This is a genomic window from Vibrio sp. D3, from assembly GCF_043995865.1.
Classification (GTDB): Bacteria; Pseudomonadota; Gammaproteobacteria; order Enterobacterales; family Vibrionaceae; genus Vibrio; species Vibrio diabolicus.
The window spans coordinates 1,726,761-1,784,431 of the sequence record NZ_CP171886.1 but is presented as its reverse complement, the minus strand read 5'-3'; the positions used below and the strand labels follow the sequence as shown (position 1 = coordinate 1,784,431).

Here is a 57,671-nt window from a genome sequence, read left to right as displayed (position 1 = left end):
GGTTGAACTCATATCAACCTGACTGTACCGTATGTACATTTTTATGCTTTATAAAGCAAAAAAGGGCTCTAACTGGAATCCTTGACATTATCAGGCGTTATTGCCTTACGCTTTCTTTGGTAGAGATTACTCACATGAGTACTCGTACGGCCAATTCACATCACTATGCCACTTCTTTTATTTTTCTCGATTAGCTGTTGAACGCTTTCAAAATACAGTTCAGGCACCCTATATTCGGTCGTATACATTGGACTCATTTCGTATTACTAAAACTTGGCCAATATCCTTTTTCCAAAATATTAACTATATCTGCGCTGAAAAGGAATGGGGCAAAGGTGTGTTGCAGTTCTTAAATGGGGAAGTGTTTTTCCTCATATTCCTCAACCAATGCAGCTAGCCTTTCAAGTTTACAAATTAGTCTTATATTTGCTCTATCGAAAGGGATTGAGGTTACTTACCTTGGCGAGATTTTTTAAAGTGCTCAATACCGTGTTGTATCCGACATTCAACACTTGTGCTGTTTCCCTAACTCCAGAGCTATTCATTGACATATCGACAATTTTTTCTTTTACATCTGGCTTGCGGACTTCGTAAACTTAATCGAGTTGAAAGCTCTTTCGACACTCGATATGCCTGAAACGAGGAAAGCCAGAATGCCCTTTTCCATGTTCACGGACGGGCTCTGTTTTATTACAGAAACGACATTGAACTTGGATAGTAGCCATGAGTTAAAAAACATCAGAAACCAGGTGGCTATATTAACATCTATCAACCAATTTGAGTCATGACCAATGAAAGGATAGTTAGGTTTTTATTGCGTAAATTATCGGTAAGAATAGTGCATATAACAGGCAATAAGCCAGGTGTGTAGAATTATTCTATTTTAGGGATTTTGCTCTAAATCTAAATGAATCTTTGCATTTCAATTTCAATAAAGCTTGGTTATTGATCATGTTTCTGAGTATGTGAATTATTATCAATTATGCATATTGTTGCTCATTGTCTAGTTTGATTTGTGTAACGTCACTGCAGCACGTATTGAGCGTACTACGCTGATTGTCTGTGTTTTCGTGTTGACAGTTTGGTACTAGGTAAAATCAACAAGACTATGATTTCAAGGAACATTTTATGTTAAAGAAACTACTAAGTTGTTGTATCACCTCCGCGCTCTGTTTTCATTCTTCTCTCGCTTTTTCGCAACCCAATGAGATTGCGGACAGTGCAGAGTTACAACAAGCTCCCGACACATTGCCTGCCACTTTGATGCTTGCACCGGACGACATCGCCATTGCAGATCGATATATAGTGGTATTTCAACAACCGCAAATGATGGCGAGCAGCTCACCGGAATTCGAGCAATTCACGCAACAGTCTGTAGACCGCATGTCCGGTTTATATTCGATACAAGTGGAGTCGGTTTTTGACCACTCGATCAGTGGATTTGTCGCTAACTTGAGTCCTGAGCAACTAAAAGATCTGCGTTCTGATCCTCGTGTGGACTACATTGAGCAAGACAGAATCCTATCGCTTGACCCAATAGTCTCGGCAGACGCAAATCAAACCAATGCCATTTGGGGACTAGACCGAATCGACCAACGAAACTTGCCACTCGATAACAACTACAGTGCCAACTTTGATGGAACTGGTGTAACGGCTTATGTTATCGATACTGGTGTGAATAACGCGCATGTTGAGTTCGGTGGTCGCTCGGTTTCAGGGTATGACTTTGTCGACAACGATGCAGATGCAAGTGACTGTAATGGACACGGCACACACGTAGCGGGCACCATTGGCGGCAGCTTGTATGGTGTTGCGAAAAACGTCAACCTTGTCGGTGTGAGAGTATTGAGCTGTAGCGGTTCGGGTTCTACGTCTGGTGTTATCGCCGGTGTGGATTGGGTGGCTGCGAATGCTTCCGGACCTTCAGTCGCCAATATGAGTTTGGGTGGCGGTCAATCTGTCGCTCTCGATAGTGCGGTGCAAAGTGCGGTTCAGTCAGGTGTCAGCTTTATGCTTGCAGCAGGTAACTCCAATGCCGATGCGTGTAACTACTCTCCAGCGCGCGTTGCTACTGGTGTAACTGTCGGCTCGACCACCAGCACGGATGCACGTTCGAGTTTTTCAAACTGGGGCAGTTGTGTGGATGTGTTTGCGCCAGGCTCACAAATCAAATCTGCGTGGTATGACGGTGGTTACAAAACCATTAGTGGTACATCGATGGCGACGCCCCATGTAGCGGGTGTAGCAGCACTGTATCTTCAAGAAAACAGTTCGTTGTCGCCAAGCCAAGTAGAGGCCTTGATCGTTAGTCGCGCAACAAGCGGAAAGGTGACGGACACAAGAGGCAGCGTGAACAAGCTACTTTATAGCTTAACGGATGCTGATTGTGGCCAAGACTGTGGTGGCCCAGATCCAACACCGGATCCAGAAGGTAAGTTAACCTCGGGTGTACCTGTGAGTGGTGTAAGTGGTTCAACCGGTCAAGTCGCGTATTACTATGTTGATGTCGAAGCGGGGCAGCGCTTAACCGTACAAATGTATGGTGGCAGCGGTGATGCGGACCTGTATCTCCGTTTTGGTGCAAAACCAGCACTGAACGCATGGGACTGCCGACCTTTCAAATACGGTAACAATGAAACATGTACGGTCAGCGCGACACAAAGTGGACGTTATCACGTCATGATTCAAGGTTACTCAAACTATAGCGGTGTCAGCATTCAAGCGAGCTACTAGTTATTATTTTCGTTATTGAAAGAGAACAAAGCCCACTTGTCGGTGGGCTTTGCTTTGGGAATACTGAGTTTAATAGGTGGCGTTCGATGCTATTCAAACGCACCGGCCTTTTTCTTCAAGAACTCAACTCGAAGCGGCATCGAAGCTTTCTATTAGTAGTACCCGCATAAGTCGGGTTCTCCAAGTCGTGTACATCAAATAGGATGCGAACTTAATCTCCTCGAGCTAACTCTTTCTCCATCATAAATCTTGGCATGATGGCAAACCCAATATGATACAAAACAAATTCTTTACTGTGACCGCGGTTCTCACTTGCACTTTTAGGCTGTGAGACAAACGCGTGACCTGACCTTGGCTGTTGGTCATCGTGAACGATATGGTGGCTAATCCGAGAAGATTGTATCCACTCAAAACTCAGACCCTATACTGCACATGTTGATGGGCTGGCAACAGTAACATTGGATGAAATGGGCCTTGAACCACGGCAAGATCATTATAAATGGGAACTATTAGGCAAAGAGGCGATCAAACGAGCTAAATTGGAATGGGGCAAAGACGTTACAAACCATACAGACACGCCTCTGGATATAAATGTTCTCGTCCTTTTCTATTAAATCATTAATAACCAAGGATATTGCAAAGAGAGTTGTGGACAGATAGCTAGAACTGTAGGCTTGTGCTAGCCAGGGCGCCTGACATTGGGAGAGCACTAAACATAAACCTTGGATTCTGCTACCGTAAAGCCCATATTTAATTTGAGAGAGATGGATAATGAACGACAGTTGGGCTAACTTCTTTCCGTACTTTGCTGGAGCTTTTAAGCTTATTGTACTAGGTATTGGAGCTTACTTAGCTATTAAATGGCATTTTGATGAAGAGCAAAGAGTAAGGGAGGCCGAAGGCGTGGTATTCGATAAACCAAGCTTCAAGAAAAAGTTCGCAATGATGCTAACCTTCCCATTCCTTCTAGGTCTTCTAGTCCTTCTCGTTATTTATGCAACTAACTGGTTTCTCTACTGACGGAATTTATTGATACGATCAATGTTTAAGCTCTCAACGGGTTTGGAGCAAAAAAGAGTCAGCCTAACGGTCTGGCTCTTTTGATGAAAACACATGGTATCGTGGGATAACTAGGGAAGCTGTGGCAGGTTACACTCACTTACTCCTTAGGCAGGTGACCAGTTTCCTTCGCAAGCTTTTGCATCGCCTCGGCAAACGTTGTTGTCCCGCCTTTAGCTTTAACCTGTATTACCTTATATCCCAACTTTTCCAACGCTTGGCGCTCTGCCAAAACAGCTTTGTCATCTTGCTGGCTACCTTGAGCTGGCTGATGAATGTAACATCCCTCTAATTTACCATCTTCGACCAATTGGTGGTGTTTCAGTGCATCGATATCAAAATTCATAATAAGTCTTTTCATTAAAAGTGTGAGTTTCTGTGGCTAGTTACATACGCTTCAAAGGCTTCACGACACTATCTAAGCCTTCAATTTTGAGCGCTAAACACAGCTTGAGCAAATCCCCTAGCTCGCCAGTTGGCCAGCCCTTTTTATCGAACCACAATAGGTATTCTTCAGGTAGGTCGATTAACACTCGCCCTGCATATTTTCCATATGGCATTTGCACTCTAGCGAGTTTAATGAGGTTTTCTTTTTCTAACATAAGTGACAAAGATTTGAGGTAACTCGTCCAAGAATATCACTGCCGCCCCCTCCTCACCAGTAAATAGCACTCACGTTTATTTTGGCGGCCTTGACTCGCTTTGTGCTAGAGTACGCGGCATAAAAAATGAGAACGAGAAAGCAATGAAGTCACCTTGTCGAGCAGCATGTAAAAATAACGCCGGAATATGCTCTGGTTGTCACCGAACGATGGATGAAATCATCCAATGGAAAGACAAAACCGATCTCCAACGAGATACGATTATCGAACAAATCGCAGGGAAAGATTCAACGCACAATTGTCCTGAGTGCGGGACTCAAGCCCATTGTGATATCGCCGCAGGCAAAGAAACCTGTTGGTGCTTTACTATTGAAACCCGTGATTTACCCAAGCCAAGCGCCAACCAGTTGTGTTTGTGCCGAAAATGTCTAGAAAAAAAGCCAGTCGCATAATACGACTGGCTTACTGTTCTGCGTTTTCTGACTGGTGTTTATTTAGCGGTTAAAGCGGGTGCTTCAAACTTAATACCATCCCACCCTGTTACCATAAAATTACGAATATTCTGGTGATCGCTATTCTCTGGATGCTGCAATACATCTTCACGATAAAAACGGCCAAAGCAGGCTAGCGTCGCTTCTTTGTCTAGGTTATTTAGCAAGCCGAAAGCGAAGATCTTACACGAACCGTTGTTCTCACCCGCGTTGTTTTGCGTCTCACCATTAACAAAAGCGGTTGGCTCAAACGTATAGTTTTCTTCGATCACCGCCATCGTTGCTTCAAATTCGACCTGCTCTGGTGAAGCTGCCAACAAATCTAAAAACGATTTTAATTCCATTATTCCTCTATCCCTACTTCATCATTTTGATGACACATTAGTTTCATAAAAAGCCAATATAAGAGTCATCAATCATACATATATTCAGAGCCTTACCAAATCACACGTCATTCAGCGTTCCACCATTCCAATTGCGGAAATGGACAGAAGCATAAACCCCATGCTGATTGACAACGTATCGGATTGATAAGGAGATATCATGATCACCCCTTTAAAGGCAATCGGTGCACTCGCATTGTCATCACTTGCCATCGCGTGTTCATCACAACCCGAAGATACCGTGGCTTCATTCGCTACACAATGCAAACCGACCACTGCGCCCGTTGCTGGGGAAACGTCAATTCAAGGGTTAACGTTTATCGGGACATCCGTTGCTGATGCCCCATTCGACACATCGGCAGCTGAAATCGTCAGTTATGACGCCTGTACGGATAAGCTCTATGTGGTCAATGCTGAAGCAAAACGTGTCGATGTACTTTCTATGGATGACAACGGCGTACCAACGCAAACCGCATTCATTGATCTCAACAGTGCTGGCGAAGCAGCTGGCGTTGAAATTGGCGCTGCAAACAGTGTCGCTGTATTCAATGGTTTGGTCGCGGTTGCGATTGAAAACAGTAATAAACAAGCGAATGGTATTGTTGGTTTGTACCGCTCCGACGATTTGTCATTAGTCATGACGTTTCCAACAGGCGCATTGCCAGACATGGTAGGCTTCTCGAAAGATGGCCGATATATCGCAACCGCTAATGAGGGCGAACCAAACAGCGATTACAGCGTCGATCCTGAAGGTAGCGTCACTTTGATCGATCTGAACCTTGGCGTTGCTCAAGCAGAAGTGACACAAATTGGCTTTAACGAGTTTGATGGTTCACGAAAAGCAGATCTCCCAATGAATGTGCGTATTTCGGGGCCAAACGCCACCATCGCACAAGATCTAGAGCCGGAATACCTCACTTTTGCAGATAACGGTAAAATCTATGTCGCGCTACAAGAAAATAACGCCATGGCAATCGTCAATCCAGTGAGCAAATCGGTAGAAAAAATTGTTGGCTTAGGTGAGAAGTCTTGGTCGGACGCTAAACTCGATGCATCTAACAAAGACAAAATTATTGGAAACTTGAAAAGCTACCCACAACTGGTTGGCTTATTTATGCCTGACACCATCGACAGCTACTCAGTGAATGGGAGTACTTACATCGTATCCGCAAATGAAGGCGACGGGCGTGAGTACGGATTCAAAACCACTCAAGAACTGTGCGACAAAGCTGGCTTTATGTGGGATGAAGACGATTACCTTGGTACAGATGAATACACATCTGAGCAAGGGAGCTGTTTAAGCCATATTGATGAAGTGCGCGGTAAGAAGCTGAAAGTAGCAGCAGAACACCCATTGGCAGAGGCACTAAAAGACAACAAACAACTCGCGCGTTTAAAAGTGATTAAGCCGGCACAAACGCTTTCTGCACAAGATAAGGTTCAAGCATTTGGCGCACGTTCATTCTCGATTTGGGATGAAAACGGCAAGTTGGTGTTCGATAGTGGTGACGATTTCGCGACCATCGCGCTGCTGAATGAAGGTAAAAACTTCAACAGTACCAACGATAACAATCACAGTGGCGATGACCGAAGTGATGATAAAGGCATTGAGCCAGAGGCGATTGAAGTAGCACAAATTAACGGTCGTCATTACGCGTTCATCGGCTTAGAGCGCCAAGGCGGTATTATGATTTATGACATTACCGATCCGAAACAAGCGCAGTTCCTACATTACGTAAACCGTCGTGATTACAATCAGCCAGTGTGTACACAAGTGGAAGATGGCGAATGCACCAACGACACATACAATCCAAAAGCAGGCGATTTAGGCCCAGAATCCATCAATTACTTTACCCGTAATGGTAGTCATTTTATCGCTGTTGGCAATGAGGTATCTAGCACGACATCCGTCTTCCGAATCAATCTATAAAGTAATGTAAAAGTCATTTAGAACCAAAACGCCCGACGTAAGCCGGGCGTTTTTTTATGAGGTAATGTCCTACTCTGCCGATGCTAGCGCGTCACATTTTGATGCGCAGATAAAATCGTTCTTATGCAGACCTTTGATCGAGTGACTCCACCAAGTTACGGTGACCTTACCCCACTCCAACATAATAGAAGGATGGTGGAACTCATCTTCTGCCAGTTCCGCGATTTTGTTACTGAAAGCCCATGCTTGTTTGAAGTTCTTAAATTTATACACCTTTTCTAGTTGAGGTATGTCTTCTCTTTCAATGATCTGCCAATCAGACAATTGCAGCAGCAGAGATTGTTGTTCTTCTTTGCTTAGTGCAATGGCATCGATACTACAAGCTTCGCATTTTTGTTCATTCAACATGAGCAGGTTCCTTTGGTTCAAAAAGTGGAGGAAGCAGTCCAGCTTCAATCGCTAGATCGGCTTGTTTCAATAAATTTAACTGACTGATTTTAAAGAGCTGAGAAAAGTCATCAATCACGTAATACTTCGGTTGCATGATGTCGATACGATAAGGCGTTCTCAGCACAGTTTGTAACTCAAATGGGTCGCGAATTGCTACATCACTCTCTAATGCGTAGAGGGTTTCGCCAGGAGATGAGAGAATACCACCACCGTAAATTTTGGTTTTGTCCCCTTCTTTGACCAAGCCAAACTCTACGGTAAACCAGTAGAGACGAGCAAGATAGGCTCTTTGTTTTGGTGTAGCGGCTTGCCCTAGTTGACCATAATGCTCGGTAAATGCAGCAAAATCTGGGTTGGTTAACATCGCACAATGACCAAATATTTCATGGAAGAAATCCGGCTCTTGCAAATAATCGAACTCATCTCTTGTACGCAAGAATGTGGCGACGGGAAAGCGCTTATTACCGAGCAGATTAAAAAAACGGTCAAAATCAATAAGCGCGGGAACGGGCTCCACTTGCCAACCTGTTGTCTCCATCAGGACACGATTAATTTCTGGCAATTGAGGAACGCGGTCTTGAGGTAAATCAAGCAGCGTTAAACCGTGTAAATAAGCCTTACAAGCTCTGTTTTGGATCACACCCATTTGTCGTGTTACCAAATCTCGCCAAATGGCGTCTTCTTCACGGCTCCATTCAACCCTGCCTTCCTGGTTTACGGGTTTAGAACGATACTGAGTCATGGCACATCTCCATTAACAAATCCTTTACATTAAGCCTATCTTCAGTCTTGAGAGCTTCCAATCCCTACACGATTTTCTCAGTATCGATTCGATGTAACATATTGTTTACAACGCACCGTAACTGCATGATTTTTATGACACGATATAATATCTAGCTTGTTTGACTTTATCGTGTATTCCTCTCAAACTAAAATCTGTTACCACTTTGTTATAGAGGGACCTATGCGCGAGAGCAGCAAAGTATGGCAACCGAGCGAAAGTCGTATCGAAGAAGCCAACATCACACAGTTTATTGAACACATTAATCGACAAGGAAATACCATTGGAAACTTCGCCGATCTGCATCAATGGTCGCTCGATCATGTGGAAAAATTTTGGCAAGAAGTCTGGTTATTCTGCGACGTCATTGGTACTCAAGGAGAGACCGTAAAGGAGCAAGCAGAAAGTCGCTGGCAGCAACCCGTCGAAAATAGAGACATAAAATGGTTCCCAAGCGCACAAATTAACTACGCCGAAAACTTGCTAACCTACGCGTGTCACCAACCCGATGATCTCGCGATTTGGTTTGAAAATGAACGTGAAGAAAAGCAAACCTACACATGGAAACAATTGTGTGAAGAAGTTTCGAGTGTCCAGCAATGGTTGAAAGAATGTGGAATCAAGCAAGGTGATGTCGTCGCTGGCTATTTGCCTCACTTACCTCAAACGGTGATAGCCATGTTAGCAACCACCAGTTTAGGGGCAACCTGGACTTCTACCTCACCTGATTTTGGCGTTGAAAGCGTTTTAGAGCGCTTTGGTCAAGTGAAACCTAAAATCCTGTTTACTTGTGATGGCTATACATTCAATGGCAAAACTTTCGATATGTCTGAGAAAAACCAGCATATTGCGGATCATCTTGATGGTCTTAAACAGGTTTGCCAAATTAGCTACCTGAAACCACACATTTTTGAATGCGACGTCTGCACTCAAGATTGGCAAAACGTCCTGAATCAATACACACCCGAAGCGCTGACTTTTACTCGTGTTAATTTTAACGATCCGCTATTTGTACTCTATTCTTCAGGCACGACAGGCAAACCGAAATGCATCGTTCATTCCGTCGGCGGAACAGTGCTTAACCATTTGAAAGAGCACCAACTGCATTGCGACATCCAACCTAACGACAGAGTGTTTTATTACACGACCTGCGGCTGGATGATGTGGAACTGGCACGTTTCTTCACTCGCGAGCGGCGCATGTTTAGTAATTTTTGATGGTAGCCCTGTTTATCCCGCTCATAACGTGCTTTGGGACCTCGCTGAACAAGCCGAAGTGACGCTGTTTGGAACTTCGGCGAAATACCTAGAGGCATTGGAAAAAGTTTCTTTTTCTCCGCCGAAAAGTGATGCATTTCCAAGTCTGAAAACCATTTGCTCAACGGGCTCAGTTCTGTATCCAGAACAGTTTGATTATGTCTATCAGCACATTAAAGAAGATGTCCACCTCGCATCGATCTCAGGCGGGACAGACATTTGTGGCTGCTTTGTGTTAGGCAACCCTATTTCTCCCGTTTATCGAGGAGAGTGCCAATCAGCGGGATTAGGGGTCGATGTCAGAGTCTTTAACCCGCAGGGTAATAGCGTAATCGGAGAGCGCGGTGAGTTGGTTTGTGCCAATTCATTGCCCAACTTCCCCGCTGGCTTTTGGAACGACACCGGGGAGAGATATCATCGTGCTTATTGGGATAAGTTCGACAATATTTGGCACCACGGCGACGATGTTGAACAAACCAGCGTTGGTGGATACGTGTTTTATGGTCGAAGTGATACCACGTTGAATCCCGGTGGCGTAAGAATCGGCACGGCCGAAATCTATCAGCAAGTGAACAGTATAGACGGTATTCTAGATTCCATCGCAGTAGGAAAAGAAGTCGATCGCAACGAACAAATATGGCTGTTTGTCCAATTAATGAAAGGGATAGAGCTCAACGACGAGATGATCGCCTCCATCAAAGCACAGCTAAAATCTGCATGTTCTCCAAGACATGTACCTAGTGCGATTTACGCAATAAGCGATATTCCTAAGACCCGTTCCGGAAAACTGGTTGAGTTAGCCGTTAAGCAAGTCGTTAACAATCGGAGCGTAGAAAATTTAGGCGCAATAGCCAATCCTGAAGTGTTGGAGGAGATCCGCAGGATAGTCGCCCAAAAATAACCTCAGAACACTTGATTGTTAGAGAACCACTTTGCTTGCGTCCGCAGCGATAGGTGAAGAACAAGTGAGGTTAACTTGGGTACATACCCTCAACCGATAAGAAAAAAGCGAGCTAGGTAGCTCGCTTTTATCATGTGGTGTTCTTTATTCAGTATTAACGGCGACCAAGCCCCATTAATACCGGCATTGTTTTACCGTCAGATGTAATGTCAAAAACGTGTTGCGATTCAACTTCAGTAAAACCTGCATCTTTCAAAGCGCGTTCAGACTTCGCCAGGGTAAAACCGTCTTGTTCAGATTCTGCAATCCAATCAAAATGAACAAAGTAACCGCCGTGGTTAAGTAAAGAATGCGAGATTTTTAATGACGCGTCTATGTCTTCCACAAACGCTAAAACTGACGATGCAACTACTAGGTCAAACTGTCCACGAAACGCTGGATGCTGAGCGACCAAGCCGCGAGACAATGCATCTACGACAGGTTCTACATTGGCAAGCTCTTTTTTATCGAGTTCTTCAATCATGGCTTCCGATGCGTCTAATGCTACGATGTCTTTAACCATCGGTGACAATCGTTGACTTAACTGCCCTGTTCCGCATCCAAAATCTAGTACTTTAATGCCATCAAGCTGAGTTAGCTGTTGTAACTGCTCAAACACCGACTGCGCAAATTGCTCTGTTGCTGGATTTGATTCCCAGTTTTTTGCTAAGCCGTCCCAATCTTGTGCCATCGTGGCCTCCATGTTCACTTTTTGTAACCCACATAGATTACCGCAAAACCGTTAAAAGACCATAGACTTATCTGGCGGATTCGCGTTTTTTTCGATAATCTTTCACGGCTTTGGGAGCATATCTGCATAATACCCAAATTATTTGAATTCATTTATTGGTTGTGTCAAATCATGAACTTAACTCAAGTAGAAGCCTTCTGCACCATCGCTGAGTGTGGTTCTGTTTCTGAAGCAGCAAGGCAACTCGATTGTAATCGCACCAAACTCAGTATGTCGATTAAGGCTTTAGAGAAAGATCTCAACGTTGAGTTGTTTACCCGAACTGGCAACCAGCTCACTCTCTCTGAAGCTGGGAAAGCCATTTACAAAGATTGCGAACACCTACTTATCATCGCACAGCGGATAAGAAAAACCTGTGCTCAAATCTCAGAAGGTTTTAACGCGGAAGTTTGGGTTGCACGTGACGACTCCTTACCTGATGATCTCTGGCAGGAGCTTTCTCATACACTGAATAACCGCTTCCCTTCCACAACCTTCAACTTAATCTTGGCATCCAGTGGCGACTTAGCCAACTTAGTCAGTACCCACCAAGTGGATTTTGCCTTTGGTGTTGATTATGAGCGCGTCGACGATCCTCGTATCGTGTATAACCCGCTAGGCAAGATACGTATGATGTCAGTATGCAGTGCAGAACATCGCCTAAGTAAGATGCGCCGAGTCTCAGACGAAGATCTGCGCAGCCAGATGCAAGCGTTGATGGTGTACCTAAATGAGAAAGACAACCCTGAACTGCAGCCTTTCTCGACTCGATACATTGGCTTTTCGAGTTTTGACTACATGCTTAACACCATCTTAGAAGAAGACGCTTGGGGTGTACTGCCAGAACCATTAATCCGCCATTACCTTCGCCAGCAAAAGCTCGCCGTTATCAAGCATACATACGGATTGACACAAGAAGACTACTGTATGTTTTCACCTAACGGTCAAACTGAGCACCCAGCAATGACATGGTTAGCGGATAAATTGAGCGAGTATTTATTTGACTTCTAAACATTTTATCAGTGAGCGCCAATTTTATTGGCACCAAAATCATGCAGCAAGTCATTGTTTTATAAGAGTATAAACAAAAACGCAACTTTTTAGATTAGAACCTGCTCACTTAGTGGTTGCCTAAATTACCTTATGCGAGAAGAATAGTAAGGTATTAAAATTTAAAGGCATCTTTTATGTGTGACAGGACAAGCAAAAACGAAAACCGTATTCTAACCATTTCAGCCCTTTTAGCATCTGGGTTCGCTGCTGGTGGTATGGTACTTGGCTTGCTTGTAGGATCAATTGTCATCGTTTTTGACGGTGTTTACTCTTTGGTCAGCTTACTGTTAACTTTATTGTCACTGGCCGCTTCCTACTATATTAACAAGCCCTCAAAATCTGTATTCCCATTTGGAAAAGCGGTCTTAGAGCCAATCGTTATTGCGATAAAAGCGGCTGTTATTTTAGTGGTTGTAAGCTTTTCTCTTTACTCTGCAATTTCAGCATTGATGTCCGGAGGCCGTGAAGTCGATGCTTCTATTGCCACTCTATTCGGCATCGTAAACGTCATCGGTTGTGGTTACGCTTGGTGGTTTATGGCTAAACGCAGCCGTCGCTTCTCATCAGGCTTGATTGAAGCAGAGAAAAAACAGTGGCAGATGGATACGCTATTAAGTGTAGCGGTGACGGTAGGATTTGTTGCTGCTTGGGTTGTATCACTAACGCCATTCGCTGAATATGGGGTTTATGCCGATCCTATGATGATGGTGCTAATGGGCTTCTACTTTCTGAAAGTTCCTTTTGATATGTTGGTTGGTGCACTACGTGAGCTATTAATGATGACACCAAGCAAAGAGCTATGTCAGGTCGTTGGCAATGATGTACTAGAGATAGAAAAAACATCTGACCACCAGCTAAAGTTAGCGGGTATCACTAAAGTGGGCCAAGAGCTTCGCATTAACATCGATTTACACGTCGATGACGACACCATTGCATTGGATAAGTTGGAACAAACTCGTACTCAGCTAACGAAACGTCTGTCGAAACACAGATTTAAACTGCAACTCCATTTAAACGTCGCAAACTGTTAGAGCACGAAAGAAAAAGCTCCCGACCGAGGGAGCTTTTTTCTTTCTGTCATTTGAGCATACAGCGCAAAGATAAAACCAGATAATTTTGGTTTAACCTGCTGCTTCACGCTTCTCCTTGGTGACTACCCAACAAAGCAAAGAGCCCACCGTAACCATCACAACCCCCTGCCAAAAACTCGGACTCAACGTCACACCAAGAATAATGGAAGAAAATAGCGCAGAGAAAATGGGCGTAAAGTAAGAAAGTGTCGCAAGAAAGACCATGTTTCCGCCAACAATCGCGATGTTCCATAAACCATAACCACCAGCCATCAACGCCGCAGAAGCAAAAAGGTAGCCCATTGCTTCCAATGAAAAAGTCATCTCTGGCTCATCAGCAAACGCATATTTCACCCATAACGAAACAGCAGTAGCAATGAAAAACAACGTAATCGCGTTATGTTTGGATTGCTGCCTCTGGGTTAAATTACAATAAAAAGCCCATATAACTGCTCCTGCGAAAGCCATAAAGTAAACCAAAGGGTTACTACTGACATTGGACATAATCTGAGTAACGGATAAGCCATTCTCACCACTCACCGTCCACGCGACTCCGATAAACGCCAGCGCAACCGCTGGATAAAGCAGCCAGTTTGTTTTTTTGTTACTGCCTAAAACCGCAAACAAAACGGTGAGTGCTGGCCAAAGGTAATTGACAATCGACACCTCAATAGCCTGCGCACGCGAGTTGGAATATCCCAGAGATAAAGCGAGAAATATTTCATAACAAACGAACATCGCGCCACCAAGCACGAGATATTTTGGAGAAAAATACGATAACTTCGGAATGCCAACTACGATAAGAAGGAAAATAGAACTGAGAGAGTACAACATGGCCGCCCCGCCCACGGGACCTAAGCTCTCCGTAACCAACCTGGCAATGCCAAGTAAGCAACTCCAAGAGAGGATGGCGATACAACCATAAAGTGTGAAACGAAATTGCACTGATTTCATGTGACCTACCACTCACGAATGCCAAAGGAAACATCAGCTTAACTCAAAAATGATCAGGTTCAACGTACTGTTTTATAAAAATCAGTATAAAAATCACTCCATTACGCAGTTGGAGTCGATATGAAACATTTTCTGCCCTCGAGTGTTATGCTTACACCTTTTGTTGTGCGCTACTATGATGAAGAAGACGACGATAGCGAAATCGCCGAAACTGATTCGAGCACTCAGCATCTAAAAGAAACAGAGCAACAAACGGAAATCTCAGACTAAAGGAATTCTCAAATGAAAAAAGTCGCAGTTATCTTCAGTGGTTCAGGTGTTTACGATGGCACAGAACTGCATGAAGCCGTATTAGCACTCCATGCCATTGAAAAAGAAGGCGCATCATGGCATTGCTTTGCTCCTAACATCGATCAATTACACGTGATTAATCATCTAACTGGCGAAGAGATGGACGAAACACGAAATGTGTTGGTGGAATCTGCACGCCTTGCACGTGGCAATATTGATGATGTTGCAGGATTAAACCCAGATGAGTTTGATGCTCTACTATTACCTGGCGGTTTTGGTGCCGCTAAAAATCTCACTGACTTCGCAGTATCAGGGGCTGAGTGCTCGATTAATACACACGTAGCTCAAGCATGTCGCGCATTCGCTCATGCGAAAAAGCCAGCAGGTTATCTGTGTATTTCACCTGTCATTATTCCGATGATTTATGAGCATGGCGTGAAAGGCACCGTAGGCAACGATGAAGCGATCTCGATAGCATTTAATCAAATGGGCGGCGAGCACATCACTTGCTCTGTCGAGGATATCGTTTTTGATGAAACACACCTCGTTCTATCAACCCCTGCTTATATGTTGGCAGAGAATATCTCTCAAGCGGCATCAGGTATCGAAAAGTTAGTATCAAAGCTGATTGAAATTGCCTAATTATTGATAGATAACTTATAAACCTACCTCTCACCCCCATTGATAGTTAAGTTATTAATGGGGATTTTTTATACTTTAGTCTAATTTAGAGATATATCCGTATTAGATATCAATTTTTACCAATCGATTGCGTCACTGGTTTCATATTTGTTCTACTTTATATCTGTGTTGCACCTATACGCTGTGCAACAAGATCACTGTCACAGTTTTTCTCTTGCAAATACCTCTAAATAGGTAAACTTGCTTCAGATCAACTTCAATCTGGAAACGAGTGTGCGACAGTAAATGGCAAATTAAGAAAGATTATTAAAAATAACGACGGAGCTATCCAATATGACAAGTGCATTTTTTATCCCTACGGTAAACCTAATGGGCGCTGGTTGTTTAAAAGACGCAGCAGACAGCATCCAATCTCAAGGCTTTAAAAAAGGTTTGATCGTTACGGATAAGATCCTTAACCAAATCGGTGTAGTCAAACAAGTTCAAGACCTTCTCACTGAACGCGACGTAGCAACCGTTGTGTACGATGGCACTCAACCAAACCCTACTATCACCAACGTTAATAATGGCTTAGCTTTATTAAAAGAAAACGAATGTGACTTCGTTATCTCACTCGGAGGCGGCTCACCGCACGATTGTGCTAAAGGTATCGCTTTAGTGGCGTCAAACGGCGGCAAGATCGGCGATTACGAAGGCGTTGACCAATCCGCAAAACCAATGCTGCCTCTCGTATCAATTAACACAACGGCTGGTACTGCTTCTGAAATGACGCGTTTCTGCATCATCACAGATGAAGAGCGCCACATTAAGATGGCGATTGTGGACAAACACACAACACCATTGATGTCAGTGAATGATCCTGAATTGATGCTTGCTAAACCTGCGTCTCTTACTGCCGCAACAGGTATGGATGCGCTAACACACGCAATCGAAGCTTACGTATCTATCGCTGCGACACCAATCACTGACGCGGTAGCAATCAAAGCAATTGAACTGATTCAAGCTCACCTTCGCACAGCAGTGAAAAACGGTGAAAACCTTGAAGCTCGCGAGCAAATGGCATACGCACAGTTCATGGCAGGTATGGCATTCAACAACGCATCTCTTGGTTACGTTCACGCAATGGCGCACCAACTAGGCGGCTTCTACGACCTGCCACACGGTGTATGTAACGCAATTCTTCTACCTCACGTACAACGTTACAATGCGCAAGTATGTCCAGAGCGTTTACGTGACGTTGCTAAAGCAATGGGTGTTGATGTTGAAGGTATGTCAGCAGAGCAAGGTGCTGCGGCGGCCATTGATGCTATCGTTGAGCTCGCTAAAGATGTCGGCATCCCATCAGGCATTAAAGAACTTGGTGCGAAGCTAGAAGACATCCCAACCCTAGCGGACAACGCGCTAAAAGACGCTTGTGGTTTCACTAACCCGAAACAAGCAACGCACGAAGAGATCTCTAAGATCTTCGAAGAAGCGATGTAGGCTCGCTAAGTAAACAATTCTCTAGTCTTAATTCAATCCCCAATCTCGTATTGGGGATTTTTTATGTTCGCATACCCTGCCAAACGTCCTCTTTTAGTGTTAGATTTTAAGTATCTTGGATTCATATTGGAAGGAACCATGAGAACGATCACTGCAACCCTACTCGCTTGCCTAGCTTTTTCTATCTATGCTGCGGAATATCGTGCTAATGAGGTTGCCAATGGGTTTCAAATCCCATGGGGAATTGAATTTCTCGATAAGCAACAAATGATCGTGAATGAAAAAAACGGCACCGTTTCATTACTTAATATTGCTTCGGGAAAACAGCAAACCCTCTTCAAAGTACCAAATGTGAATACCAGTGGGCAAGCTGGTTTATTAGATGTAGCTCTAGTCCCGAATACCGCTCCACAAAATCCACAGCTTTTCTTTACTTACAGCAAACGTATCGATAAAGGAAATACTGTAGCCTTAGCGACCGCACAATTGAAAAACAATCAACTTGTGGGTTGGAAAGACGTCTTTGTCGCCGACGCCATCACGGACACCAGCCGTCATTACGGCAGCCGTATTGCGTTTGTCGATGACAAGGTTTACTTCTCAATTGGGGACCGTGGCGAACGTGATAATGGGCAAGACACTCAAACCCATGCAGGCACTATTCTTCGCCTCAACCTTGATGGCTCGGTACCACAAGATAATCCATTCAAGACTTCTGAGGCTCGCCCTGAAATATGGAGTTACGGGCACCGTAACCCACAAGGCATGTTTTACGACGAAGCAACAAAACTACTTTGGTCGATTGAGCATGGCCCTCGTGGTGGTGATGAAATCAACCTGATTAGGAAAGGTGCAAACTACGGCTGGGCAAAAGTCTCGCAGGGTAAAGAGTATTGGGGACCGTTAGACGTTGGAGAAGCGAAAAGCTTACCGAATATGGAAGACCCAAAGTTGGTTTATATTCCGTCTATCGCGCCAAGCAATATGGTGGTGTATCGTGGTGATAAGTACCCAGAGTTGGATGGAAAAATCCTCGCCGGTGCCTTGAAGCTGGCGCACATAAACGTGGTTTCTATTGAGAATGGCAAGCTCACCGAATCAAAAAGATTGATGGAGAATCTTGGCGAGCGAGTCAGAGATATCACCATCAGTCCGGATGGCTATGTCTATTTTTCAACAGATACAGGCAAAATTTTCCGTCTTGAAGAGAAGTAATCAAACACCAACATTATTGAGACTATTTAATTTGTGACGTATCAGTGATTTATTTTCGTACAAGTAACACGTTTGAATATAAAATTAACAATAACCTTTTGTTTTTAGAAAGATAGCTTGGTTTAAGTCGTACGAGGTCATCATGGTTCCTTTTCCATTAAAACTTGAAAGAGTCAAAGCCGTTATTTTCGACTTAGACAATACGCTCGTCAGCTCCGATATGAACTTCAAAGATCTTCGTCAGCAACTAGGCTGTCCACAAAACGAAGATTTATTGGATTTTGTTGATAAGCTTGACCATCCACATCAGAGAGAGCATGCCCACAATGTTATCTTTGATCATGAAATTTCTGATGCTGAGCAATCATCTCCGATGCTGGGTTGCCACGAGCTTTTGGCATACTTACATCAGCATAAAGTTAAAACCGCGATAGTAACGCGCAACTGTTTGATCGCTACGCAGCGTAAGTTGGAACATAACCGAATTGATGTTGAACATGTCCTCACTCGTGAATGCTACCCAGCAAAACCTGATCCTTTATCGCTCCAAGTCCTAGCCAAAGAGTGGCGATTAATGCCAGATGAAGTACTTTATGTGGGCGATTTCCTTTATGACCTACAAGCCGCATACAACGCCCAAATGCCATCCTGTCTTGTTCACCACAATACGACTGCACAATTCCACGACTCCGCCTCTCTTGCTGTAACAGAACTGACCGATTTACTCGAACATTTTCAGTCTTTTAAGCACATTCACGACTAACTAGGCACTTTCATAAACAAAAGGAGCACTCGCGTGCTCCTTTGACTTATTCCCGATTTATTTATGCGCCCCCAAGTGAGTGCTCGGGTGATGCGTCGCTTAGCCTTGTAGGTAAGCGTTAAGCATCCACATTAATTTTTCTTGCTCACGGATGTAGTCACCCATCAATGCCGCGGTACCTTCGTCGCCTGCTTCACCCGCGTTTTGTAGAATCTCACGCTGTTTTAGAAGTAGAACGCTAAAGCCTTGAACCAGACCTTGTATACACTCCTCACCAGAAGTCGCGTTTTGATGTTCTTTAATTTCACTTGCTTCCAAGTAGTTGCTGAATGCGTGCGCTGGCGTATGACCCAAAGTTAGAATACGCTCTGCAAGCTCATCGATTTTTGTTTGCAGATCAGTGTAGATCTCTTCAAATTTTACGTGCAGTTCGAAGAATTGCGCACCTTTAATGTTCCAGTGGTAACCGCGAGAGTTCATGTACAACACTTGGTAATGCGCTAGCAGTTGATTTAGCTGTTGAGCTAGTTGTGCTGATTGTTCGCTGTCTAGACCAATTAGGCTTACTTGTTTGTTCATAATCTTGCTCCTAGAAGGATGATACCAATCGTAGTAACGAACGATTCTCTTACCGGGATTGGTATAAAATTTAAAAATTCTTTTGCAGTATTTGCTGCCGATGGAGTCATATTACGACTCCGGCTCGGTGAAGAAAATTTGGTTTTAGCTATGATTTAAATAGCTAAATCCAATGAGCAAGTAGACGAATATCGGCGTATCATCCAACAAAAAGCCCCAACCCTTTTTGTGTAAAAAGGATTGGGGCTTTTTTACTATTTGGTTAACGTTCAAAAGTCGATGAACAAATGTAAACCTTATCTACGCCGTTTTGAAAGTTGCCATCTGTTGATTCAGCTCAGTAACTTGCTCTTTTACTTGCAATGACGTCTCTGATGCACGTTGGCTGTTATTCGAAACCTCATCCACTAATTGAGTAATATCGGACATCAATCCAGTGATCGAACTAGTCGCATGAGATTGCTGCTCTGCCGCTGCCGCAAGTTCTGCCATTTGTTCATTCAAAGAGCCAATTTGCTCAGTAGTAACAAGCAAACGAGTTACCGCTTTTTCAATGTGCTCCGCGCCCTGCTCCGCAAGTGATTGGCTGTGTTCAATTTCCTCAACTACCGAATTAGTCGAGCGTTGAATCGCATTAATTATGCCGTTGATTTCTGTCGTCGACTGAGTAGTGCGAGTCGCCAACATACGCACTTCGTCCGCCACAACCGCAAAGCCTCGCCCTTGATCACCCGCACGCGCTGCTTCTATTGCCGCATTCAATGCCAGTAAGTTGGTTTGCTCTGCCAAGCCTTCAATCACCTCTGTAACTCGACCAATGGCTTCGCTCTCTTTGCTTAACTGCGTCACTTGCGTGCTCGCGGTTTCAATGCTGCCATGTAAGCTTTCCATGGTGACTTTGTTTTGCTCTAGTGCATCGCGACCTTGCTCAATCTCGCCTTTTGAATCAGAAAGCTTCTGCACCGATTGATTGGCTTGATCTAGGGTGTTACGCGCGGCTAAAGCGATTTCATCCAATTGGCTTCCCATTTCAACAATGCTGGTCTGTTGCTGTTCAACATTCGATGAAGTGACTTGCGCCGATTCCAATAAAGCCCCCATGCTGGTATCCACTTGGTGCGCTTTCTCACTCACCCCTGCCACGATGCTCGCTAACGATTGGTTCATGCGGTTAATCGAATCGGTAAGGTCTGCCAATTCATCTTTCCCAACAACGGTGAGCGGAGGCTGAGAAACGTCCCCTGAAGCGATCGTCTTTGCACGCTCCGATAAGTTTTTCACTCGACGACCAATGGTATTGCCCATGTATTTTGAAATCGCTACAGCGGCAAACAAAACCAATGCCGCAGCAATCAACATAGTGGTGAGTACGTTCTTGATCGACTGATTAATACCCTGTCCACTTTGATCAGCTCGACTTTGCTGAGCCAATACGATCGTTTCTAAACTTTGGTCTAGGGCATCCGCTGCTGGTAACAGTTCGTTCGCCATCAGCAAGTTTGATTCGTTCCACTCTGGCGATTGACGCAATGCAATTACCTGCTCTGCTAAAGGAAAGTACAGTTGCTGCATTTCTTTAAACAGTGACCACAGTGATTGGTCGTTATCGGTCAGTCTGTCGAGTTTGCTGTCGATTTCCGCTACAGACTGATTATGGTACTTAATCAAGTCGTGGTATTTGTCTAGGTGATCTTGCTGCCCGTACAACAGGAAATCTCGCAGAGCAGACAGTGCATTGGCGAGCGAGGTATAGCTATCCGCGTAAACTTTAAACAGACGCTTTCTGTCTCCACCAAATGGGTTTCCTGACTCTTCATTGATTAAGCTTTGAAGCTGGTCAAGTGCCACTTCTGCAATGGGTGCCGCTTCGTTAATAAAGAGGTTGTGCGCGGGTAAGTTCTCATCACTGTGGCTAAGTTCAATCAGCTTGTTCAAAGAGACTTTGACTGCATCCCACTGACTTTGAATCGCTTGAAAATCCTGTTCAGAAATCAAAGCCTGCAACGTTGGAAGCGACTCGTCTGTAGATACCATGATATTGCGTACGTCCTCACTCAGACGGGCGCTCGCCTCTTCATCGCCACCTAGCAACATGTAGGCTCGAATAGAAGACAGCGACGCTTGAACGGACTGTTGGATACCGCGACTGGTGTCGACGGTCGGTAAATCGGATTTAAGTAGCGAAGAGGCGTATTGCTCTACGGTGGTGACGTTGCGATACGTGAATACCGCTGATGCCATAAAAAGTACGGCTAGCAGCACAAAACTGAGCTGCAACTTCCCTGATATCGTAAGGTTCATCCATAAACTCCTGACAACGATGAGCCTTAAATATAACGATGTTTACAAAAATGTTAAATACAGGTATCAAAAGTTACTAAGAAAACCATGTAAACGACTATTTCAAGCTAAGAAATGGGACTTATTCGAAGTATGGTATGCGCTCACTACGTAAAATCAGATAATTAACGTAAGTGGTTTCTAAGCAGTCTTGCTCCCACAACGAAAGAATCCGCTTGGTGGCGAAGTAGTAATCTTTGTTACGCAGTAGCACGCCCACCGTACGGCTGAGCTGCTCAAAGCGCTGCTGCTCATTAGCAGAAATGTAATTGTCTTCATTCTGAATGATGGGCGCCAATCCATCGGCAAACCAATTGTTCAGAATTTCACGCATCTCTAGTTCTGACTCCGGCACATCGATACTCGACAACTCACGATGCTGTGGTGGTGGCACTATGTACTTCGATGCTTTAGGCGAACTGACATAACGGTACATGTCGCTCCTCCTTATAATTCACTCTTTAATTAGCTAAGAATACTTTTTTCAATTTCCAAGTTTTTTTCTACAGCTCATAGAAAGAAGCCCAACAAAAAAGCCATGCAAAGTAGGCTCTGCATGGCTTTGATTCGGGCAGCAATGACACTGCCCTCGTCTAGGACTGGTTACATTGAGCTTTGATCGAAATCGTTGCCTTGGTCAGTACCCGTTTGAGTATCCGAGTCGAAGCTGCCAGAGTCATCCGTGAAGTCAACACCTTGATCTTGACCTCCCGCACTTGTCCAGTCGCTGCCGCCAGATTCCATACCCGCCATGTCTGGTTGCTGATCTTGAGCAGAACCTTGCATGGTGTATTGATCATCGACTTCAACTTCAACTGTGCCACTCGCACCTTCTACTGCGCTGCCCAATTCGTCGTAACCTTGGAATTGGATTTCGCTCGTACCTTCGTAACCTTCTGGTAAGTCAACCGATACTGGTTGGTTCAGGTTGCCACTTAACGTGAAGCTGCCATCGCCATTATCCAGTGCGTTGCTTACCGATGCGCCATCAGGTAGACCGGACATTTCTGCATAATCCACCGATTCGTTACCACTGACCTCATCTGGAACCGAGATAGAAATGGTATCGCCTGGTGCTGCAGTTACATCAGCTGCGCTCTCCTCTTCACTGTCTGCACCGTTTGCTGCTTGCTCTTCAGGCTGTTGCGCTTCGCCGACTTGCTGCTCTGATGATGCTTGAGCAGTTTGGATTTGTGGCTCGTCGCTTTGCGCTGAATCGTCCGCAACTTGGATGCTCAGATTCTGAGTCGATACTTCACCATTGTCGTTGACCTGAACATCCATAGCCAAATTGCCATCGAAGTCATCGTTCGGCCAGTATGTCCACTCTTCATCACCTGATTTCGCGAAGAAACCAGCATCGTTTGCATCGGCTACATCCAACACTTCTGCTGAAGGGCTAATGCCAAGCTCATCAATCAACTGTGCTTCCGTGAGTGTTAGTGAACCATCATCAGCCAGTGCGTAGCCTTCGCTGGTTGTGGTTTCACCTTCTCCTTGGATGTCGACATTAAAGAAGCTCTCAATGCGGTTTTCACCGTCAGTTGCAATGAAGCCAACTTGAACATCTCCGGTGTAACCTTCTGCTGGTGTGAATTGGTAGTTACCTTGGTTATCGGTCTCTATTACACCTTGACCTTCCATTAGGCTCACTGACTCAATGCTCAAGCTGTCGCCTTCTGCATCGCTCAAGGTCGATAGCATGTCATCATTGGTGAACGACAAGGTGCCATCCGCTGCCATTTCTGTGGTAGAAATGCTGTCGATTTCTGGAGAAGCATTCTCTTGTGGTGCGTCTTCTTTCACGACCACGCCTGTTTGCTCATCATGAAGCACACCGTCTTTATCAATCACGTAAGCGATATCCGCTTCACCAGTAAAGCCTGGTGCTGGATTGAATGTCCATGTGCCATCACCGTTATCGACAATCTCACCTTGGCTGCGATCAGCTAGGTGAACGAATTTCACTTCATCACCCGCGTCAGCGTCTACGTTTTCTGCCAATCCGATTAGGTCATCAGCGGTTAAGATAACGGGCTCACCTGCTAGGGTTTCGAAGTCACCTGAATCGATGCCATCTTCGAACTCTTCTGGCTCATCACCATAATCCACCGTCGTTGCGGTCACGGTTACGAAGAACTCGCCATTAAAGTCAGCCGGAGGCGTCATTTGAAGGTCTGAGATATCCCACTCGTTCAAGTCGATGTATTGACCCGGTTCCGTAATGGTAATAGTGTTCACACCATCCGTAACTTCGAAGCCAACAGGGAAACCAGTCATCACTAGGTTACTTAGCGTTTCTGAATCGTCGATTAGACCGACATTCAAGCCTAGATGACCCGTTTCGTCCTCACCGAAGACTAACGGACCATCATGGTCGGTTGTGATGACTGCGCCATCCGCAACAGGGCGAACAAACACTGGTACATCAAGTACTGTTTCAAACTCACCGTCACTTACCACAACTTGCAAGTCAGAAACCCCTGAAAAATCACCAGTCGGTGTGAATGTCCAAGTACCGTCACCGTTGTCTGTTACCTCACCACCATCTTCACCTTCTGCGGTGATAATGCGTGATACGACTAGGTTTTCAGTGTCGATGTCGCCGAACAAATTCATCAAGTCGCCAGCGTCAAACGTGAATGCGCCATCTTCGTCGGTAGCCATAAAGGCATTACCCACATTGAATGGAGCATCGTTGACTGGAATGACATCCACATTCAACGAGCCTTCAACCACTTCTTCACCATCCGTCGCGGTGTAGCCCAGTTCTACCAAACCATTGAAGTCTTGAGTGGTTACCAAGTGGTACATACCATCTGGCTGCTGAGTTAATGTCGCGTTTGCAGGAGCACGAACCGTGATGCTTTCTACGCTGATTTCGTCACCATCAAGATCCGTAACTTGATCAGCGATGTAAGCTGGGTCAATCACCATGACCACATCTTCTTCGCCTTGCATCTGGATGGTTGGCGCTTCTGGTGCATCGTTAACCGCTTCGATGTTTAGATTGCCTTCAACCGGCGTCACTAAATCACCATCGCTAACACCGAACGACATTGGCACATCACCATTGAAGTTCTCAGCTGGAGTGAATGACCAAGTGCCATCACCGTTGTCTAGCAAGTCACCGTATTGCTCATCAATCACTAAGTCGACAGCAGACAGTTCGTCGTAGGTGTTGTCGATGTCTGTCGCGTTAGCAAGCAACATGTCCTGCGTGATAAGAATGGTGGTATCTTCGGTACCAGCAATATTCACTGGCGTTGATTGCGGCGCATCGTTAATTGGGTTCACCGTTAGGTCAACGCCTACTTCTACGCTCGCACCATCGTTATCAATCAAGTCGAAACTTAGGTCGATATCGCCATTGAAGTTCGCATCAGGCGTAATCGTAAAGCTACCATCTTGGTTCTCAACAACGGTTGCATTGGCTACCGCGGTTAAGTTCACTGCTTCTAGATTATTGCTGTCGACGTCACCCGCTTGAGCCAGTAACTGCTCTTGACTCAATGTGATTGAACCGTCTTCATCGACGCTGTAAGCCAAATCGCCAGATACCGGAGCATCGTTGACTGGCAATACATCAATGTTCGCGTTGGTTGTCGCAGTTGCACCGTCTTCATCAGCCACTACTACGTCTAGACTTACGCCACCATTGAAGTTTTCATTTGGCGCGAAGCTATAAGTACCATCGTCATTCGCCGTTAGAATACCGTCGCTACCACTGTAAGAGACGCTTTCTAGGCTCACGTCGCCTTCCACGTCACTTGATTGCGCTAGCAGTTGCTCTTCCGTGAAGATAATGACTTCGTCTTCATTAACAGAGTAACTTGTCGCACCTGCGATTGGTGGATCGTTCACCTCAAGAACAGTAATACCCGCAGTGGTTGAGTCTGTCGCACCCTCTTCATCGACAACTACAACGTCTAGGCTGACCTCGCCATTGAAGTTCTCGTTTGGAGAGAAGGTGTACGTACCATCGCCATTGTCTTGGAACACGCCATCTGCGCCACTGTAGCTCACGCTATCAACCGAAACATCGCCTTCAATATCTGACGAATTCGCTAGTAATTGCTCATCGCTGATGGTGATCGAGTTGTCTTCGTGCACGGTGTAAGACGTGCTACCTGCCACCGGTGGATCGTTCTCTGGCGTCACGCTTACATCGATGTTTGCGGTCACGGTATCCGTGCCATCAGAAACATCGAAGGTAAAGTTCACGTCGCCATTGAAGTTCTCGTTTGGTGCGAAGCTGTAAGTGCCATCGCCATTGTCAGTTAGGACACCGTCCGCACCAGTGTAAGTGACACCTTCAACCGATAGATCATCGCCATCGATATCTGTTGCGCCATCAAGCAGATCTTGGTCAGTGAAGGTCAACACGCCATCTTCACCAATGGTGAACGCTTGGTCTTCTGGTTGTGGAAGGTCGTTAACTGGATTAACCGTTAGATCTGCCGTAGCGACCAAGGTGTCAGAACCATCACTGATATCAAACGTGATATCAATGTCACCATTGAAGTTCGCATCTGGCGTGATAGTAAAGCTACCATCGTCGTTTTCCGTAACCGTTGCATCACCGTCAACCACTAGGTTAGATGCGGTTAGTGCATCACCTTCTACATCCGATGCTTGAGCAAGAAACTGCTCTTGGCTCAGTGTGATTGAGTTGTCTTCGTCAACGCTATACGCCAAGTTACCCGATACTGGTGCATCATTGATTGGTAAGACATCGACTGTGATGTAAGTATCGACCTCTGCACCATCTTCATCGCGAATGGTCACATCCAACTGCACTTGGCCGTTGAAGTTTTCATTCGGTGCAAAGCTACAGGTACCATCGCCGTTAACTGAGAAAATACCGTCTGTACCATCGTAGCTGATGCCTACTAGCTCAACATCCCCTTCAACATCCGAAGCATTCAGTAGCACTTGCGATTCACTGAAGGTTAGAACTTGGTCTTCATCGATAGTGTATGCGGTAGGACCTGCGATTGGTGGGTCATTTACCTCAATCACAGTAATGCCAGCAGTGGTAGAGTCCGTTGCACCTTCTTCATCGACAACGACAACATCTAGGCTCACCTCGCCGCTGAAGTTCTCGTTTGGTGAGAAGGTGTAAGTACCATCACCGTTGATTTCTAACACACCATCGTTACCGCTGTAGCTCACGCTATCAATCAACACATCGCCTTCAATATCCGATGAGTTCGCCAATAGCTGTTCGTCACTGATGGTAATCGAATTGTCTTCATGAACGGTGTAAGACGTGCTGCCTGCTACCGGTGGATCGTTCTCTGGCGTCACGCTTACGTCGATATTTGCGGTCACGGTATCCGTGCCATCAGAAACATCGAAGGTAAAGTTCACGTCGCCATTGAAGTTTTCGTTTGGCGCGAAGCTGTAAGTGCCGTCACCGTTGTCGGTTAGGACACCATCTGCGCCAGTGTAGCTCACACCTTCTACCGACAGGTCATCACCATCGATGTCCGTTGCACCATCAAGCAGATCTTGGTCAGTGAAGGTCAACACGCCATCTTCACCAATGGTGAACGCTTGATCTTCCGGCTGAGGCAAGTCATTAACTGGGTTAACGGTTAGGTCCGCCGTTGCAACAATAGTATCGCTGCCGTCGTTGATATCGAACGTGATATCAATGTCACCATTGAAGTTCGCATCAGGCGTAATGGTAAAGCTGCCATCATCGTTTGCCGTCACCATTGCATCACCGTCAACCACTAAGTTAGTCGCGGTTAGCGCGTCCCCTTCTACATCCGATGCTTGAGCAAGAAGCTGCTCTTGGCTAAGCGTAATTGAATTGTCTTCATCGACACTGTAAGCCAAGTTGCCCGATACTGGCGCATCGTTTATTGGCAATACATCGATGTTTGCATTAGTTGACGCAGTTGCACCGTCTTCATCAACAACCACAACATCTAGGCTCACATCGCCATCGAAGTTTGCGTTTGGTGCGAAGCTGAATGTAGCGTCACCGTTATCGGTAAAGATACCGTCGGAACCGCTGTAGCTGACGCTATCAAGTGCTACCTCACCTTCAATATCGGAAGAGTTTGCCAACAACTGTTCAGCACTGATGGTGATGACTTCATCTTCATCAATGGTGTAACTGGTTGCACCTGCGATTGGTGGGTCGTTAACCTCAAGTACTGTGATACCCGCAGTGGTTGAGTCTGTCGCACCCTCTTCATCGACAACCACAACGTCTAGGTTGACCTCGCCATTGAAGTTCTCATTTGGCGAGAAGGTGTACGTACCATCGCCATTGTCTTGGAACACACCATCGTTGCCACTGTAAGTCACACTACTGATGTCTACGCCGCCTTCAATATCCGATGAGTTCGCTAGCAGCTGTTCGTCACTAATGGTGATCGAATTATCTTCATGTACTGTGTAAGACGTGCTGCCCGCAACCGGTGGATCGTTCTCTGGCGTCACGCTTACATCGATATTTGCGGTCACGGTATCCGTGCCATCGGAAACATCGAAAGTGAAGTTCACGTCGCCATTAAAGTTCTCGTTTGGTGCGAAGCTATATGTGCCATCACCATTGTCAGTAAGAACACCGTCCGCGCCTGTGTAAGTGACGCCCTCAACAGATAAGTCATCCCCTTCAATATCGGTAGCGCCTGTTAGGAGATCCGCATCAGTAAAGGTCAGCACACCATCTTCACCAATGGTGAACGCTTGATCTTCTGGTTGTGGAAGGTCGTTAACTGGATTAACCGTCAGGTCCGCCGTTGCAACGATAGTATCACTGCCATCATTGATATCGAACGTGATATCAATGTCGCCATTAAAGTTGGCACCTGGCGTGATAGTGAAGCTACCATCGTCGTTTGCCGTAACCGTTGCATCACCGTCAACCACTAGATTAGATGCGGTTAGCGCGTCACCATCCACATCCGATGCTTGAGCAAGAAGCTGCTCTTGGCTCAGTGTGATTGAGTTGTCTTCGTCAACGCTATACGCCAAGTTACCCGATACTGGTGCATCATTGATTGGTAAGACATCGACTGTGATGTAAGTATCGACCTCTGCACCATCTTCATCGCGAATGGTCACATCCAACTGCACTTGGCCGTTGAAGTTTTCATTCGGTGCAAAGCTACATGTGCCATCGCCATTTACTGAGAAGATGCCATCTGGACCGTCGTAGCTGATGCCTACTAGCTCGATATCCCCTTCAACATCCGAAGCATTCAGTAGCACTTGCGACTCACTAAAGGTCAGAACTTGGTCTTCATCGATAGTGTATGCAGTAGGACCTGCGATTGGTGGGTCATTTACCTCAATCACAGTAATGCCAGCAGTGGTAGAGTCCGTTTCACCCTCTTCATCGACAACGACAACATCTAGGCTCACCTCGCCGCTGAAGTTCTCGTTTGGTGAGAAGGTGTAAGTACCATCACCGTTGATTTCTAACACACCATCGTTACCGCTGTAGCTCACGCTATCAATCAACACATCGCCTTCAATATCCGATGAGTTCGCTAATAGCTGTTCGTTACTAATGGTAATCGAATTGTCTTCATGAACGGTGTAAGCCGTGCTGCCTGCAACCGGTGGATCGTTCTCCGGCGTCACGCTTACGTCGATATTCGCCGTCACGGTATCCGTGCCATCGGAAACATCGAAAGTGAAGTTCACGTCGCCATTAAAGTTCTCGTTTGGTGCGAAGCTATATGTGCCATCACCATTGTCAGTAAGAACACCGTCCGCGCCTGTGTAAGTAACGCCCTCAACAGATAAGTCATCCCCTTCAATATCGGTAGCGCCTGTTAGGAGATCCGCATCAGTAAAGGTCAGCACACCATCTTCACCAATGGTGAACGCTTGATCTTGTGGTTCAGGCGCATCGTTAACTGGTGACACCAATAACTCAAGGTTGGTTGAGACAACATCATCGCCGTCAGACACATCGAACGTAAAGGTGATGTCACCATTAAAGTCCGCATCTGGCGTTAAGGTGTAAGTACCGTCACCATTGTCTGTGATGGTGATGTTTTCATCATCCGTTGCCAAGTTCAGTGCTGTCAGTTGGTCTCCATCCAAGTCACGCGCATTAGCGAGCAAATCTTCTTGCGTGATTAGGATTGAACCATCTTCTTCAACCACAGCAGAAACAGGCAATGCTTCAGGCGTATGTTCAATGTGAGCACCCGTTGCATTGACGTAGATGGTTTGAGAAACGGTTTCAGAATCATTATTTGATAGCTCTGTCGCCGTTGCCGTTACATTGATTTCTAGCTGTTGGTTAAAGTCTTCTGGCAATTGAATCTGTAGCTCTTGTTCAATGGCTGTGGTTGGAAGCGTTACAGAACCATCTGGACCGACTGTTACTTCACCACTGTAGATCTGGCTGTTCACTTCACCTACATCAATGGTGAAGTTGAAGTCACTATAATCGGCATCGCCGCCACCGTAGAGATCTTCAAAGCCGTAAACCAGTTCACCGTCTTCGTTCACAGTAGTTCGAGTATGTTCAATGCCATCTTGGTTGAGCTCTGAGCTTGTGCCGCCATGGAAGACTGCATCACCAAATTGGCTTTGAATCACGGTTTCAGAACCATCAGCACCCACAAACACGAGTTGTGGGTCGACCGTATCCATGTTCGCAGGAGAGCCATCTGCCGCACGGAACTCATACTGACCATCTTGCATGGACGCAAAGTCATTGAAGTTATGACCGTTAGGAATCAAGAATAGGTTGAAGCTTTCCCCTTCCGAGATTTGGAAGCTGAACTGATCTTGTCCCGGAATGAGGTCACCGCCTCCGCCAACTTGAGAGGCGTTTTCGTACACCACTTCAACGCCCGTGATATTGCCGTCTTCATCAACTTTGTAATAGCCAGCTGCGTTTTGGTAACCCGCGGTTTCACCTTCAAAGGTAACCGTGATTTCAGTATCATTGAAACTGGTGATACCGTTGTCTTGATCGTTAAGTACCCCTTCGTTGTCGTAGCTGATCACCGAACCTTCTGGAACACCATCAACGGTCACAGTCAGCGTTTCTGACAAGTCTTGGTCAACCAATGCTGCGGCGATGTTCACTTCAACAATACCGCCTGGCTCAACCAAGATCGCTTGGTCATCCACGTTTCGACCGTCGCCATCAGTGATGACTAGGTCTGGCGCATCTGCTACGGCTTCGATATGGACATTAATGTCTTGCTCAACTTCATCCGTACCGTCAGAAACCGTAAAGCTGAACTGTAAGTCACCACTGAAGTGCTCTTCTGGTACGAAGCTAAATGTACCGTCACCGTTGTCCGTTACAGTACCTTCATCACCCGAGTAGTTAATGCTCGTAACAGTGAGGTCATCACCATCAATATCAATCGCGCCACTTAGCAGATCTTCTTGCGTGAACAGGATGCTGCCATCCTCTTCAATGTGGTACATGCCAGGCGCAACAATTGGAATGTCATTGACTGGGTTCACCGTCAATGTCATTTCATTGGCAACACTCAATTCACCGTCGCTCACTTCATAAGTAAACTCGATGTCTCCGTTGAAGTTCTGTGAAGGCGTAACGGTAAAGGTGCCGTCGCCGTTATCCACGATAGAGGCATTAGGATCATTGGTTTCTAGTGCCGTTGCGTATAGGTCATCACCATCTTGATCGCTGGCATTTTCAAGCAGCATTTCTTGTGTCACGAGAATAGAGCCATCCTCGTCCACGTCTGCCACGATTGGCGCTGCTTCTGGTGCGTCGTTGACGAACTCAACTTTCAAGTCGATGTTTGCCGCCACCACATCGGTGCCATCACTCACATCAAACGTGAGGTCAACATTACCAAAGAAGCCCTGCTCTGGCGTTAACGTGTAGGTGCCATCGCCATTGTCTGTCACTTGAACCGTATCGCTTAAGCTCGTCACGTTCACAACAGATAAGTCATCGCCTTCGATGTCCGTCGCTTGAGCCAGCAGCTCTGCTTCAGTAATCGTGATGGCTTCGCCGTCTTCTGTGGTGAAGGACAAATCAGGTACATCTGGCAGGTCGTTCACTGGGTTAACGGTGAGGTTTAGATCCGCAGCGACGGTTTCAATCGCGTCAGTTACGTCATAAGTAAATTCGATTTCACCAAAGAAGTTTTCGCTCGGTGTAATCGTGAAGCTACCATCAGCGTTCTCAACGATGGTTGCATTAGGATCGTTGGTCGACAGGTTCACCGCTTCAAGGTTGTCACCATCCACGTCCGTCGCGTTCGCTAACAAGTCTTCTTGAGTGATGGTAATTGAGCCATCTTCATCAACGACCGCATCAACTGGACCGCTGACCTCTGGACCTTCGTTGACGATCTCAACATCGATCTTCGCAGTGCTTGGTGCACTTGCTTGACCATCGCTGATGTCGAAGGTCAAGTTCACTTCACCGTAGAAGTTCGAAGTTGGCTCGAAGGTAAAGGTGTTGTCGCCGTTGTCTGTCAACGTACCTTGTGACTGGTCAACAAGCAGTAGATTCTCGATATGCAGAATGTCGCCATCCACATCGGTCGCACCTGATAGTAGGTCTTTTGCTTCGATGATGATGGTGCCGTTTTCTAGCATTTGAGTATGCAGCGGCGCACCAGGAACTGGCACATCATTGACTGGAATAACGGTCAGATCTAGATGGGTGTCGACTTCATCGGTGCCATCGAAGACTTTGTAATCAATGTCGACTTCACCATTGAAGTTTTCATTCGGCATAAAGGTGTAAGTGCCGTCGCCATTGTCGACAAGCTCACCGTTATCACCGCTGTAAGAGATATCAGAGATAGACAGCGCATCGCCTTCCACGTCACTTGCATTGGCAAGCAGATCGTCCGCGCTAAACGTAATGCCCACATCCTCATCAGTCGACAACACAATCGGACCAGAAACGATTGGCGCATCGTTTACTGCTTCGAAGTTGATGTTGATGATGTTGTCGTCAGTGAGTTCACCATCCGTGACTTGGTAACCTAGCTCAATCTCACCGTAGAAGTTCTCATCTGGTGTGACTGTCCATGTACCATCGCCGTTGTCGGTTAACGTAGCGTGCTCCGCGTTATCCCCCACCAGCTCTAGATTTTGAATATCAAGAACGTCACTATCGATATCACTCGCTTGTGCGAGAAGCTGCTCTTCTGTGATTACCACAGAGGCAAACTGCGCAGAACCTTCGGTATCAATAGTCACATTTGGCAGATCAGCCGTCAGTTCGATTTCACTGTCACCTTCACGGATATTCAGCTCTACCGTTTCCGTGATTTCCGTGCCGTCCACGCCAATAGATGTGAACACCGCTTCATCATGACAAGTTTGCGAAACCGTCATGTTTTGAACCACGTAAGTACCGTTACCTTGAATCGTTCCTAGCTCAAAGTAAGATACAGGCTCGTTCACCGTTAGGGTGTAATCCGTCTCATAACTACCACGATCTTCTTTGTGGTAAGTCATCGAGTCGATCAAGTCACCATCAGAGTTGAAGGCGCGAATTTCGACTTCGGTAAAGTGGCGAGACTCTTCCATAAACCAGCCGCCTAGACCATCTAGGTGGAAGCTGATTTCGTTGATGTCTTGACCTTCAACGGTCACAGTCAGTTTTTCATCACCACTCAAGCCTTGACGGTCAGTATCACCAATACCGTGACCGATGTGTGTTTTACCATTCCACGCACCGAGTGGGTCATCATTACTTTGAACAGTAACTTTCAAATCGCCATCGACAAACTCACGTGTGTAAGGGTCAACAGCTGTACCCCAATCATCAAGGCTGGCGTTGTCGTCAAAGGTACCAATTTGACTCGTGTGCGTACCGTTCGCCAATGCATCATCATTTGGAATGAAGCGCACTTCCGTGTCTGCAGGAACCTCCTGCCCGACTTCTAGCTGTACCCATTCGTCATTTAGATTTGCTTCAATGATGCCGTTTTCAGGCGCTTGGTCGAGACGTAACGCAGGCTCTTCACGCAGAGAAACACCCACTGTTTGGTCTTCTTCCGCTTGAATAAAGATCTCGTCGCCCGCTTCTGGCGCATCGTTGACAGGATTAACGGTCAGATCCAACGTGGTCAGAACATCATTTTCGCCATCGCTGATGTTATAAGTGAAGTCCAACTCACCGTTAAAGTTTTCCGTATGCGTAATGGTGAAAGAACCATCGTCGTTGGCTACGATCGTCGCATCTGGGTCATTGGTTTGCAGATTGCTGGCAACAAGGTCATCACCTTCAATGTCTGTCGCATTCGCAAGCAACTGTTCTTGCGTGATGGTGATGGCGTTATCTTCATCCACTTCAGCTTGAATGCCTGATGTTTCAGGTGCGTCGTTCACCGCGATAACATCGATGCCTGCGGTTGTTGTATCCGTTGCGCCATCTTGGTCGATAACCGTAACGTCGAGCGAAATGTTACCGTCAAAGTTCTCATTTGGCGTGAAGGTATATGTGCCGTCGCCATTGTCCACGAAGCTACCGTCGTTACCAGAGTAGCTAACATTCGCCAAGGCTACATCGCCTTCCACATCAGAAGAGTTGGCTAACAACTGCTCGTCACTGATGGTGATTTGACCGTCTTCTTGAACCGTGTAAGACGTAGAACCTGCAACCGGCGGATCGTTCACTGGTGTCACGCTGACATCAATGAATGCTGGTGTTGAACCTGTGCCGTCAGACACATCGAATGTGAACTGAACATCACCGTTGAAGTTCTCATTCGGCGCGAAGCTATAAGTGCCATCACCATTATCGGTAAGTACACCATCCGCACCTGTGTAGAGAACGTTTTCGATAGACAGATCATCGCCATCAATATCCGATGCGCCTTCCAATAGGTCTGCATCCGTGAACAGCAAAGTGCCGTCTTCTTCTACCGTGAACTGTTGATCTTGCGCTTGTGGCAAGTCATTCACAGGATTAACCGTAATATCCAGACCAACTTGTACCGAGCCGCCATCGTTATCAATGATATCGAAGGTCAGATCTAGGTCGCCGTTGTAGTTTTCATCCGGTGTGATGGTGTAACTGCCATCATCGTTGTATTGAATTGTCGCGTTGTCATCTGTCGATAGATTGATGGCTTCAAGGTTCTCGCTATCAATATCGCCCGCTTTGGCAAGCAACTGCTCTTGGCTTAGCGTAATTGAGCTGTCTTCGTTGATGGTGTAAGCCAAATCACCCGATACTGGAGGATCGTTGATTGGCAATACGTCGACATTGATGTGCGTATCAACGGTTGCCCCATTCTCATCTTGAATGGTCACATCCAACTGAACTTGACCATTGAAGTTCTCGTTTGGCGCAAAGCTACAAGTACCATCGCCATTGACGGTAAAGATACCATCCGAGCCTTCATAGCTGATGCCAACAAGCTCTACATCGCCCTCGATATCAGATGCGTTGGCAAGAATTTGTGACTCACTGAATGTCAGTACTGAATCTTCATCAATCGTGTAAGACATTGGACCGGCAACTGGAGGGTCATTCACTTCAATGACCGTAATGCCTGCGGTCGTTTCGTCAATCGCACCTTGCTCATCCGCCACAATCACATCAAGGCTAATATCACCGCTGAAGTTCTCATTCGGCATAAAGGTGTAAGTACCGTCACCGTTGTCTTGGAATACGCCATCGCTGCCTGAATAGGTCACGCTATCGATGGACACTGCGCCTTCCACATCCGAAGAGTTAGCCAGAAGCTGCTCGTCGGAAATGGTAATCGCATTATCTTCATCAACCGTGTAAGACGTAGAACCCGCAACCGGAGGATCGTTCACTGGAGTGACGCTCACGTCCACATTGGCAGGTACGGTTTCAGTACCGTCAGAAACACCAAAGCTAAAGCTGACATCACCGTTGAAGTTTTCATTTGGTGCAAAGGTGTAAGTACCATCACCGTGGTCAGTCAGCACACCATCGCTGCCTGTGTAGCTAATGCCGTCAACCGTTAAGTTATCGCCATCGATGTCGGTCGCGCCAGCAAGCAAGTCTGCATCGGTAAACTGAAGCGTGCCGTCTTCTTCAACGCTGAACTGCTGGTCTTGAGGAACAGGAAGATCGTTAACTGGATTAACCGTTAGATCCGCCGTTGCTTGGATAGTGTCTGTGCCATCTGTAATGTTGAATTGGATATCAATGTCACCATTAAAGTCCGCATCTGGTGTAATCGTGAAGCTGCCATCATCGTTCGCAACAACGGTCGCATTGCCGTCAACAGTCAGTTTGGATGCAGTTAGGTCATCACCATCCACGTCGCCAGCTTGAGCAAGAAGCTGCTCTTGGCTGAGAGTGATAGAACCATCTTCATCGACACTGTAAGCCAAGTTGCCCGATACTGGCGCATCGTTGATTGGCAATACATCGATGTTCGCATTGGTTGCTACCGTTGCACCGTCTTCATCAGTCACGACCACATCAAGGCTGACATCACCGTAGAAGTTTTCGTTTGGTGCGAAGCTGAATGTACCGTCACCGTTATCGGTAAAGATACCGTCGGAGCCGCTATAGCTCACGCTATCAATCGCCACCTCGCCTTCAACGTCAGAAGCATTCGCCAATAGCTGCGCAGAACTAATGGTGATGACTTCGTCTTCGTTAACTGAGTAGCTGGTCGCGCCTGCAATTGGCGGGTCGTTCACCTCAAGAACAGTAATGCCAGCGGTAGTGGAATCCGTCGCACCTTCTTCATCGACAACGACAACATCTAGGCTCACCTCGCCACTGAAGTTTTCATTTGGAGAGAAGGTGTACGTACCGTCACCATTGATTTGCAACACACCATCGCTGCCAGAGTAGCTCACGCTATCAATCGAGACATCCCCTTCTAAATCCGAAGAATTTGCCAACAGTTGCGCGTCAGAAATGGTAATAGAGTTGTCTTCGTGAACCGTGTAAGACGTTGAACCAGCCACCGGAGGATCATTCACCGGCGTGACGCTCACATCTACATTCGCTGAAACCGTATCTGTGCCATCAGATACGTCGAAGCTGAAGTTCACATCACCATTGAAGTTTTCATTTGGCGCAAAGCTATACGTGCCATCGCCATTGTCAGTTAGAACGCCGTCGGTCCCTTCATAATTGATTCCCGTTACAGAAAGGTCATCGCCTTCAATATCGGTCGCGCCAGCAAGAAGATCCGCATCGGTAAATTGCAGAGTGCCGTCCTCTTCCACACTGAATTGTTGGTCTTGAGGAACAGGCAGATCGTTGATTGGATTAACCGTTAGATCAGCGGTTGCTTGAACGGTATTCGTGCCATCTGAGATATCAAAGCTAATGTCGATATCACCATTAAAATCTGCGTCCGGCGTGATGGTGAAGCTACCATCGTCATTTTGAGTCACCGTCGCGTTGCCATCTACCGAAAGGTTAGACGCCGTCAGTGCATCACCTTCCACATCGGAAGCTTGCGACAACAATTGCTCTTGGCTCAAACGAATCGAACCATCTTCGTCTACCGAGTACGCAAGATTGCCAGACACTGGCGCATCATCGACAGGCGTGACGCTTACATCTATATTGGCAGAAACCGTATCTGTGCCGTCGGACACATCAAAGCTGAAGTTTACATCACCATTGAAGTTTTCATTTGGCGCAAAAGTGTAAGTCCCATTGCCGTTGTCGGTCAGGATGCCGTCGCCACCGTCGTAGCTTACGCCCTCAACCGTTAGGTTATCGCCTTCAATATCCGTTGCGCCAGCAAGCAGGTCAGCATCAGTGAAGATCAGCGTGCCGTCTTCTTCCACCTCAAAGGCTTTATCTTCCGGCACTGGTGCGTCATTGATTGGACGAACAGTTAAATCAATCGAGCTAGAAATGGTTTCTTGACCATCACTGATATCAAACGTTAAGTCGAGTTCACCATTAAAATCAGCTTCAGGTGTGACGGTATAAGTGCCATCACCATTATCCACAACCGATGCATTAGCCCCCACTTGCACGTTGAATGCGGCAAGATCATCGCCATCAACATCACTCGCGTACCCAAGAAGTTGTTCTTGAGTGAAGGTAATAGTGCCATCTTCATCCATGATGTATGCCAGATCTTGCCCTACTTCTGGCGCGTCATTTTCACCTTCGACTTTAATTTGGAACGTTTCGCTCGTAGTTTCGGAGTCGAAATCGTCTTCTACTTGCGTCGTGGTTTCTTCACTGGTGTCTTGTACATCCACCGCGAAGCTCTCTTCAGTGGTTTCTGAATCTAGCTCGTCACCACCTTGAGAACCTTCAGAGTCTGAAGAAGCACTTGGCGCAGATGAAGTTTGTACCGCTTGTCCTTGCGCTTCATTGCCTTCTGCGTCCGAACCACCTTCAGAGCCAGAGGCATCACCACCACCGACCGCTTGGGCACCCGCCCCAGAATCCGAACCACCGCTGCCCAGAGCCTCGTCACCTGATTCTCCGCTAGAAGCTACACTATCAACAACATTGGATTGTGCTGCGTCAGAGTCGCTGCTACTTTCAGTATCCTCTTCTTGAACTGCGCCACCCGAGCTCACTGCTTCTTCTTCCGTACCCGCGCCACTAGGATTTTCTTCCATCGCACGATTGGCTTCATCAACAGCATCTGCACTTTCAGCACCGGTCGCTACAGTCGAAGAGACGGTCGACTGCTGTTTTTCTTCTCTTGTCCCCGTATCCTTCGTTTCTGTTTGCTCTACCGCATCGTTAAGCTTTTCATTGTCTTTTTCTTGATTAGTGTCGCCTGCCATTACAGCCTCCGTTGCTTTTAGCTAACTTAGAGGCAGTAAAGGACACCATTTTTAGAAACCAACTTTTTATACAACTTTTTTCATATCTTTCAAGTTCCATAAAAACAAAAAATTTGAAAACCCAGTATAAAGATCCTTACTTGTTGTCATTAAAGCAATTAGTGCGGTGGGATAATGATAAATATGACAAATCTGTTGCGCTCAGTCGACAACAGCCATAAGGGGCTGCAATTGCTATTAGGCGATTTTTACCAAGATTTCAGTGATGCAGGGATTGATATTGAGATGCTGCATAAGCAAAACCGTTTTGAAGCACTCAGATGTTATTCAAAAAGACTAAAGACCATTCTCGTCTTGTTATGTGATGACGACTTACCACCAAAATTGGCAAAGCTTGAACACTTAAACAAACACCATTTCCCTGCTCCTAATGAATTGATTGAGGACGTTAAAACCGAGCTTAACAACGTAAACAAACAAATTAGCCAGCTGTTAAAAATCGAAAATTCAATCGATAGCCGCACAGGTAGTGAATCGTAGAGGTGGCTCATGAGTAATAAGCAAATAGAACATCACCTCAAAAAGGCGCTCGTTTCGAACAACGAAGCTTCGAAGGTAACAGCAGACGATACAATCGTGCTAGCCAGTGCAATGACCAGCGTACACAAAACCTTGCTGGTTATCTTTTTGCTTTCCATGGTGGCTATCGCCGTGGCATCTCAGGCTCATATCGACATTGTGGTGTCGGTGCGCGGTGAGCTATTGCTCGAATCTGACATCGAAAAAGTGCAACACCTTGAAGGCGGTATTCTAGAAGAAATGCTAGTGCGCAAAGGCGAAGTGGTTTATGAAGGTCAGCCTATTGCACGCCTTCGCTCTCTGGATAGAAACACTCAACTTGATACGGTAAACACAGAGATCATTCAGCTTGAGCTAGACAAGATTCGTTACGAAAGCCTGCGCGATATGGTGGAACCCGATTTTTCTGCCTACATCGAAAAGTACCCAGAATTAGTGCAAGTCAACATGAATACCTGGCAGCAAGAATTTTCTAAAAACCGTTCCAATGAAGAGTTGATCACTCACGATATCCAACATAAGAATTCGCTTATTGATTCAATGCTCAAGCGCCGTAAAAGCTCCGAGAACCAGCTCTCCTTGATACGCAGGCAGCTCAATATTAAGAACACCTTGTACAAAGAGGAAATGGCGTCTTACGTCGATGTTCTGAATATGCAGGTTCAAGAGTCAAACATGGTGCGTGAGATTGAAAACCTTGATGAGTCGGTCATGAATGAGCGCTTCCAACTCGACAAACTAGAGAAGCAGTACCGGGACTTGGTGGAGAATCGTAATGCCGAGTATCAAGCGCAAATCATTCAAGCAAACAAGGATTTAAAGTTGAAACGTATATTACGTCCTCAACACTCAGATAAAGTAGATCGCCTAGTAGTTTACGCCCCTATTGACGGTGTAGTGGATAAAGTGCATTTCAACTTCCGTTCTGCGGTGATACCGCCGGGGGAAAGCATCGCGGACATTGCACCGATCAATAACGCCCTTCACGGAGAGGCGAAGATCCCGCGCAAAGACATGGGCTTTGTAGAAATCGGGCAAGCGGTCAAAGTGAAGATGGATACCTACAACTTTGCCAAATACGGATTTTTGGAAGGTCGAATTGCGTCGATCAGCCGTTCTTCTTATGAAGAAGAAGACGCTGAATTCTACCTCGCCGAGATCCAAATCAGTCAAAACTATCTAGAGCGCGGAGGCACACAATACAAGCTATCCCCTTATATGGAGTTTACCGCAGACGTGAAAACAGGCTCACGCCGGGTTATCGAATACGCAGCGAAGCCGGTTATGTCGGCTATCGAAGACGCGTTCGATGAGAGGTAATGGGTGAGTAGCAAACCTTCTTACAATATTTCCGTTCCTGTTATGCGCCTAAGCATTGCTTTCAGCTTGATGCTGGCTGCCCTCGCCTTTTATTTGTATGTCTCTTGGGAAAGAGTGGATTCAGTCGAGAAAGTGCAAAACGCGCCTCTGTTGGTTCAAGCTCAACAACTCAACCAAACTATCGAGTTTCATATTCAAACGCTTCAGCGCTGTTTAGCCGCACGTTATTGCAGTACAACAGAGCTTGATTTTGAGGTTCTGAAAGACGAAGTTGACCAGTTTAAGTCGCTCGCGTCACTCAACAAAACCGAGTTTAGCTTGGTGGGCGCGACCGAATACACGCAGCTTGAACTGGCAATCAATCGCTTCTCAGACAGCCCGAAAACACGCGACGATGTGTTGGCACTGTACCTCTCGCTCACCAATAACTACCTACAAATGGACGACAACTACCGGACCATATTTAACAACCATGCGAGCGACCTAATGATGGAGAAAAACGAGTTCTTCATTTGGTTGTTTGTGGTCGTTGTCGCACTGGTTGGTATCGCAGTGCTATCGAATTTGGTGGCAATCCTTAAACTGAAAAAATCCAGCTCGAATGAGCGCGACATTGACCAAGAATTCGATGGGCTTTATCAAGAGCTCAAACAACTGGATTTACAAAGGTTGGAAGAGTTGCTGAATGAAGTGAGCATCAATCCGAAGCAGCGTCAGATCTACTCTCACCTAAAACTGATTTTCAGCAAACTCGAAGAGCAAAAACGCAATAACGATCTGTACAAACAGCTCTATGCTCTGATTGGTTACGAGATTCGTGGCATCACCAACACCATTAACGGCGGCGTGCAATACCTCGTTCAAGAGACCGATGAGAGCGGCGTGTTGATGGCGCAAGATATAACCTCGGCTGCCAATACCTTGTCTGAATTGGCAGAGAACTACAACCGACTCATTTCACAAGGGACCGAGAGCAAATCGAAAGAGTTTTCACTGCTAAATGTACTGTCTGAATTGATGATTCACATAAGTTCAAAAGTGCAGCGAAATGAAGGTGAGTTAGACTGTTTTATCTCGGACAACTTACCAAACCGTGTTGAAGGGCAATCCACCAGCTTGTTCTGGGTGTTGTTCCTACAGCTATCGAACGCCATCCAACTCAAAGCCGATAAGAAACTGTTTGTCACCATTGAATCTGGGGCGGCCTCAGACATTGAAAATACCCGCTTGACCATCAATCTAAACTTCTTAACCACACTGGATGTGCCGTTTGCCAAGCTCAATACTCTACACTGGAGCGACCATAAACAGCACACTGCAACCAAAGACGATTTGGCAAAAAGCGTGTTGAAAGATTATGGCTATTACGAGAGCCATTGGTATCAATCGGGCAATCAGGAACGTTTTCAAATTCAGCTCGATTTAAAAGCTAAGAGCTTCCACACAGAGAAAACTCGCTTCGACAATAAACGTTTGTTGCTATGTGCCAACTCTCAGCTGCGCATTGATGTGATGAACAAAATGTTAGTCAACTTGGGCTTAGAGATCACACCAATTCGCACCCCGAACGAGCTCTTCTCTGCTGCAAAAACCTTTGGCGAATACGATGCTATCATGCTGACCGACACGTTCGAGCCAAACAAGCTGCCCTCACTGAGCAAAACGGTGAAGTCGCAACTGCGCAATCACCCGAACACCAAGTTGCTGCTTTCGGTCACTAGCACTCAGCAAGCACAAGAGAGCCATACCTTTGTCGACAAGATTCTGAACTCTCCTGCGATTCCGTATGAGTTCATCCCTAACCTATTGGCAATCATGGAAGCGGAAGCCTCAGAAGATCAGATGGAGAACAGCTCATTCCTGATTGTGGAAGATGACCGTGTTCAACAGATTCTACTCAAACGTATTTTGAGCAAGCAAGAATACGAAGCCGATACCGTTGGCGATGGCGCAGACGCCGTTCAGCACTTCATGAACCAGCGCTCGGATATCATTTTTATGGACTGCATCATGCCGGGCATGGGCGGTATTGAAGCAACCAAACGCATTCGACAATACGAACAAGAGAGCGGACAAAACCCCTGCACCATCATAGGTGCGACAGCATTGACCAGCAGTAATGAACACCAAGCTTGTATCGAAGCTGGAATGGATTACGTGATCAGCAAACCTTATAAAAATGACGAAATCATCAAGGTGATCAACAAGTATGTGGCGGTACAGAAACTTAACTAGCTGCGTATTGGCAGCGCTTACATTGAGCAATGCTCCTTCGGCAATGGCGACCACCTTGCTTGAGGCGGTCAAACTCGGCTTGGAAAACAACTTATCTCTGCGCGCTAGTGACAAAGGCGTGGAAGAAAACGAATACAACATCGACATTAGCCGTTCTAAGTTTCTGCCCTCTTTAAATGGTGCCGCTGATACCACATGGAATGAGAACGAAACCATATTAACGGGAACACCGGATACACGTTCTAGCTACAACTCAAACAGCTACAGCGTGTCTTTATCTCAATCAGTGTTTAACCTTGGCGACATCTTCAAATACGGTACCGCGAAGCTTGATTTCAACATTGAAGAAATCAAACACGAGAACAAAATCCAGAGCACCATTTCTGAAATCGCGACGCAATATTTCGAGTACCTGAAAAACAACGCGCAAATCAAAGCCACCAAAGTCGAGCTTAAATCGTCTGAAACACGTGAGCGCCAAATGCGTCGCAACGTGGAGCTTGGCAACACTGCGGCGAGCGAGTTGTATGAGGTGATTGCTCAGAAAGAAGGCATTGCCAATCGCTTAAGAACCTTAGAGAAAGACCGACGCGTAATTTTGAACGGTTTGGAAATTCAAGTTCAATATCCAGTCACCCCATCGCAGGATATCTACGAAAGCGTACCCTTGGCAGAAATCAGCGAGTCCGAACAACGCGCAATTCTTGAACAAGCTTTGAAGCTCAATAACGATTTATTGGTTGCGAAGAAAACCGTAGAACGCAGCCGAAGAGGCTTGAAAGAAAGCGGTTCAAACTTTGTGCCGACTGTATCGCTCTCTGCCAGCTACCGTTACGATGATGCGAACAACTTTGACCGAACCGACCCAACCGCAACAGGGGGCAGTAACTCCACCAGCGTCGGTTTGAACTTGAATGTGCCGATTTTCTCCGGCGGCTCGGATTACTACGGTTATCAAAAATCGTCGACTGCCATCGAGCGAACCGAGCTACTGTACCAAGATTCGTTGTTCACGACGCGCAATAGCGTTAACACCTCGGTACTCAACATTAATGACTTCTCCCGAGCGATTAGCAGCTACGAGAATATTATCCGAGCCAACTACGCCTCGTACAAAGGCATTCAGCGCGCTTACCAGCTTGGTACGCGAACCATTACCGACTTACTGGCAGCGGAAAGTAAACTGTTTAGCGCGCTACGTGATTACGAGAGCGCGCGTTATGACTACATCATTGAATCGATCAATCTTGAGCAAATCAAAGGCATGCTATCGGTACAATCCATCGAAAGCATCATGCAGTTGATGAGCGATATCGAAGGCAGAAGCAATCAAGACTTAGTTCCAAAACACCTTCTCTCCAAACCATCGATTAAGAAAGGAGGTCGCAATGCAAACTGAGCATTTTTCCCAAAAGATTAACTTTGCTGACAAGTGTTATCTGACTTTCTCCACGGTCATCTCGACGCTGTTTGGTTTAGTGCTGCCCTTTTCGATTCTGATTATCTTTGACCGTGTTTTACCTAACCAAGCCAAAGACACGCTGTTTCTTCTGTTTGCCATTATCTTGATCACCATCTTCCTCGACTATCACTTAAAGAATCAGGAAGAGAAGATTTCGTCGGTGATCATGAAGCAGTTCGAAACCAACTTAACCAACAAGGTGTTTCAATCCATCTGTTTGGCTGAGATATCGAAGTTTCGTCGCCTAGAACCCGGTGAATACCTAGAGCGTATTGCCACCATTCCAGAGATTAAATCCTTCTTTGGCGGAGAATCTGTACGGGCATTCATCAACCTTGCAGTCAGCATACTGACCATTCTGATTATCGGTCTGATCAACATTTGGGCGGGAGTGACTATCTTGCTCGCCTCCATCGTTTTGGCCGTGTTCGCACTCAACCTTTCCAAGCAAAAGATCAACAGCCTAGAGAACAAATCCGACATCGAAGGCTTAACCACCTCAAAAATCATCGAGATCATCTCTAGCCCACTCGATATCAAAGCACGCAATATGGAATATCGCGTCGAAAGCTTGATGACACAAATGGTGGAAGAACGTGAAGTCGAGAACATCAAATACGAGCAGATCGAATCAAACTTCAGCCTTATCTTGTCGCTCATACAACAGCTCTCCATCGCTTGTGTGGTGGTAGTTTTGGCAACGGCCGTTATCAACATGCAATCGAGCCAAGGCATCATGGCTGCCATCATCATGCTTACCAACCGTTACTTCGCCCCATACCAGCAAGTGATGCGCACGGTGAGCCGCTGGGAGTTGAACAAGCTTCATATTCAACGTATCGCCGAGTTGCTTGAGCTTGCTGCGTCTGTAGAACAACAAAATGACACGACAGAAGTCGAGCGCATCTCGGTGAAGTATTCGGAAAAACAACGCATTGAGTTTGAACTCGGTCAGGCTTACTTGCTGACGGGGAAAAGCGGCGCAGGCAAAACCCATCTTGCCAATTGCATTACTCGGCAAAACACCGACAGCAAACTGGACATTCAAATCAACGAGACACCGCTCGATGACGTTAATTACAACGTCTGGCGCAATAGCGTGCTCATGGTCGACAAAACCAGCTCGTTCGTCGAAGGGACCATCATCGACAACCTGACTTGTTTCCGCCCGAGCTTAAACAACACCGCATTTGCGCTTTGCGAAACCATGAACATAAAAGCACAAATCGATGCCCTTCCCGCGGGTTTTTACACCGAGCTCAAAGGGCACTTACGCAACCCATTCTCGCGCCAAGTTGCTTATGCCTTGCTGCTAGTGCGTGCCTTGCTTGCAAACAAACGTGTGTTGATCTTCGACGACATCGACTGTGTTTATGACGACGACTTTGCTCGATTGGTTTTGACCAGTACCGCCTATCGCGCCAACGACAAAATCCTAATCATCGTCAGCAATAAGATGGACAAACTCAATCATCGCCTCAAACGCGTCAAACTTACCGGAGGTGACCAATGAGTATTTTGGTTGATTTCAATAATGTCCCTCAGCGCTTGTTAGACTTTGAGGCTCGCAGTTATGACGAGCGATACAATCAGTCACCTTTGATTCGTGGTTTAGCTTACACCCTCATTGCGCTTGAATGGGAAGGCACACCTTCTATCCTCAGCGATGCTTTTATCCCTAAACCAAAAGACAGCGACAGTTTTATTGCCACCATTGAACGCCTTGGTTACCGTTGCGACGTCACCAAACTAAAAACACTGGAGCACATCGAGGGGCACCCTCATCCTTGTTTTATTGAGATAGAAAACCTCACTGCGATTTTCTTGGGCACTAAAGACGGCAAATTGATCCTGTTTGATTACACCAATAACAACACCATTGAATACCCGCTCTGCAAGAAGCCATGTTTGTTGGTCTCGATCAGCGAATACTCCCGCTTGTTCCGAGAGCCACCACCAGAATCTCAAGACCGCAGTAACTGGATTAAATACGCGTTTTATCGCTACAACAATGAACTCAAGAGCCTGATTATCCTCAGCTTCGTGGTCAGTATTCTCGGCGCACTCCAGCCCTTTTTTATTATGAGTGTGTACAACTTCGCCTTGACGTCTAGCTCGCAAGCCACACTTTATTGGCTCACTTTATTTGCTGTGATTGTTGGGTTTTCGGAATACTTTTTCAAGAAAATGCGGGTCAACATCATCGCCACATCAGGGAAGGATTTGGCGGTGCATATTTCTCAAAACGTAATATCCAAACTGTTGTGGCTTCCTTATTCGATGACATCCACCGCAGGTGTCTCTTCTCAGTTAGCGCGTTTGAAAGACATCGACACTTTCCGCCGCTTGGTAACCGCAGAGTCAACATTAAGCTACTTCGACATGCCGTTTGTTGTCGTATTCATTATTGCCATTGCTCTTATGTCTGGTACCGCGGCGCTAGTCGTTATGGCTGGGTTGATTCTAATGTTGGTGTTCTGTGTTTATTCTCGTTACATCTACTCGCAAGCCACGTCCAAGAGCTCTCGCGCCAACGCCATGGTTTCTTACCAATGGAATGAGATTCTTCGTGGTATAAAAACCATCCAAGGCTTGCCATTGTTGCGTGTTATCCAGTCCCGCTTTAGCGCATCGCATTTACAAAGCACCAACGATGCAGAACATGTTTCAGTGACTAATAGCAGGGTTCAGGCAGCAGGCGGGAGTTTGATTCAGGTGATTGGTACCGCAAGTATCGTCGCGGCCGTTATCGGCGTGATGGACGGTACCTCCGATGCAGGTGCAATGCTCGCTACCGTAATTTTAGTCTGGAAGGCGTTGGGGCCTATTATGGGCATCTACAACTCTATTTCTAAGTTCCAATCCATTAAGGCGTCTTCTGCGCAAATCAACAACCTTATGGCGATGAATGACGATAAGCTAACGTTAGAGAAAAGCCCCCCTATTCGCCTCTTTCAAGGTAGTATCGTCGGCTCTGGTGTGAGCCATCGTTATAGTGGTGCAGCAACAGGCTTAACTAATCTTGGTTTTAAAATTCCACCGGGCGCAAAAGTCGTGATTTGTGGACCAACAGGTTGCGGTAAAACGACGCTCATTTCTATTATCGCTGGGCTAGAGGAGCGCTATCAAGGCTCAGTGTCGGTGGACGGTTATAACATCAAACAGTTCAACAGCTATCGCTACCGAACCTCGATTAACTACATCCCGTTTAACCTGCATATTTTTGAAGGCTCCTTGGAGACTAACTTCATCTTGCATAATGGGTTAATCCCAACAGAAAAAATGCGTGAAATGGTGAGTTTCTTTGAGCTCGATACATGGTTGCCACAAGGCCTGGGCACTCAATTGAGCGTTGATATCTGTAAAAGTTTACCAAATGGTATTCAACAAAGACTGCGGCTCGCATTAGGGCTAGGCAACTGCGAACAATCTTTGATTATCATTGACGAGCCATTTAATGGTGCAGAGCAAGAAAACTCGCACTACTTCAAGCGGTTATTCAGCGACAAACTACTCAATAAGACCGTTATTTTCTCAACGAATGATCCGGGTATGATCTCTACATCCCATATGAGCTTAGTCTTGGAGCCAGATGGCAACTTGAAGTATTTCGGGTTAACCGATAAGTACTTAAAAAGTCTAAGTTAAGTTCGGAATGTGGTGTGGTTCATCATTCATACTTGAGCACGGCCATTGACAAAAATGTAAACGATGAGACTATTTACTCTGTAAGCGCGTACACTAAGGAATCCGATGTATACATTTGTTGCAGACAAATTGGATGTGGTTTATTTATCAACAATACCAGAAAACTACCAGTTACAAGACTTCGACGTGCCTGAAGAAGAACTCGAAATTCGTGAAATTGTAGAGGTATGGTATGAGTGTGCGTTTCTTCCTGACTTTAACCTTCAACACATCGACATCGAAAACAAAACTGCATTGGTCGAGACACAAGCGCAAGTCGTAAACAACTACACTAGTACGCTCGCTTTTTTACTAAAAAGTCGTGCTTATCGTGCCGCACTTAACCGATTATTGAGTGTATGGAGATTGGAGGCAGCAGCTAAAGCACAGCTTGAGCTGCTGTTACTTACGGAAGAACAGAGTAGCAAGCCAGTAAATTAATCGGCTAGGATAAGGGGCTAAAAATCTCAAACCCAACCATCGAATCGGAGACGTTTCTGCACGCGTTCAACCGCCTCTATCTGCATCTGACGAACACGCTCGTTAGACACGTTTAGTAACAGGCCTATTTCAGACAAGGTTTTCACTCTCTGGTCAAATAATCCAAATCGATGGATCAAGACTTTCTGCAACTTGGTTGGCAAGGTTTTAATAATATTTTCAATAGCTTGAGTGAAGAACTGGTTTTCACAGTCTTGTTGTGGATCTGGCGTATACTCACTTTCACACAGTTCAAGAACAAATGGAACACGATGTAGGTCCGCAGTGGTCGATACATCAATAAAACCACTAAGAGCAACAAGTTCATCTATACGCTCTGCTTTCACCCCTGAGCAGCGTGAGAGTTCAGAAATAGACAACTCCTTGCTCTCACTTTTTGACGCATCGAGCTTTTTTAAAGCCAGGCTATTTATCTCTTTGCACACATGAGCAGGTAAACGTACCGTGCGGCCATTGTTCATTAATGCCGCTTCTATATTCTCGCGAATCCACCATACCGCATAAGTAGAAAAACGGTAGCCTGGCTCAGGATCGAACTTATCGACCGCTTTTATTAAACCAATATTACCTTCTTCTATTAAATCGAGCAGAGTAAAGTTATTGCCTGGCCGTTTGAGGTAGCCTTTTGCGATTTTCACAACAAGTCGAAGATTAGACTCAATCAACATTTCGCGCGCTTCTTCATCACCAGCTCGATTAAGTTTGGCGTAATGCAACTCCTCTTCACGAGACAACAAATCAATCCCCACAATATCTTTGAGATAGTGAGCATAAGGGTCTTTCCCAACTGACAACGATTCTTTCATTGACAGTTCATCCGTGACAGCTCGGAACCTAGCAAAGCATTCGTTGTTCATTCCCCGTCCTTCTAAAGCCAACTTATTTCTTATCTTCTTTAATTGTTTTTGTACAACACTATATGCATCATTATTTATATTACACTGAGTGTAGACAGGGGTTCTGATCTTTACCAAGAAATCGCTTATCACTTTAAAACAATTACTGCTTCTATGATAAAAACGTGAGCAGGCGGGGGTTATATATGAAAGTGCTAGTATTTGTACGCAAATTGGCCTCAAAGAAAATAACGCAACGTGATCGTCAACGCTTACCACGTTACTCTGACTAAAACTTTGAGGCTTGAGGATGATTTGAAGTATCAGTTGAATTAGCGAGACCTAATTCACTTGACGAAGCTCAGGTTGAACCTGGCTGTCTGTTATGACTTGAAACACCGCGCGATTTTTACCTTCAGACTTACCTTGATACATCAGTTGATCAGCGTCTTGTAAATTCACGATATGAGTAAATTCAGGGTAGTATGCGCAGCCTAAGCTAATGCTCAAATGAATCGCTTGCCCACCAAGGATAATAGGTTGTTCGTACACGGCTTTGCAGAGCATTTGAGCAAAGTTGCGCGCTTCTCGCTCAGAGAGCGATGCCGTCACGAGTGCGAACTCTTCTCCGCCAATTCTCGCCAATGTCATACGTTCATCAGTCATTGATTTTGCTGTTTCAGCCACGGCCACTATCGCTCTATCTCCGACAAGATGACCGTATTGGTCATTAATTGATTTAAAATCATCAATATCAAATACCATTACCGTCAAGCTTCGCTGCAAGTGATTCAAGAGCGCCAATTGTTCAATCAAGTGTCTACGGTTGTAGAGTTTTGTTAGGGAATCCGTTAACGTCATCTCCAGCAATTGCTGGTTAGCAATCGTCAATTGTCTTGTGCGCAGCGCAACCATGCGTTTGAGTGCGAAGATATGATACAGCGTCGCGACCGCCATAACGAAAATCGCAATAGGTAGGAGATAAAGAGGATAGACCGTTTTCACCACACTCCAGCGATTGAGGATCCTTTCTCGATCTGTATCGATAACTTTTTCAAACGCTCGAGAGACATCCAAAATGGAAGCAGAACTATGCAACCCTGCTGCAATCCGAAGGTCTTTACTATATAAATTTATTACAGGAACAAACATGCCTGCTCCCGGCATAGTTGCCATATAAAAGTTAGCTACTTGAAGGTCCGCGACGAAATACAGCACCTTCTTATCGACAGCGGCCTGTATCATCGTGTCGTTATTAATGTACTCTGCAATAGGCGCATTAGGATAATTCGTCTTAATAAACTCAGACTCGTAACTTCCTTTAACGACACCAATTGGCAACGTCATTTCACCAGCTAAAACACTTTTGACATCAATCGAAAGCACGTCTTGATTGACATATAATTTAGTTTGAATGGGCATGATAACTGCGCCAAAATCCAAGTAATCGGCTCTTTCCGATGAGTAAACCAATCCCGCGTGAAAGTCAGCACGCCCCTCTTTTACGGCCTGTAAAGAAGCCTCCCAATCAAGAAGCAGAAACTGAACATCAATTTGGTTGTCCGCCGCATACGCTTTCCAGAAGTCGACCAAAATGCCTTTGGGTTCACCGTCTGGGCTAAGGTAAGAGAATGGCTTCCAAGCTTTGGAGTTAGCAACAATTAAAGAATGAGACTCTGACTTGTGCGCGTACGTCATCGGGCAAATAGACAGCCATAGTAGTAACAAAGAAGCACACGCTTTTGTACACTTGCAACCATAAGTACCATAACTCGTCGATGACATACCTACTTCTCACCAGTCTTTTTAAACCATAATCTCGGCTGTTTTGTCTGATCTAAAGATATAGCAGAGCGGTGTCGGACAGGAAGTGGCTCCTATTGATATGAATCTAACTTAGTAGGTTTTAGTACTTATTTGGTACTTTTCAGCGTCTAGTTTTAAGAAGAAAGCTAGCCAGTACAAAGTGAGAGAAGAACGACTTAACGAACACTAAGCCATTGAATTTGAATAGTTTGATAAAAACCAGCATCAATAAAAAAGCCCTATTCAAAATCCACATCGGGGAGAACTTTGAATAGGGCTCTTTGCCTCTATGCTTCATTTTCCGACTGAAGCTGCCTTTACCTTTTTTCGCTTTTACGACACGTGTTCTGAACAATTGACTGGTAACAACCGCTTTTAACGCATTGTCCTTGATTTCACCTCTGCCGAAATCGGTCTCGTGTTGTAACTCATTCGGCTGAGGACTGGTTTTAGGTTTTGCCATAAATCCTCCTTAATGGTCGAACCAGATTGGACAATAATTATATAAATAAGTCAAATTTATAGATTTAGTTGAATTTTATGCTGAAAAACTTCACATCACCGTCATTTATTTGAAATTTAATCAAAAACATGCTGGTTAAATAGTGACTAAATACAAATATTTGTCCATAAAGCACTAATATATGTTGACTCTTCGTGGAATTAACCTAGACTCAAACACGGCTAGAAAGAAAGTTCTTTGTTTTCACATTTCGTTGGATTACTTGTAACCCGTCGTCCTGTGGTACGCAATAGCAATTTATTTTTCCACGCTATAAGCGCCGTTGAGGCGAAAGATTACATTATTTAGATATTTAGGAAATAGACATGTCTAACACAGCTACTGGCACAGTTAAGTGGTTCAACGAAACTAAAGGCTTCGGTTTCATTCAACAAGAAAACGGTCCTGACGTATTTGCTCACTTCTCTGCAATCACTGGTGACGGCTTCCGTACTCTAGTTGAAGGCCAGAAAGTAGAATTTGTTATCTCTCAAGGTCAAAAAGGCCCTCAAGCAGAGCAAATCAAAGTACTTTAATTCTTAAAGAATTTGATACGATAGCCAGCTTCTAAAGCTGGCTATTTTTTTGTCTATAACTTATTTTTGCCAACAAAAACGATATAAATCCATGGCTCTTAAACCGACTATTTATAAATTTCGTATCGCCATTTCCGATATGAATAACGACTATTACGATTCTAAAAATCTAACTATCGCCCTTCACCCTTCAGAAAAACCTCAACGAATGCTGGCTCGTGTTTTAGCTTACTGCTTAAACGCTCAAAGTAATTTAGAGTTTACGAAAGGGCTTTCTACAATTGAAGAGCCTGATTTATGGCATGTTGGCGATGATCAAAGCATTACTCACTGGATTGAAATTGGCGAACCAGAACCAGAAAGAATCAAGAAAGCCTCTCGCCTAGCAAAACACGTGAAAGTCTACACTTATAACACTAAAGCGACGGTATGGTGGGATAAAATGTCAGGAAAGTTCTCAATGCTTCCCGTCAACGTAGAAAGCTTTGACTACGACGCTATCGACTTGATTTGTCAGCACCTTGACCGAGGCACTAGCCTTTCTGTTATGATTACCGGCAGCTCTATTTTTGTTGATATCAACGATCAACACGTCGAAGTAACGGTGAAGGAACTAAAAAGCCATGACGTCTCTTAGTGAACTGAGTCAAGAGATGGGATTCAAAGAAATTCCCTTCGTTAAAGAACATAAAGCGGCAAAGCGACGTTGGTTAAAAGAACAGTCACAACTGTTTACAAAAGTTTGTGAGAACAAACCCGCCACGGCGCCTACTCTTCACCTGCTTGGTCTTTTGACTAAGTCGCATATTGAAGCCAGCGCTAACTATGAGCAACATGCGCATTCTGCCCAGCAAATGCAGCAAGTGCTGACTGACTCCTTGGGTGATGAGCACGCGGATAAGTTCACTAACCAGTCCGCAGAAGACCTTATCTTGATAACCCACCTTTGGCTTTATACTCAAGGCTATTTGAATATGGACTTTAGCTTGGCGCACGATCATGCCGAGCAAACTCAGAATACATTGCAACACGAGCTTGTTGTAAAACGCATGGATGTTGATGCATTCAGAACCGAACTGATGCAAAGCTTTTATCTAGGTAGAGAAGCCAGTCCAGCTTCGACTAGCGGTTTTTGGGGCAGGTTAAAACGCCTATTTTCCGCATAAAATACATGGTTTTATCCATTTCAAACAACTGATAGACTTCACGCTCAATGCAACAAGCATCATTATTGCATTTTTAAAGGACAATTACCCAATGAACATCAAGGGATCATTATGAAGTTTATCCGTTGGATTTTAGGCAAGGTTATCTTATTGCTGAACGCCGTGTTCTCACCTCGTGGTATTAAACGCAGTGCAGAAGAACAACAACGTATTGATGAAAAAGCAAAGCAATACGCACTTTACCAATTTGAAGCTTGCCCTTTTTGCGTAAAAGTCCGCCGTGCAATGAAGCGTCAATCAGTGAACATTGAGCTACGTGATGCAAAAAATAACCCGACTCATCGAGCTGAACTGGAGCAAGGTGGTGGACGAATTAAAGTCCCTTGTCTGCGTATCGAAAAAGATGGCGAAACACAGTGGCTATACGAGTCATCTGACATCGTCGCTTACGTTGAAAAAGAATTTGCCTAAGTTCCCCCTATGAACATTGGCGGATGTAAAAGAGGCACCATACAGGTGCCTCTTTTCTATTCAGTCTAGCTGCTCGTTGCTATGCCTAGCCTTTGGGTTCACTCTTCTTGCTCATTCCCAGACGGAAACACCAGTAAACACATAAGGGCTCAGTGAAAACGACACGACGTAGTTTATCGACCAGCCACCGCCTTACTCATCAACGATCAGCGTTAGCTCTACGCGTCGATTACAAGCTTTGCCACTGGCTGTCGCATTGCTGCACTGCGGTACATACTCGCCAAAACCTCTAGAAAACACGCGTTGACGAGGAATACTCGTCGCCAGCAGTTGCTTTTCCACTTCACGAGCTCGTTTTTCTGACAACGTGTCATTAAAGCTGGCGGCTCCCGTGCTATCGGCATGGCCATCGATCACGACATCCACATCCGTTCTTCCTGCTAGATAGTGACCAATGTTTCGAATCCAGTCTTGAGATTGCGCTGATAACTGAGCAGAGCCAGTTTGAAAATGCACTTGCTCTTTCAAACGTATCATTAAGTGACCGCCACTGAGTGTCTCATGAGGAATATTGTGCCTGTTCAGAAACATTTCCAGAGAGGTCACATTTTGCGACTTTTTTACTGATGCCCTCTCAGTCTGATACGTGCGAGGTGAAGAAGCCACACTGGAGGCGCTCGGATAGCCCCACTCAGGATGTCTCAGCTCGGTGTTTGTTTTAGGAGCTGTATCTAAAATGTTCCCGCCAGGAACCATGTCTTGATCAAGGCTACTGCACCCAGTCAGAATGCCGCAAACAATTAAAAACCACTGCTTCATACCACTACCAACTTAGAAAAACTCTTGTCCATTGTGTCGACAAAACACGCCAAATCTTTAGCGCTTTTATCCACCGATTGGTTTGTATATGCAGCGTTCATGCCACTGGAATCAATATCAAGTATCTCTCAAATAAAAAGCGATGCCAAAATATCTCCCTGCAGCCTACACATCAGGAAAAGTCTGTTACCAATCGTCTCACTTTATTGTTATTTAATGGTTTTAGTCACTATCGTTAACCGATAAACTAACGCAAATTTCTTACTTAGAGCATTATTATGTTAAAAACCATATCGAAAGGCTTTGCTGTGATTGCCGCCATGATGGCCTTGTCGGCATGCGATAGCGGCAACGCTCAGCCTCAGCAAGGCAAGCAATACGAAGTTTTGCCTGTATCTCTTCAAGAATATGATTTGGCGCCATTGACAGAAGCTTTTGCCCTAACTTGCGGCCACTGCCGTTCAATGGAAGAGTTTGTCCCTCAAATCGAATCGCTAACTGAGCAAAGCGTTGAAAAAATGCATGTAACTTTCAATGAAAGTGCACAAGTAAGCGCCATCATCTTCTACACTGCAGTCATGCAGCTAGAGTCGACACCTGACAAAGCATTTATGGCGGATCTTTTTGCTGCCGTACAAATGGGTCCTGATGCAACTGCTGAGGAACGTCAAATCGCCGTAGAGAAAGCCTTTGAGTCTCGCAACCTTATCAGCCCTTACCATTTAGATGAAGCACAGCAAAAAACGCTGTTTGAGTACATCACTAAGGCAGAAGCGATCACGACTCGCGGCCAAATTAACTCCGTTCCAGCCTTTATCGTTAATGGAAAATACCAAGTCATTACTAGTGGTCATGACAGCGTCGAAGCCATGGCAGAAACCATTAACTATTTGCTAAAACAACCTAAATAGACAAGGAGCTTACGTGTCTAAATTTTTGTTTCCTCTCATTATTTTCATTCTGGCGGGCTTTTTCATTTACCGTACTTGGACAAACCATAAGGTAGCGGATGAAAACTTTGCGAAAGGCCAAGCATTCTTACTCGAGAATGCGAAGAAAGAAGGCGTCATTACAACAGAAAGTGGTCTTCAATATATTGTTCTTGAAAAAGGCGAAGGTGAGGTTCACCCAACCGCGACAAGCAAAGTCAAAGTGCACTACCACGGCACGTTGATTGATGGCACTGTGTTTGATAGCTCCGTTAATCGCGGTGAGCCAATTTCGTTTGGTCTTAACCAAGTCATTAAAGGCTGGCAAGAAGGCCTACAATACATGGTCGAAGGTGAAAAAATCCGCCTTTTCGTACCAAGCACGCTCGGTTATGGCAAAAGTGGCTCAGGCCCAATTCCACCAGCAAGTGTTTTGATCTTTGATGTTGAATTGTTAGAGATTCAATAACTCTAGAAACTTTGCATTAAAGCCAAACTATCAAGACCAAAAACGCCGCGAACCACGCGGCGTTTTCTGTTTAAAGAGAGGCTACAAACCAATATAGTGATCCGAAAGCAATGCAATGAACAACGCAAAAAGGTGATAGATAGAAAATTTAAACGCCTCCATCGCGGTATTGGGCTCTGGCGCGTATTTTAGCTTCCATGCATGGTACATAAAGCCAGCGTTAAGTAGTAACGAGGCAAAAAGATAAACTACGCCGACCATTCCAACCAACACCGGCAGCACACAAACCAACGTCAACAACACCGTATACAACAGAATAGAAGTTTTGGTGTACTCGATACCATGTGTCACAGGCAACATTGGAATATCCACCTTACGATAGTCCTCTACGCGATGAATTGCGAGTGCCCAAAAGTGTGGTGGCGTCCAGATAAAAATGATCATCACAAGCAGCCAAGCATTCGCATGCAACTGCCCTGTTACGGCAGTCCAACCGAGAAGAGGCGGCATCGCACCCGCAATACCTGCAATTACGATATTTTGGGGCGTAGCGCGTTTGAGGTACATGGTGTACACCATCGCATAGCCGAGTAAACTCATCAAAGTCAGCCATGCCGTCAGTGGGTTGACCAGAGCATATAAAAGAACAAACCCTATGACGCCTAAAGCCGTCGCAAAGGTTATCACCGATAACGGCTTAGCTTCACCCGATGGCAACGGACGTTTGTGTGTGCGAGCCATTCTCGCATCAATGCGGCGGTCAATCAGGTGATTAAACGCTGCCGCGGAGCCTGCCATCAAACCAATGCCTGTTAGGCCAACCGCCGCCTGCAACCAAGGAAACTCAGTAACAGGCGCTAAACTCATCCCGACAACGGCTGTCACCAGCATTAATGCGACTACTTTAGGCTTCGTTAACTTCAAATAAACGGAACTTAGTCGCTTTCGCTCATTTAACGACAGTGCGATTTCTTTACTCATAGCGAACTCCTTTCGCGGTGTAACTCCAAGCTTTTTTGCCCTGCCACAAATAAAACTGACTCACACAAACAAGACTCAACATAATGGCGGCACCCAAGTTATGTGCCACGGCGACATAAATAGGAAGTTGGAATACAACGTTGCTCACGCCCAACATAATTTGACACGCTAAAGTGAGTAGTAACCATCCTCCAATGCGCTGTGAATGATGGGAATCTTGCCTCATGAGCATAATGCTATAAGCCAATACGACAGTGGCGGTGACAATCGCACCGAGGCGATGCGTAACATGTATGGTCATTCTTGCGGGATACTCTAATACACCAAACTCGTAATTCTCGAATCCGGTTTGCCAGAAAGAAAACGCCTCTTTCCATGAGAGATAACTCATCCAATCTCCCTCACAAATCGGCAGTGAGGTGCACATGAGCGCGGCATAGTTTGACGAAGTCCACCCTCCTAGCAGCACCTGCATAAAAACAACCAGAAAAACCAATAATGAGAAGCCTCGCAGCGAGCTGGAAGATGGAGAGAAATAGAGATTATTTTGCGCTTTTAACTGACAGTAAAAAATCGCCTGCAGAACCAGTAAAGTAAAGCCACCAAGCAGATGAAGCATTACGATAACTGGCATTAATTTGAGCGTCACGGTCCACATCCCCAAAAGTGCTTGCCCGACCACCAGTACACTGAGCAGCATCGGAATAGTAGGATTCACACGCTCAGACCTCATTGATATCACTGTCATAGCAAAAATGACCAGACCCAGCGTTCCCGCAAAATAGCGATGAATCATTTCAAGCCATGCTTTCTCATGCTCGACAGCCCGTTCAGGGAAATTAAGATTGGCACGTATTACGTCTTCTTCTTGATGAGGCACACCAAGGTGCCCATAGCAGCCGGGCCAATCAGGGCAACCTAACCCTG

General features: G+C 45.6%; 42 protein-coding genes and 1 pseudogene (1 of these 43 only partly in view). 25 read left to right on the top strand and 18 right to left on the bottom strand.

The window, feature by feature from the left end; genetic code table 11:
• Positions 1–400: 400 nt before the first annotated feature.
• Positions 401–725 (bottom strand): annotated as a pseudogene (locus ACHFJ9_RS07770) (IS1-like element transposase); the annotation flags it as partial.
• 403 nt (positions 726–1,128) lie between these two features.
• On the opposite strand from ACHFJ9_RS07770, the gene ACHFJ9_RS07765 reads away from it, so the two are divergent.
• Both ACHFJ9_RS07765 and ACHFJ9_RS07760 read left to right on the top strand, forming a co-directional pair.
• The gene (locus tag ACHFJ9_RS07765; protein ID WP_395354583.1) at positions 1,129–2,733 is read left to right on the top strand and encodes a S8 family peptidase; all 1,605 of its coding nucleotides are present in this window, start codon (positions 1,129–1,131) and stop codon (positions 2,731–2,733) included.
• Between the two features lie 771 nt (positions 2,734–3,504).
• A complete protein-coding gene (locus ACHFJ9_RS07760; RefSeq protein ID WP_395354581.1) occupies positions 3,505–3,753 on the top strand; it encodes a hypothetical protein in 249 nt (82 codons plus the stop codon).
• A 139-nt stretch (positions 3,754–3,892) separates the two neighbouring features.
• Here ACHFJ9_RS07760 and ACHFJ9_RS07755 read toward each other — a convergent pair whose 3' ends face one another.
• Together ACHFJ9_RS07755 and ACHFJ9_RS07750 are read right to left on the bottom strand one after the other, a co-directional pair.
• Positions 3,893–4,138 (bottom strand): hypothetical protein, encoded by a 246-nt coding sequence (locus ACHFJ9_RS07755; RefSeq protein ID WP_017821096.1) that lies wholly within the window; start codon positions 4,136–4,138, stop codon positions 3,893–3,895.
• Between the two features lie 40 nt (positions 4,139–4,178).
• On the bottom strand, positions 4,179–4,394 hold the full coding sequence (locus tag ACHFJ9_RS07750; RefSeq protein ID WP_104970141.1) for a DUF3820 family protein: 216 nt from the start codon (positions 4,392–4,394) through the stop codon (positions 4,179–4,181).
• A gap of 143 nt (positions 4,395–4,537) precedes the next feature.
• Between ACHFJ9_RS07750 and ACHFJ9_RS07745 the strand changes: the two genes are divergently transcribed.
• Positions 4,538–4,846 (top strand): cysteine-rich CWC family protein, encoded by a 309-nt coding sequence (locus ACHFJ9_RS07745; RefSeq protein WP_080955956.1) that lies wholly within the window; start codon positions 4,538–4,540, stop codon positions 4,844–4,846.
• Positions 4,847–4,884: 38 nt separating this feature from the next.
• Here the strand turns inward: ACHFJ9_RS07745 and ACHFJ9_RS07740 are convergent, their stop codons facing one another.
• Positions 4,885–5,229, bottom strand: a complete 345-nt coding sequence (locus ACHFJ9_RS07740) for a HopJ type III effector protein (RefSeq protein WP_046873686.1) — start codon at positions 5,227–5,229, stop codon at positions 4,885–4,887.
• A gap of 199 nt (positions 5,230–5,428) precedes the next feature.
• Between ACHFJ9_RS07740 and ACHFJ9_RS07735 the strand changes: the two genes are divergently transcribed.
• Positions 5,429–7,198, top strand: coding sequence for a choice-of-anchor I family protein (locus ACHFJ9_RS07735; RefSeq protein WP_395354578.1), 1,770 nt, complete (start codon positions 5,429–5,431; stop codon positions 7,196–7,198).
• Positions 7,199–7,267: 69 nt separating this feature from the next.
• Here ACHFJ9_RS07735 and ACHFJ9_RS07730 read toward each other — a convergent pair whose 3' ends face one another.
• Together ACHFJ9_RS07730 and phhA are read right to left on the bottom strand one after the other, a co-directional pair.
• Entirely contained in the window at positions 7,268–7,606 is a 339-nt protein-coding gene (locus ACHFJ9_RS07730) for a 4a-hydroxytetrahydrobiopterin dehydratase (protein ID WP_054867569.1), read from the bottom strand.
• Entirely contained in the window at positions 7,596–8,390 is a 795-nt protein-coding gene (gene phhA, locus ACHFJ9_RS07725; protein WP_053807799.1) for a phenylalanine 4-monooxygenase, read from the bottom strand. The genes ACHFJ9_RS07730 and phhA overlap by 11 nt, the downstream gene beginning before the upstream one ends.
• A 222-nt stretch (positions 8,391–8,612) precedes the next feature.
• Here phhA and ACHFJ9_RS07720 point away from each other — a divergent pair, with 222 nt between their 5' ends.
• Positions 8,613–10,586, top strand: a complete 1,974-nt coding sequence (locus tag ACHFJ9_RS07720) for an acetoacetate--CoA ligase (RefSeq protein ID WP_395354575.1) — start codon at positions 8,613–8,615, stop codon at positions 10,584–10,586.
• A 154-nt stretch (positions 10,587–10,740) separates the two neighbouring features.
• Here the strand turns inward: ACHFJ9_RS07720 and ACHFJ9_RS07715 are convergent, their stop codons facing one another.
• Positions 10,741–11,316, bottom strand: coding sequence for a class I SAM-dependent DNA methyltransferase (locus tag ACHFJ9_RS07715; RefSeq protein WP_395354573.1), 576 nt, complete (start codon positions 11,314–11,316; stop codon positions 10,741–10,743).
• A 171-nt stretch (positions 11,317–11,487) separates the two neighbouring features.
• Between ACHFJ9_RS07715 and ACHFJ9_RS07710 the strand changes: the two genes are divergently transcribed.
• On the top strand, positions 11,488–12,366 hold the full coding sequence (locus ACHFJ9_RS07710) for a LysR family transcriptional regulator (protein WP_006742040.1): 879 nt from the start codon (positions 11,488–11,490) through the stop codon (positions 12,364–12,366).
• A 176-nt stretch (positions 12,367–12,542) separates the two neighbouring features.
• Complete coding sequence (locus ACHFJ9_RS07705; protein ID WP_395354571.1) at positions 12,543–13,439, top strand: cation diffusion facilitator family transporter; 897 nt, start codon at positions 12,543–12,545, stop codon at positions 13,437–13,439.
• Positions 13,440–13,529: 90 nt separating this feature from the next.
• Here the strand turns inward: ACHFJ9_RS07705 and yddG are convergent, their stop codons facing one another.
• A complete protein-coding gene (gene yddG / locus ACHFJ9_RS07700; protein WP_074189935.1) occupies positions 13,530–14,432 on the bottom strand; it encodes an aromatic amino acid DMT transporter YddG in 903 nt (300 codons plus the stop codon).
• 120 nt (positions 14,433–14,552) lie between these two features.
• On the opposite strand from yddG, the gene ACHFJ9_RS07695 reads away from it, so the two are divergent.
• From ACHFJ9_RS07695 to ACHFJ9_RS07675, 5 genes are all read left to right on the top strand, one after another.
• Positions 14,553–14,702 carry a hypothetical protein gene (locus tag ACHFJ9_RS07695; RefSeq protein ID WP_395354568.1) on the top strand — a complete coding sequence of 50 codons (150 nt, stop codon included), beginning with the start codon at positions 14,553–14,555 and terminating at the stop codon, positions 14,700–14,702.
• A gap of 12 nt (positions 14,703–14,714) precedes the next feature.
• Positions 14,715–15,365: an isoprenoid biosynthesis glyoxalase ElbB gene (gene elbB, locus ACHFJ9_RS07690; RefSeq protein WP_395354566.1), complete on the top strand. Its 651-nt coding sequence runs from the start codon at positions 14,715–14,717 to the stop codon at positions 15,363–15,365.
• A gap of 333 nt (positions 15,366–15,698) precedes the next feature.
• The gene (yiaY, locus tag ACHFJ9_RS07685; RefSeq protein ID WP_395354564.1) at positions 15,699–16,847 is read left to right on the top strand and encodes an L-threonine dehydrogenase; all 1,149 of its coding nucleotides are present in this window, start codon (positions 15,699–15,701) and stop codon (positions 16,845–16,847) included.
• Positions 16,848–16,985: 138 nt separating this feature from the next.
• Entirely contained in the window at positions 16,986–18,062 is a 1,077-nt protein-coding gene (locus ACHFJ9_RS07680; RefSeq protein ID WP_395354562.1) for a PQQ-dependent sugar dehydrogenase, read from the top strand.
• 142 nt (positions 18,063–18,204) lie between these two features.
• Entirely contained in the window at positions 18,205–18,825 is a 621-nt protein-coding gene (locus tag ACHFJ9_RS07675) for an HAD family hydrolase (protein WP_046873693.1), read from the top strand.
• Positions 18,826–18,924: 99 nt separating this feature from the next.
• On the opposite strand, the gene ACHFJ9_RS07670 is transcribed toward ACHFJ9_RS07675, so the two are convergent.
• The 4 genes from ACHFJ9_RS07670 to ACHFJ9_RS07655 form a co-directional block, all read right to left on the bottom strand.
• Positions 18,925–19,404, bottom strand: coding sequence for a Dps family protein (locus ACHFJ9_RS07670; protein ID WP_006742047.1), 480 nt, complete (start codon positions 19,402–19,404; stop codon positions 18,925–18,927).
• Positions 19,405–19,704: 300 nt separating this feature from the next.
• The gene (locus tag ACHFJ9_RS07665) at positions 19,705–21,705 is read right to left on the bottom strand and encodes a methyl-accepting chemotaxis protein (protein ID WP_395354559.1); all 2,001 of its coding nucleotides are present in this window, start codon (positions 21,703–21,705) and stop codon (positions 19,705–19,707) included.
• A 121-nt stretch (positions 21,706–21,826) separates the two neighbouring features.
• Positions 21,827–22,180 (bottom strand): hypothetical protein, encoded by a 354-nt coding sequence (locus ACHFJ9_RS07660; protein ID WP_005375589.1) that lies wholly within the window; start codon positions 22,178–22,180, stop codon positions 21,827–21,829.
• Between the two features lie 167 nt (positions 22,181–22,347).
• Positions 22,348–38,445: a tandem-95 repeat protein gene (locus tag ACHFJ9_RS07655; RefSeq protein WP_395354557.1), complete on the bottom strand. Its 16,098-nt coding sequence runs from the start codon at positions 38,443–38,445 to the stop codon at positions 22,348–22,350.
• Between the two features lie 171 nt (positions 38,446–38,616).
• Here ACHFJ9_RS07655 and ACHFJ9_RS07650 point away from each other — a divergent pair, with 171 nt between their 5' ends.
• The 7 genes from ACHFJ9_RS07650 (at position 38,617) to ACHFJ9_RS07620 (ending at position 48,169) form a co-directional block, all read left to right on the top strand.
• Complete coding sequence (locus ACHFJ9_RS07650; protein ID WP_031777210.1) at positions 38,617–38,985, top strand: hypothetical protein; 369 nt, start codon at positions 38,617–38,619, stop codon at positions 38,983–38,985.
• Between the two features lie 9 nt (positions 38,986–38,994).
• The gene (locus tag ACHFJ9_RS07645) at positions 38,995–40,344 is read left to right on the top strand and encodes an HlyD family type I secretion periplasmic adaptor subunit (RefSeq protein WP_395354555.1); all 1,350 of its coding nucleotides are present in this window, start codon (positions 38,995–38,997) and stop codon (positions 40,342–40,344) included.
• 3 nt (positions 40,345–40,347) lie between these two features.
• On the top strand, positions 40,348–42,579 hold the full coding sequence (locus ACHFJ9_RS07640) for a response regulator (RefSeq protein ID WP_258623886.1): 2,232 nt from the start codon (positions 40,348–40,350) through the stop codon (positions 42,577–42,579).
• Complete coding sequence (locus ACHFJ9_RS07635) at positions 42,554–43,978, top strand: TolC family protein (protein ID WP_395354552.1); 1,425 nt, start codon at positions 42,554–42,556, stop codon at positions 43,976–43,978. The genes ACHFJ9_RS07640 and ACHFJ9_RS07635 overlap by 26 nt, the downstream gene beginning before the upstream one ends.
• Positions 43,968–45,554, top strand: a complete 1,587-nt coding sequence (locus tag ACHFJ9_RS07630; RefSeq protein WP_395354550.1) for an ATP-binding cassette domain-containing protein — start codon at positions 43,968–43,970, stop codon at positions 45,552–45,554. Before ACHFJ9_RS07635 ends, ACHFJ9_RS07630 begins: the two co-directional genes overlap by 11 nt.
• On the top strand, positions 45,551–47,689 hold the full coding sequence (locus ACHFJ9_RS07625) for an ATP-binding cassette domain-containing protein (RefSeq protein WP_395354548.1): 2,139 nt from the start codon (positions 45,551–45,553) through the stop codon (positions 47,687–47,689). The genes ACHFJ9_RS07630 and ACHFJ9_RS07625 overlap by 4 nt, the downstream gene beginning before the upstream one ends.
• A 105-nt stretch (positions 47,690–47,794) precedes the next feature.
• Positions 47,795–48,169 (top strand): hypothetical protein, encoded by a 375-nt coding sequence (locus tag ACHFJ9_RS07620; protein WP_025768457.1) that lies wholly within the window; start codon positions 47,795–47,797, stop codon positions 48,167–48,169.
• Positions 48,170–48,195: 26 nt separating this feature from the next.
• Here ACHFJ9_RS07620 and ACHFJ9_RS07615 read toward each other — a convergent pair whose 3' ends face one another.
• The 3 genes from ACHFJ9_RS07615 to ACHFJ9_RS07605 all read right to left on the bottom strand — a co-directional run bounded on the left by ACHFJ9_RS07615 (position 48,196) and on the right by ACHFJ9_RS07605 (position 51,334).
• A complete protein-coding gene (locus ACHFJ9_RS07615) occupies positions 48,196–49,086 on the bottom strand; it encodes an RNA polymerase sigma factor RpoD/SigA (protein ID WP_047008361.1) in 891 nt (296 codons plus the stop codon).
• 321 nt (positions 49,087–49,407) lie between these two features.
• Positions 49,408–50,850 (bottom strand): diguanylate cyclase domain-containing protein, encoded by a 1,443-nt coding sequence (locus tag ACHFJ9_RS07610; protein ID WP_395354545.1) that lies wholly within the window; start codon positions 50,848–50,850, stop codon positions 49,408–49,410.
• A gap of 142 nt (positions 50,851–50,992) precedes the next feature.
• Positions 50,993–51,334: an alternative ribosome-rescue factor A gene (locus ACHFJ9_RS07605; RefSeq protein WP_395354543.1), complete on the bottom strand. Its 342-nt coding sequence runs from the start codon at positions 51,332–51,334 to the stop codon at positions 50,993–50,995.
• A gap of 365 nt (positions 51,335–51,699) precedes the next feature.
• On the opposite strand from ACHFJ9_RS07605, the gene ACHFJ9_RS07600 reads away from it, so the two are divergent.
• From ACHFJ9_RS07600 to ACHFJ9_RS07585, 4 genes are all read left to right on the top strand, one after another.
• Positions 51,700–51,909 (top strand): cold-shock protein, encoded by a 210-nt coding sequence (locus ACHFJ9_RS07600; RefSeq protein WP_005375625.1) that lies wholly within the window; start codon positions 51,700–51,702, stop codon positions 51,907–51,909.
• Positions 51,910–52,000: 91 nt separating this feature from the next.
• Positions 52,001–52,546, top strand: coding sequence for a YaeQ family protein (locus tag ACHFJ9_RS07595; RefSeq protein ID WP_005391156.1), 546 nt, complete (start codon positions 52,001–52,003; stop codon positions 52,544–52,546).
• Positions 52,533–53,075, top strand: a complete 543-nt coding sequence (locus ACHFJ9_RS07590; RefSeq protein WP_124007598.1) for a hypothetical protein — start codon at positions 52,533–52,535, stop codon at positions 53,073–53,075. The genes ACHFJ9_RS07595 and ACHFJ9_RS07590 overlap by 14 nt, the downstream gene beginning before the upstream one ends.
• A gap of 111 nt (positions 53,076–53,186) precedes the next feature.
• A complete protein-coding gene (locus ACHFJ9_RS07585) occupies positions 53,187–53,546 on the top strand; it encodes a glutaredoxin (RefSeq protein WP_053809555.1) in 360 nt (119 codons plus the stop codon).
• Between the two features lie 192 nt (positions 53,547–53,738).
• On the opposite strand, the gene ACHFJ9_RS07580 is transcribed toward ACHFJ9_RS07585, so the two are convergent.
• Complete coding sequence (locus ACHFJ9_RS07580; protein WP_053809556.1) at positions 53,739–54,365, bottom strand: OmpA family protein; 627 nt, start codon at positions 54,363–54,365, stop codon at positions 53,739–53,741.
• 278 nt (positions 54,366–54,643) lie between these two features.
• Here ACHFJ9_RS07580 and ACHFJ9_RS07575 point away from each other — a divergent pair, with 278 nt between their 5' ends.
• Both ACHFJ9_RS07575 and ACHFJ9_RS07570 read left to right on the top strand, forming a co-directional pair.
• Positions 54,644–55,276: a thiol:disulfide interchange protein DsbA/DsbL gene (locus tag ACHFJ9_RS07575; RefSeq protein ID WP_256951631.1), complete on the top strand. Its 633-nt coding sequence runs from the start codon at positions 54,644–54,646 to the stop codon at positions 55,274–55,276.
• 13 nt (positions 55,277–55,289) lie between these two features.
• The gene (locus ACHFJ9_RS07570; protein WP_005391162.1) at positions 55,290–55,763 is read left to right on the top strand and encodes an FKBP-type peptidyl-prolyl cis-trans isomerase; all 474 of its coding nucleotides are present in this window, start codon (positions 55,290–55,292) and stop codon (positions 55,761–55,763) included.
• A gap of 81 nt (positions 55,764–55,844) precedes the next feature.
• Here the strand turns inward: ACHFJ9_RS07570 and cyoE are convergent, their stop codons facing one another.
• Both cyoE and ACHFJ9_RS07560 read right to left on the bottom strand, forming a co-directional pair.
• A complete protein-coding gene (gene cyoE, locus ACHFJ9_RS07565; protein ID WP_006742059.1) occupies positions 55,845–56,744 on the bottom strand; it encodes a heme o synthase in 900 nt (299 codons plus the stop codon).
• A protein-coding gene (locus tag ACHFJ9_RS07560) for a heme A synthase (RefSeq protein ID WP_256953105.1) crosses the window boundary here: on the bottom strand, positions 56,737–57,671 show its 3' portion. Its footprint extends 85 nt past the window's final position; the window shows 935 of its 1,020 coding nt (coding positions 86–1,020); the start codon falls outside the window, past its right edge; its stop codon occupies positions 56,737–56,739. Before ACHFJ9_RS07560 ends, cyoE begins: the two co-directional genes overlap by 8 nt.

Bases quoted from the DNA above. Each gene is read 5' to 3' on its own strand.
- phhA (WP_053807799.1), bottom strand. From the start codon at position 8,390: ATGACTCAGTATCGTTCTAAACCCGTAAACCAGGAAGGCAGGGTTGAA.
- ACHFJ9_RS07710 (WP_006742040.1), top strand. From the start codon at position 11,488: ATGAACTTAACTCAAGTAGAAGCCTTCTGCACCATCGCTGAGTGTGGT.
- ACHFJ9_RS07760 (WP_395354581.1), top strand. From the start codon at position 3,505: ATGAACGACAGTTGGGCTAACTTCTTTCCGTACTTTGCTGGAGCTTTT.
- ACHFJ9_RS07645 (WP_395354555.1), top strand. From the start codon at position 38,995: ATGAGTAATAAGCAAATAGAACATCACCTCAAAAAGGCGCTCGTTTCG.
- yddG (WP_074189935.1), bottom strand. From the start codon at position 14,432: ATGAAATCAGTGCAATTTCGTTTCACACTTTATGGTTGTATCGCCATC.
- ACHFJ9_RS07755 (WP_017821096.1), bottom strand. From the start codon at position 4,138: ATGAATTTTGATATCGATGCACTGAAACACCACCAATTGGTCGAAGAT.
- ACHFJ9_RS07580 (WP_053809556.1), bottom strand. From the start codon at position 54,365: ATGAAGCAGTGGTTTTTAATTGTTTGCGGCATTCTGACTGGGTGCAGT.
- ACHFJ9_RS07575 (WP_256951631.1), top strand. From the start codon at position 54,644: ATGTTAAAAACCATATCGAAAGGCTTTGCTGTGATTGCCGCCATGATG.
- ACHFJ9_RS07610 (WP_395354545.1), bottom strand. From the start codon at position 50,850: ATGTCATCGACGAGTTATGGTACTTATGGTTGCAAGTGTACAAAAGCG.
- yiaY (WP_395354564.1), top strand. From the start codon at position 15,699: ATGACAAGTGCATTTTTTATCCCTACGGTAAACCTAATGGGCGCTGGT.
- ACHFJ9_RS07670 (WP_006742047.1), bottom strand. From the start codon at position 19,404: ATGAACAAACAAGTAAGCCTAATTGGTCTAGACAGCGAACAATCAGCA.
- ACHFJ9_RS07715 (WP_395354573.1), bottom strand. From the start codon at position 11,316: ATGGCACAAGATTGGGACGGCTTAGCAAAAAACTGGGAATCAAATCCA.
- ACHFJ9_RS07720 (WP_395354575.1), top strand. From the start codon at position 8,613: ATGCGCGAGAGCAGCAAAGTATGGCAACCGAGCGAAAGTCGTATCGAA.
- ACHFJ9_RS07750 (WP_104970141.1), bottom strand. From the start codon at position 4,394: ATGTTAGAAAAAGAAAACCTCATTAAACTCGCTAGAGTGCAAATGCCA.
- ACHFJ9_RS07630 (WP_395354550.1), top strand. From the start codon at position 43,968: ATGCAAACTGAGCATTTTTCCCAAAAGATTAACTTTGCTGACAAGTGT.
- ACHFJ9_RS07595 (WP_005391156.1), top strand. From the start codon at position 52,001: ATGGCTCTTAAACCGACTATTTATAAATTTCGTATCGCCATTTCCGAT.
- ACHFJ9_RS07665 (WP_395354559.1), bottom strand. From the start codon at position 21,705: ATGAACCTTACGATATCAGGGAAGTTGCAGCTCAGTTTTGTGCTGCTA.
- ACHFJ9_RS07730 (WP_054867569.1), bottom strand. From the start codon at position 7,606: ATGTTGAATGAACAAAAATGCGAAGCTTGTAGTATCGATGCCATTGCA.
- cyoE (WP_006742059.1), bottom strand. From the start codon at position 56,744: ATGAGTAAAGAAATCGCACTGTCGTTAAATGAGCGAAAGCGACTAAGT.
- ACHFJ9_RS07655 (WP_395354557.1), bottom strand. From the start codon at position 38,445: ATGGCAGGCGACACTAATCAAGAAAAAGACAATGAAAAGCTTAACGAT.
- ACHFJ9_RS07740 (WP_046873686.1), bottom strand. From the start codon at position 5,229: ATGGAATTAAAATCGTTTTTAGATTTGTTGGCAGCTTCACCAGAGCAG.
- ACHFJ9_RS07675 (WP_046873693.1), top strand. From the start codon at position 18,205: ATGGTTCCTTTTCCATTAAAACTTGAAAGAGTCAAAGCCGTTATTTTC.
- ACHFJ9_RS07660 (WP_005375589.1), bottom strand. From the start codon at position 22,180: ATGTACCGTTATGTCAGTTCGCCTAAAGCATCGAAGTACATAGTGCCA.
- ACHFJ9_RS07745 (WP_080955956.1), top strand. From the start codon at position 4,538: ATGAAGTCACCTTGTCGAGCAGCATGTAAAAATAACGCCGGAATATGC.
- ACHFJ9_RS07735 (WP_395354578.1), top strand. From the start codon at position 5,429: ATGATCACCCCTTTAAAGGCAATCGGTGCACTCGCATTGTCATCACTT.
- ACHFJ9_RS07585 (WP_053809555.1), top strand. From the start codon at position 53,187: ATGAAGTTTATCCGTTGGATTTTAGGCAAGGTTATCTTATTGCTGAAC.
- ACHFJ9_RS07615 (WP_047008361.1), bottom strand. From the start codon at position 49,086: ATGAACAACGAATGCTTTGCTAGGTTCCGAGCTGTCACGGATGAACTG.
- ACHFJ9_RS07625 (WP_395354548.1), top strand. From the start codon at position 45,551: ATGAGTATTTTGGTTGATTTCAATAATGTCCCTCAGCGCTTGTTAGAC.
- ACHFJ9_RS07600 (WP_005375625.1), top strand. From the start codon at position 51,700: ATGTCTAACACAGCTACTGGCACAGTTAAGTGGTTCAACGAAACTAAA.
- ACHFJ9_RS07680 (WP_395354562.1), top strand. From the start codon at position 16,986: ATGAGAACGATCACTGCAACCCTACTCGCTTGCCTAGCTTTTTCTATC.
- ACHFJ9_RS07605 (WP_395354543.1), bottom strand. From the start codon at position 51,334: ATGGCAAAACCTAAAACCAGTCCTCAGCCGAATGAGTTACAACACGAG.
- ACHFJ9_RS07635 (WP_395354552.1), top strand. From the start codon at position 42,554: ATGTGGCGGTACAGAAACTTAACTAGCTGCGTATTGGCAGCGCTTACA.
- ACHFJ9_RS07590 (WP_124007598.1), top strand. From the start codon at position 52,533: ATGACGTCTCTTAGTGAACTGAGTCAAGAGATGGGATTCAAAGAAATT.
- ACHFJ9_RS07705 (WP_395354571.1), top strand. From the start codon at position 12,543: ATGTGTGACAGGACAAGCAAAAACGAAAACCGTATTCTAACCATTTCA.
- ACHFJ9_RS07695 (WP_395354568.1), top strand. From the start codon at position 14,553: ATGAAACATTTTCTGCCCTCGAGTGTTATGCTTACACCTTTTGTTGTG.
- elbB (WP_395354566.1), top strand. From the start codon at position 14,715: ATGAAAAAAGTCGCAGTTATCTTCAGTGGTTCAGGTGTTTACGATGGC.
- ACHFJ9_RS07620 (WP_025768457.1), top strand. From the start codon at position 47,795: ATGTATACATTTGTTGCAGACAAATTGGATGTGGTTTATTTATCAACA.
- ACHFJ9_RS07765 (WP_395354583.1), top strand. From the start codon at position 1,129: ATGTTAAAGAAACTACTAAGTTGTTGTATCACCTCCGCGCTCTGTTTT.